The sequence below is a fragment of the Rossellomorea sp. GAMAL-10_SWC genome, from assembly GCF_049568075.1.
Taxonomy (GTDB): domain Bacteria; phylum Bacillota; class Bacilli; order Bacillales; family Bacillaceae_G; genus Gottfriedia.
In genome coordinates, this window is sequence record NZ_CP144911.1 from 749731 (window position 1) to 807401 (window position 57671).

The following is a 57671-nucleotide window of genomic DNA, read 5'->3' on the forward strand; positions in this document are numbered from 1 at the left end:
TTGAATTTCATGCTTTTTAATTTTACATATCAAAGTAAAAAATACTTGCCAAAGTTATGTTATACAATTATCATTTGTATGCACAAACAAATGAAGTTAAAAGAGAGTTAATATGAAAACTTTAGTTATCGTTGCACATCCATATATGGAACAATCAATAGTTAATAAGGTATGGATGAATCGTCTCCAACAAGAGGAAGTTATGATTCATAATTTATATGCTCACTATCCAAATTTTGAAATTGATGTTGAAGAAGAGCAACAGTTATTATTAGATCATGACCGGATTGTACTACAATTCCCATTTTACTGGTATAGTACTCCAGCTATATTAAAACAATGGCAAGACTCTGTGTTAAGCTATGGATTTGCTTACGGTTCTGAAGGTACTAAACTGAAAGGAAAAGAATTAATACTTGCTATCTCGACAGGTGGACCTGAACAAGCGTATCAAGCAGGTGGATCTAATCATTACTCGATGAGTGAATTAACTCGTCCATTACAAGCTACTGCAACCCTATGTGGAATGCACTTTTTACCTTCATTTTTACTCCAGGGAGTTATGAATTTAACAGATGAAAAACTTCAAGAAAGTGCCGAAGAGTTAGCTTCATATATTACAAATCCGAATTTGCGTGGAAATCGTTAAATATAAATGCTGTTTTACAGTTGTTTTATGAACTAATTGACAAAGCATTGTTTTATTTTGTAAGTTGTATCTACAAATAAGATCATTCAGGAGCTGAGCAAATGGAACAATATTTTAGTAATTGTTTATACTTTTCTGCCAATCATTTGGCTAGATTAATGAATAAGATGGCAGAAGAGGAATTTGCTCCACTTGGCATTTCCCCTACTTATGCATTTTTATTAATGGCTGTTTATGAACAACCCAATATTACCCAAACAGAATTAAGTAATATTTTGCATATTGCCCCATCAACTACAACAAGATTTGTAGAAAAATTAGAAGTAAAGAAACTTGTGGAGCGAAAAAGTGAAGGGAAATTAACATTAGTTAATCTAACAAATAAAGGATTAGCAATTCAAGAAGAAATAAAAAAGTGTTGGAAAAGCTTGTATAAGCGCTATGCAGAAATACTAGGTGAGGATTTAGCAAAACAAATTACTTCACAATCCTTTCAAGCTTCGATTCAAATTGAATCAGCAAAATAATTTAAGATGTGAGATATAGAGTCTGTTTATAGGCTCTTTTTTTATTTCTATGATTTTACATAAATAGATTAATATTTACTTACCCTGGATTCCTCAAAATTTTAAAAAATATTCTTAATATCTAAGAATGGGTCATACAATATACGAGGTATAAATTTATGAAAATATAACTAAACCTAATAAATAAGGATGATGTTATGTATTTTTATCAAAATTCTGGTCAATTGTTTAGAGATCAAAAATTAATGAATGAAATTGAAAAAGCGATAAATGGTGAATATTCAGCAATTAGTTGCTATACAAAATTGGCGAATATGGCAAAGGATAAAAATGAACGTAAAATAATTCTAGAAATAAAGGAAGATGAAATAAAACATTACAATCAATTTGTATCGATCTATACTAGTTTAACCGGAAGACAACCACAAGCTAACATATCAGAAAATTGTCCCAATACGTATATTGATGGTTTGGAGTTCGCACTGAAGGATGAGCAAGAAACTGTGGATTTTTACTTAAGCATTTCAGATGGAACATCAAATCAATTCATAAAACATGCTTTTAATAGAGCAGCAAAAGATGAGCAAAATCATGCTGTATGGTTCCTATATTTTTTTACGAAAAATAAATTGGGTTAGTTTGGGGAGATCAAGTAATAGCATTAAATGAATCGGGGTAAGTACTGGTTGTTTCACCAATTATTTATAAAAAAGATACTGACAAAACAAAGTAATTCCTTTCAGCCTATAAATGAGAGGAAGTGTAATGATGTATCTCTCAGAAAAAAGGAATCGTTTCAATAGCGAAAATGCGATTTTACTTGCTGCATTCAGTTATCAGACATATATACTTTTCCTAAAGGGAACCGTTACCTTACCGAAAGGCTACAAGTTAAAGTATATCATTCATGCTGATGTCAATATAGAGAATCCCACTAATGAAATATTTGGTTTTATTGCTGAGTCGAAAGAAAATATTGTGATTGCATTTAGAGGATATGCCGCTTATCCAGCAGATTTAATAGCAGCATATGACATCCTACAAGTTCCATTTCCTTATGTAGAAAATGGCGGGAAAACATCTCGTGGATTTACATGTATCTATCAATCGACAAGGAAAAAAATATTTAAAGAGATAAACAAACTTTCAAAAAGTAAAAAGCTACTAATCACAGGTCATAACTATGGTGGAGCATTGGCGTTGTTAGCAACTTTGGATATTATCGTTAATTCAAAATTTAAAAATGTACACGTATATACTTACGGTAGTCCTCGAGTAGGAGATCCGGACTTTGTTGATCGGTTTAATCAGGAGGTAAAGTATAGTAATAGAATCGTTAATATTCATGATTCTTTTCCAACTTTTCCAGAAAAATTTTATCCTCCTCCTTTTACAGAAGAAGGGCTATATTATCAACATGTAAATACAAAGTATCCACTTTCCTTCCAGTTGAATAATACACCTCGAAATGATGCTATTGGATGCTATTTTAAAAACTTAAGTAAATTGAATCCTGAGTATTCAACCAAATTATGTAATGAAAATCCTAATTTTTGTCCTAATTCGGAAATGTGTTTTCCATTTCAGCGAACTTGTAATTGTCCAAAACCTTGCATTAAAAAAGGTGGTGGTTAATGATGTATAATTCACGAAATGAGAATGTTTTTAATAGTAAGGACGCAATTTTACTTGCAGCGATGTGCTATCAGTCTAATCAGCTTATCGAAAATGAAAAAGGGGAAATGATCTTACCTATAGGATTTCAACTTCGCCATATAATTTATGCCTATGCGGGAGTTGAAGAGCCAGAAGCTGAACCATTTGGATTTATTGCAGAATCAAACAATGAAATCATTATAGCTTTTAGAGGTACAGATTCATATAAAGACAATGAGTCAGATCAAGACTTATATCAAGTAGATTATCCTTTCGCCGAAAATGTTGGTAAAACACATCGCGGTTTTACTTGTATTTATCAATCTGCTAGAAATGAAATAATGAAAGAACTGATGAAACTTTCACCTAATAAAAAATTATTAATTACAGGTTATAGTTTAGGAGGAGCCATAGCGGTATTGTGCTCATATGACATTGCTGTAAACACAGACTTTGAAAATCCTTATGTGTATACTTTTGGTAGTCCTAGAGTGGCAGATCCTGAGTTTGCTTATCGATATAGCCAAATGGTAAGAAACAGTGTTCGAATTTTCAATGTACATGATATCATTCCTACTTTGCCAGCAGAGGCATATCCTCCACCGTTTACTGCTAAGGGTTTATATTATCGACATGTATACAATAAGTACCCGGTTTCTTTTCAATTAAATAGTATAGCACGTAATCATTATATTGGCTGTTACTTCAACAATATCAGTAGTTTGAATCCAGAATATTCAACTGCATTATGTTCAAATAATCCTGATTTTTGCCCGAATATAAAAAATTGTGTACCATATGAAGGTAATTGTGTTGAAAAAAATAAATAATATTTAAAAATTAAAAACAACTCAAATCGATATGAATCAAAGATTTGAGCTGTTTTTTTGTAAATTATTCATTTTAATCATTTTGAAAATTAATGTTATATCGAGAATTTTCTTCACTAGATTAACAGAGAAAAGATAGGACAAATATAGTATTTTGAAAAGTTTTAATATTTTGAATTTTATTGATTCACAATCAATTTTAATGAAAATTGGAATATTCCCCCAAATTTGATTTTACTTTTGATTACAAAAATCTGCAAATCTCATTAAGAAAAAGTAAAAACTGTGTAAAAAAAATAATTTTTCTACAAAAAATGTTTATTAACGACAATTTTTTATTAAAGTAGGAATTGTAATTAAGTCGATAGTAACAGGAAGTTAACTTCAAATTTCCCCAATTTACTCCAACCCCCTATTTTTCAATAATAGTATTAACATAGGTAGTTTGTAATGGAACCGTACAAGATTTAATGAGAGCAAAGAAGTTCGACACAATTAAATTATCGTATTGTTATTCATGAACACTAACATATGTAATAAACAGTAGCATGGAGGGTAAAAATGGGGAAAAAGTATTACAATCGTAAAATTGTTAAAAGCTTATCTGTAGTTGCTCTATCGTCTAGTTTTATTTTAGGTTCTCTAGGACATTTAGATTTTACAAAAGCTGCAGGTTATTCAAAGACGGAAGATATTTTAGCAAATTTAACTCCACAACAAAGAGCTGCACTTAATCAACTTTCAACAAATGAAGAAGCTGGTTTACAAATTTCTTCTGATATTGATCAATCTTCTACAAAACAAACATCAGTAATTGTCCAGTTTGCAAATCAGCCAACAAAAGTTGCTCAACTTCAAGCAAGTCTTGAAGGACAATCGTTAACGGCAGATGAAGCATCAAAATTAATTGATCAAGATCATGCAACGTTTAACGAAGATGTTGGACAAATATTAATTGATGACAATAAAAAACAAGTAGATTATAAGATTACCCGTTCATATAAAAATGCGTTTAATGGTGTTTCGATCAGTCTACCTGCTAATCAAATAAAAAATCTATTAAAATCAAAAGCAGTTAAAACAGTTTGGAGCAATGAAACATTTTCAATTGATCCACCTGAAGCAAATAATGAACAATTAAAAGCTGATGAGGAAAAAGTTGGAAATTATACACCTTATGATGGTTTCGATCGTTTACATGCAGAAGGTTTTACAGGTAAAGGAATAAAAGTAGGGATCTTGGATACTGGTATTGATTACAATCATCCAGATTTAAAGGATGCATTTAAAGGTGGATATGATTTCGTTGACAACGATAATGATCCAATGGAAACAACTTACGCTGATTGGAAGAAATCAGGAAAACCAGAATCTAATGGCTCATCGGTTTATTATACAGAGCATGGAACACATGTTGCTGGTATTATTGGTGGCCGTGGTAAAGCAGATAGTGAATATAAAATGTTAGGAGCAGCACCTGAGGCGGATATTTACTCTTACCGAGTACTTGGACCGTACGGTAGTGGAACAACTGATGCTATTATTGCTGGATTGGATAAAGCAGTTAAAGATGGTATGGATGTTATCAATATGTCACTTGGTGCATCACTTAATGATCCTCTTTTTGCGACTTCAGTTGCTGTAAATAATGCAGTATTAAGTGGTGTGACAACTGTTGTTGCAGCTGGGAATTCTGGAGATCAAATGTATACACTAGGTTCACCAGGTGCTTCTGCATTAGCGTTAACAGTTGGTGCATCATCAATTTCGCTTGATGCATATCAATACGCGGCTGTACAAAATGGAGTTAATTATAATGTAAGACAGTTAGCAAGAAATTACTCAGATAATCTTACTCAATTAAAAGGAAAAACGTATCAATTAGTAGATGTAGGTTTAGCGAGAACAACTGCTGATTTCAACGGGAAGGACTTAAATGGAAAAATCGCCTTTATTAAACGTGGAACGAACGCTATAATTGATAAAATCAAAAATGCAAAAATAAGAGGCGCAGTTGGGGTACTTATGTATAACGACGAAGTAAACCAAGCTGAAGGACCAATTAATGCATTTTTAGGTGAATCAGTTGATGCAGTTCCATCATTTACAATATCAAACAGTGATGGAAAACAAATTTTAGCAGCGATTCAAGCAGGTAAAACAAGCTTCTCATTTGGAGACTATTCAATCATTCATACTGCTAGCGATGAATTAGCTGGATTCAGTTCAAGAGGTCCCTCTCGTGTAAATTATGATATTAAACCAGAAGTAACTGCACCTGGTGTTGCGATTATGTCAACTGTTCCGTTTTATGTAAACAATAAGACTGTAGATGGGACAAAAACAGATGATTACAAGTATGCATATGAACGTTTATCTGGTACGTCTATGGCTACACCTTTTGTTGCTGGAGTATCCGCATTATTATTACAATCAAACAAAGATTTACAACCAGCAGATGTTAAATCGATTTTAATGAACACAGCTGATCCATTATTAAAAAATTATAGTGTGTTTGAAATTGGAAGTGGACGAGTAGATGCGTATGAAGCAATTAACTCAAGTGTTGAATTGCAAGTTGTTGATAAAACATCGACAAGTAATGATAAAGGTAAATTAAAAACAATTAAAGAATTAACAGGTGGAATGAGCTTTGGTTCATACGGTTTTAATGATCAAGATATTACTGATGACCGTACTGTTACTTTAAAGAATAGAAGTGAAAAAGCAAAAACATTTAATGTAAATGTAAAATTCCAAGCGGGATTAAGAGGCTCCTTGGATGCAGCATCTAATGGAGTTACATTAACTGGACCAACTTCAGTTAAATTAAGTGCAATTAGCTCAAAAAACATTAAGTTTAATTTAAATATTCCAAAGACAGCTGAAAAAGGAACATATGAAGGATATATCGTCTTTACAAATGATGCTGATCCAACAGAAACTTACCAAATTCCATTTGGTGGACGAGTAGTAAATGAAGGAATTGATACCCTTACGATTTCTAATCCTATGTTTTCAGGTGATACATCTATACCACAAAGAGCAAATCTACAAATGTCATTTAAGTTTTCATTAAAATCGCATATGAAAACTATCGATTTCGTAGTTCAAGATGCAACGACTGGTGAAGATTTAGGATTACTTGCAAGTTATAATGGAATTTCAATAAAAGAAAACACGGTATACGGAGTTCCAACTGGATTTAATGGGTCTTATTTCCCGTTCACTGGTGATCCAAAAAATCCAATAAGTAATTCAATTGTTCTTGCAAAAACAGGACATTATAAACTAAGAATTGTTGGTACAAATGATCAAGGTAAAACATTCTCAAAATCAGCTGATTTCATTTATGAAAAAGGACAACCAACTATGACTTCAAGCTTCGATTCATTAGATCAAAAAGTGATTGAATATAAAGACAGTCAATTTGATGCAAATGGACAATTTTTGTATGACTTTCATATGAAGGTTACTGATCCAGAAGTAGAAACTGCAAACCAAGCAGGAATTCCAATTGATCAGTCTAGTAATCAAATTGTTGCATATAACCATGCAGGTTGGCCAAGCCTTCCAATAAACATGGATAAAGATGGAAATCACAATGATCAAATACTAGTACTGAAAGGTGTAGTGCCATATAAAATTTCGTTTGTTGCGAATGATGCTGCAAGAAACTTTACGGCAAACCTTACGTCAATTTTAAGGATAATGTTCGTGCCCGAAACTTATCCGTATTATTACTTAAAAGCAAATAAACAAACAGCTTCGATGGGAGATACAATTAATTATTCTTTCCGTTCAAATAATATGAAGAATTTAAAAACTGCGAAAATTTCAATACCGGTAATAGTGCAAGATGGTAGAGAGCTAGCAACTATTGAAAATGTCGTGGTAAGTGATGCTGTAAAGCAATATGGTGATGCACAAGTGTCTGTAACAAAAACTACTGGGACATATGAATCAACATATAACATAACATTTAACTATTTAGGCGATAAACCTCTACCTGAAGATATGCAATTATTCAATTTCGATTTAGTAACAGCAAAACGTTTTTCGAAAGATTTTCCAATTGTGCAGTCTAACATGGAATTTAATGGATCGACAATTGATCAATCGAATGTAGAAACAAATAAAGTTTATAGTTATCTAGAAGTATTTGATTTAAAACAACCTAGTTATTCTCGATTAGAAGGTCAAATGAAATTAGAAGGAACGTTTAATCCTGCTACTGGTCAGACTAATTTTGCTATAGATCAACTAAAAATTGGTGCTAAAGTAACCGTTACTTCATATGATGGAAAAAATGTTGTAGACGCAGTGTTTACAAACAAAAATGGAAATTATATAGTAGATCCGCTAGTTGCTGACACAAAACCATATACGATAAAAGTGGATGTACCAGGTCATTTTACAATGTCTAAAGAGTTAGTTTTATCAGATGACGTTCGAGGAGAAACGGTTGGTAGAAGATTAGGATTTAACTTAGCTCAAGCAAAAGCTGGAGATACAAATAAAGATAATGTCATCGATATATTAGATGCACTAAATTTACAAACTTATTGGGGTTTTAATAAATCAGGTTGTGATTTGAACTTTGATGGTGTTGTAGATAAAAAGGATATGGATTATGTTGTTAAGAATTATGGATTACAAAATAGTACTGTTCCAAATCCACCTAAAGCAAAGACATCATATAAAGGTGTAACGCTTGACGACGTACTAAATCAATTAGGTTTAAAATAAGAGAACAATGTCGGTAACATTATAAAAAAATTAGAAAAACATTTAAAAAATTTTAAAAAAACTATCATTCTTTATAAACTTAAAGTTTGATAGTTTTTTATATATAAATTTGAAATTTTTAATTTTTAATTTTTAAAATTTTTCAATAAAAATCATGAAATTCTCCAAAATTCCCCCAAATTTAAAATTTATATGATTTAACTTTGTTTATATTTAAAAAATTAAGGCTTTATTAATCATATCTGCCTACAAATCTCCTTTTTCCACCAAATTATTTCATTTTTTTATATTTTTTTATTCTAAAATAAATCAAAAACGCTAAAATCCCCCAATACAAGATAATTAAATCTTGAAGTAGTATTTAATTAATCAAATTGTTAAGAATAGTTATTTATTAGTGAATTTTCTGTAAAAATTCTAACAATTGATTGTAAGTGGATTATGTATCTAATGGGGGGGAAATCATGAAAAAGAGAAAATTGTCTAGAAAGAGTATGAAGCCAACTAAAAAGATGGTCTCGATCTTTGCTTTGAGCTCAATGTTTTTAAACGTTGCGATACCTCAAAGTTTTGCAAGTGTAAATGCCGAGACTAAACCAAATCAACAAGATTCATCTAGTAATACTTTTGATGCGAAAGAAGTAAACCGTATTCTTGACGGGCTTACTCCTGAGCAAAAAGCGAATATTAATAAGCTTACTGGAGCAGAGAACACTCAAAAAATTCATGTGGACCAAAAAGATTTAAGTAGTTCAAAAAAGATTAATGTAATTGTTCAATTTAAAGAGGATCCAGCAAAGATTCAAATCATAAAGCAGTCTCTAGCTAAAGGGAGAGCAACTGCAAATAGTCAAGCGTTTGCAAGTGAATATTCGGATGCACGAAATAAGGTAAAAGATTCTCATACTAAATTTAAAAGCTTTGTGAATGGGCAGCCTAAGACGCAAATAGTTGGTGGGAAATCTGTCAATACTTCTATGGGTATTACTCGAGAATACACAGATGCATTTAATGGAGTAGCTTTATCACTACCTGCAAATCAAGTTGAAAAACTTGCTGAAAATCCAGATGTATATTCTATTTGGTCTCAAGTAGAATATTCTGTTCCGGAAGATAACGCTTCCCAAGCTGTAGCGACAAGTAGATCTGCTGGTAAGCCAACACCAGGGCTTTCTTATTTAGGTATTGATAAACTTCAAGCTGACGGTAATACTGGTATCATTAAATCAGGCCCACGTGTAGGACAAAAGGTTAAAGTTGGTGTGTTGGACACTGGAATTGACTATAATCATCCAGATTTGAAGGGCGTTTATAAAGGTGGTCACGACTTAGTTAATAATGACGGTATAGATTCAAATGGAAACATTAAATACGTGGATGACCATGATCCAATGGAAACAACATATGAAGATTGGAAAACTGATAAGGAGAGTTCTAATCCAGTTTGGGGGACACCTCCATCAGACTATAAGTCATATATAACTTCTCATGGAACGCATGTTGCAGGGACGATTGCAGCAAATACGACAGATAATAACGACGTATATTCTGCAAATGGTGTAGCACCAGATGTGGACCTTTATAGTTATCGTGTACTAGGTCCAGGTGGTCATGGTACAACAGATTCTGTATTAAGTGGTATTGACCTAGCAGTAAAAGATCACATGGATGTCATCAATCTTTCACTTGGTGCAAATGTTAATGACCCACTTTACCCTACAAGTGTGGCTATTAACAATGCTACTTTAGCTGGTGTTGTGTGTGATGTTGCAGCAGGTAATGCTGGTCCTGGGCAAGCTACAGTCGGTGCACCAGGAGCTTCAGCATTAGCAATTACTGTAGGTGCAAGTACAATCCCAGAAAATATTGCAACCATGACAGTAAAGAATGGTTCAATTTCTTATAAGGCACGTTTATTTGGTAAAAACTTTTCACAATCAGACGATGCTTTTAAAGGTCAAACATTACCAATCGTTGATGTAGGTTTAGGAAGTGCTGCAGATTATAGCGGTATTAATATGTCTGGTAAAATTGCTCTAGTAAAACGTGGGGGAGAGTACTTACAGACAAAAATGGCAAACGCTAAAAATGCTGGAGCTGCAGGTATGATTATCTGGGACAATACTGATGATTCAGATAGCCAAGGCTATATACCAAATTTCCTAGGTGTCAGCATGGATAATGTTTATTCGATTTCATTGACACAAGCACAAGGACAAGCTCTATCTGATGCGATTAAAAAAGATCCAAATTCAGCTAACATTACGTTTCCTTCTACACTTGATGCTCCGATTAGTAAGAGTGGGGATGAATTGGCAAGCTTTAGCTCAACAGGTCCAGTTAAAGATTGGACAATTAAGCCGGATGTTATAGCACCTGGTGTTGATATTTCTTCAACAGCTCCATACGATATTTGGGAGCCGCAAAACAATACAACTCATGATTATAAACTTGCATATCAGATTATGTCTGGTACCTCTATGGCAACACCACACGTTGCTGGGATTTCAGCTTTGGTCTTAGCTGCACATCCAGATTATACACCTGCGGATGTTAAGACAGCACTAATGAATACAGCTAAAAGTATTGACACAGATTTAAAGACTTATAGCGTATATCAAGTAGGTGCTGGACGTGTTGATCCGGCTCGTGCAATCGCTGCAAATGTTAAAATTCAAGTTCTAGATAAAGCAGTTACTTTTGATAATCCAATAGATTCATCAACAGCTCATCAAGTAGATAACTTGACTGGAAGCATGTTCTTTGGATTTAAAGGCAGAGGAGAAGGTGCAACGAACGGTTCAGACGATGTTGTTTCTTCAAAAGATTTTAACGTTTCCAATCTAGGAACTGGCAGTAAAACATTTAATGTAAGTAGTGCATTTATTACATCAAAATTTGCTGGATCGAATAAAGTAGGTCCTGGCACAGGAAATGATGTGAAAATCGATTTTTCTGTCGATGGGAAAAACGTGAATTCGATTAATGTTGGTGGAGGAAGCACTGTTAAAGCAACAGCAAAAATTACAGTTCCTTCAAACTCATTAGATGGCACATATGAGGGCTATATTTATCTAGTAAACGCTACTGACCCATCAGAGACGTATCGTATTCCGTTTACGATTACAGTTGCGGAAAAAGGAATTGATACTTTCAAAGTTACGATAAAAGCGGCGGCAGTCGGAAATATTTCAGCTTATAGATTATCATTTAATAACGAGATGAAAAGCTTCTATATTGCCGTTAAAGACAAAGACGGAAAATATATAGGGATAGCTAATACATTATCAAACGGTAGTAATTTTATCCCTGGTGTTCAATACGGCCCACTTATAACACTTTTAAATGGATGGTATCTTCCATTCACAAAAACATACGATGGATCGTATGACGAGTCTGGCCTCGCAGACGATGTGCAAGTACTAAAAGAAGGTTCCTACTCACTTGAGATCGTTGCAACTGGTAAAGATGGAAAACGTTATACAGCAGAAGATACGGTTTATGTTGATGGAACACCACCAACTATGACGATGGATAGTGACTCCAAGGGTGGAATTTATGAAATTGATCCGACAGGTTACCTGCCTGGACAAGAAATTAAAGGATTCCGTGGTATAGTTTATGACTCGAACGTAGAAGTGATGAAAAATAATGGTGAAACATCAGTGCCAAGCCCTAAAGATGGTGTAACACCAGTTCCTGTCGATCAAGGATTGAACAGTGTTGTAGGCTATCAAGACAGTGATTACCCAACAGTTTTCTTTAATACAAATGAGAAAGGTCGCTTCCATTTTGGGGTGACGGCTGAGGACGTAGCAAATAAATATGGTAGTGAATTTATAATTGATCCTGTTGATTATTCAGGTGAAAGTGACCAAAGTATAAACGGACAAACTTATTATTTTATCAAAAAGGGAAATCCTTATGTCACACTAACTAATTCTAATGGAGTAGATGCAGGCCCAGGTAACGAAGATAAAGTAGTTGTCGATGCTAATAAACCATTCAAAACGACAATCACAACTAAGTATGGTGTAGGAATGACTGGCGGTAAATTTATGCTGAATAGTCAAAATGTTTACGACTTCAGTCATATCCGACTGACAGATGAGTATAAAAATTACCTAATCAGTAAAGGAATTGATCCAACTAACGTTCTTACAGTAAGTCAACCATATAAACATCCAGTGTATGGAGTTGGCCTAACAACAGATGTGACAATTTCAAATATAGGTCCAGCAGGTGCACTTGACCATGATATGCCGATTTTAGAAGCAGATGTGACCTATAACAGCCCAGATCCGATTACAGGACAATTCCAGTATATATTACTAAAGGCGAATTTAACTTTGTCAGGTGAAGATACAAAGGTCGCTTGGTTCCCAACCAATGTACCTTATGTAAGACAGAACATCTCTGTACTTAGAGGGCAATTAGCAGCAGAATCTTTCGCAAGGAATAACATAAACAACAATTATCCACAATTCACGGTTGATTCTGGTGCGAAGGTAACGGTTACGGATGACAAAGGTAAAAAGTTTACAACCGACCAACCGACGTCATTTAATAATACAATGGCTTATACATTCATCAATCCATATTATGCTGTCACGATGGATGTTAGTGACAAGCCATATTCTGTTGAAGCAAGTGTTCCAGGACATTTTAAAGGATATGAAAAAACACCGGTAATTGGTGAAAACAAATTCGGTTATCAATCAGGTACTATTAAGGATATTCGAGGTCTATTCCCTATCCTTTTAGGTGGAGATGTTAACGGTGACAACGTCATTGACATGAAAGATTTACTGAAAGAAATCGATGTTTATTATCAATACAAAAATTTAAGTAATTTTAATAATCCAGCAAATACAGTAGCAAACAAAACAGCATTCTTAAACACAAACCGCGATGCAGATATTTATTGGATTAAGCCAACTGGATTTGGTTACGGAATCGATTACAACGATTTCTATTTCATCTTTAAAAACTTTGGTAAGCAAAATCAAAGTGCAATCGAAGCAGGTTTAAGTGTTCCAACTGCACAAAAAACAGTAGATCAAGATACAACTATTACAACTCAATATGCTGGTTCAATCACGTTAAATAGAGATGACACAGTAGAGCAAGTTATGCAAAAGCTTAATTTTGCAGCTCCAGCACAAGCAACCATCACATCACCAAAGTTACAAGACTTGCAAAATGGAGCAACAATCTCGATGTCTCCTTCAAGCACAGTGTTCGTTGATGATGTAGTATGGAGAAAAGCAATTACAAAAATTATGTTAGGTTCAACTGATGTAACGAATTTAGTAACTATTAACCCGGGATATACGTATTATGACGCAAATGGTGTATCGCAAACTATGCCATCAAAAATTACGTTCCCAGGTGCGCTATTCCCGACAGCAACGAATTACACTGTTACAGTGAAGGCGACAGGATACCAAGATGTAACTAAAGCACTTACAGTTGCGGCTGTGCCAATTCCGACGCCTGCAATATCAAGCATTACCGACCCAACAAAAGCACATTTAGGAAAGGATTTAACCTTTACCTTTACAGATGATGCGAATTGGCGTCAAGGTATTAATAATATCAAGGTGAAAACATTAAACTCAGCAGTGCTAGATATCACCGACTTAAAAGATGGCAGTGGGAATAAATATTACGACATCAGTGTGCCAGGACAAATTACTTTTAAGGCAGATTTATTTAAAACAAATGCATCACCTGTTGGTCCGACATCGGCAATCAATCCAGGAGGAGCTAACTGGTTACCTCAGTTGTACAAGTTTGATATTAGTTCAACGGGTTCTGATGGTACGATTTACCCTCTTAAATCGATCGGTGTTGATTCAAATGGTAGTGCTGCACAAGCAGTTGGATATGGCATTACTTTTAATTCGCAGAGTGGTGCTCCAATTGACCCTATAGCGGTCGGGTACAGTCCAGCAAAAACAAGAATAAATGGTGGAGATCCTATTACAAATCAGGCTTATGTTGGTGGATTTAAAAATCCAACTACAACAAGATCTGGATATACTCTTGTTGGTTGGTTTAATGATGTAGCTGGTACAACTCAGTGGGATCCAGGATCTACTTTAACGGCGGATAAAACCGTTTATGCGAAATGGCAAATGAATTCAACTCAAAGTTATTCACCTGTTGATAAATCGAACCCTAATGGATTAAAATTTGACGGTAGTAACGGGTCTGTAAGTGGTATTGGATGGGTGCTTGGAGAAGGGGATTTAAAAATCAACATCCCAGATTATTTAACAAATGTTTCTTGGTTAACAAGTAAAGACAAAATAGCAAAAATTGATGCGAAATTCTATCAGATGAAGAGCGATGGCTCAACAGATACTACAGCAACACAGTATACGTTAGACCCAAGTACTTATAACTTGTCATCTAACGGAAGTAACGGAGTTCTATCCTTCACAACAGCTACTCATGATCAAGCTGTTAAAGCAGGTCAAAACAATTTAGGAGAAAAGTTTGCATTCAGTGAAATGCCAACGCTTGGAAATATTGGTAATATCAAAGGGTATGAAGTAACGTTAACATCTACAACAGGTGAAACTGTCGTAATCCCAAATGTACAACTTGGGTATAGACGTCATATTGATTTAAACGGCGGTACTTTAAAAAATACAACTGACTCATTCTTTGCCGATATTTTAGTTAATGGAAAGACATCTGTACCAAATATGAATACAGGTTCAACGCATGTAACAAATGGCAATTTAACGATTAGTACTGACCTTTATTTGGATGCAGCTGGTTCAAGTGACAAAAAGTCAGATATTTCATTTACAAATAATAAAGTCCTAACAGATAATTCTACTTTCTATCTATGTTGGATCAAAGTACCACCAATGGTAAATAAAGACGTTGCTGGAAACATTGTCGGTAGTGATATTACATTAACATTTACTGATGATGGCACATGGAAAAACAATATCAAGGCTGTTCAAATCGGCGCTAAAACATTAGTTCTAAATAAGGATTACATGATCACGAATAATAGTATTATCCTTAAAGGCGATCTTTTCACAGTTGGACAAAAGGTCAATGTGACGATTGTTTCAGAAGGGTATAAAGATGTAGTAGTAACTGATCAAGTTATCGGTTATACGGTTACGTTTGAATCAAATGGTGGAGATCCAGTTCCAGCTCAAATTGTAGACAGAAATGCAACAAAACCAATCGATCCGACAAAAGTAGGCTACAAGTTCTATGGTTGGTATATGGATCAAAATTTAACAATACCATATGATTTTGATACTATTGTGACTAAACCAATCACACTTTATGCAAAATATGCGTTAGCTGGTTCTGTTGTAACAGCAGATACAACGGATAATGCAGTAGGGAACAATATTGTATTAGAGTACAGTGATAAAGATTGGGCAAATACGATTACAGGCATTACGCTTAACGGTAGTGCGGTAGATAAATCGAAATATAATGTAGATAAAGAAAACCGTACGATTACTTTAGAACAGAGTCTGTTCACAAGAGCGAGAGAGTATACAATTACGATCAAGGCTACTGATTATGCGGATGTGACAGTAGTACAAAAAGTAGTAACTGGATATAATATACATTTTGTACTACCAAGTAATGCTCCAGCTGAAGTAAAAGATGCAACAAAAGATCGAATTGTAGTGCGAAGAATCACATCACCAGCTGTTTATGGATATGATTTAGCTTGGTTCGCAGATGAAGCTTGTACAATTCCTTGGGATTTCACAAACTCGATCTATTCTGCAAAAACACTTTATGGAAAATGGTCGATTCATAAGTTCACAGTAGAATTTAACAAGCAAGATGGAAGCTTAGTAGAAACTAAGAAAGTTGATTATAACACGACATTGACAGCACCAACAGCACCAACAAGAACTGGCTACACTTTTGTTGGGTGGTATAAAGATGCTGCAGGTCAAACACCATGGAATTTTGCTACAGATAAAGTAACTGCAGATACTGAGTTATTTGCTAAGTGGAGCATTAACTCGTATACAGTTAAATTTGATAGCCAAGGTGGAAGTGCAGTAGATGCTATAAAAGCAAACTATAGCACAATGATTGCTCAGCCTACTGTACCAACAAGAACAGGTTACACTTTTGCAGGATGGTATAAAGATGCAGCAGGTCAAACAGTATGGAATTTTGCAATAGATAAAGTAACGAGCGACACAACAATTTACGCAAAATGGTCTCTAAATACACCAGTCGTTACCCAAATCTATGATAATGATCCAAAGATTTCAGGAACGACTTTAGCAAATGCAACGATTACGATAAAAATCAATGGTGTTGTAATTGCAACAGGAAAAGCTGATTCTAAAGGACAATTTACTATCCAAATTAAAACACAAAAAGCAGGAATAGAGTTATCAATCTATGCAAAGGATTCAACTGGTAATGAAAGTGCTGCAACAAAGATCATAGTTTTACCAAAGCACAATAAGGACCAAATAATTATCTAATTAATGACAACGATCCTAAATAATTAGATTCTTTTAAGAATTTCCTGAAAAGGAAAACAAGCAGTACAATTTACTCTCAAGCAACAAAGTCAAAAGGGGTGCTTATGATAAAAAGAAGTTGGATTAAACACCCTTTTTGGAATAGTATAACGATTTTATCTTTTTTCATATAAATACTTACCCTTAAAAATATAAATAGACAAGAGTACTAATTAGAAGTATTCTTGTCTTATTTTTTAGTTTGTAGAAAATATATTAGTAAAAAGGTAAGTCTTTTATAATACAAGACCATTATTACGCATGTTGATGCTAGAACTGTTAATAATATGTATGAATTGATTTTTTTGAAAACATTAAGATAAAATGTATTCATTACAAATAAGATATAGATTTAGTTTTCTTAAGGAGAAGTTGTAAAATGAATTTTGATCAAATGGAACATATTGTCTATGCGGCAAAAGAAATGTCAATTACGAAAGCTGCAGAAAAATTATTTATCTCTCCTTCTGGAATGAGTCAATCCATTACTCAGTTAGAAAATGAGCTTGGAATAAAAATATTTAATCGATCAAAACAAGGGGTAACACCAACTTTTGAAGGAAAAATAGTCATTTCAAAGGCAATGACATTATTAAGTACGATTAAAGAACTTAATCGAGAAATTGAAGATTTTAAAAATAAAAGTAATACACATTTGAAAATTCTTACTGCGCCAACTTTTACATTTATGCTTCAAGAAACAATGGTGAAGTTTAATGAGGAAAATGAAGTATCATTTGAAGTGGTTGAAGAAAATCCTGCCAATATGATTCAAACTTTTATTAAGCAAGATTATGATTTCGCACTTATGCCAGCTACAAAGGAAGAGTTGAAAAAAGAAAAGTTCATAGAATATGAACTTCTACATAAAGGACATATGTGTATAGCTGTCGGTAAGAAATCACCTTTTTATTCGAAAGAATCGGTAACACCTAGTGAATTAGTAGATGCAAAAATAGTGATGTATAAAACCTCAGATTATAAAGCACTTCAAAAAATTTCAAAAATGAATTCGAAAAATGTTGTTCTTCAAACAAATAGAAGTAGTTTACTTTTTGAATTAGTAAAAGAGAGCCAAGCAATTTTGTATTTACATGAATTTTCGATTCGAAATCGCCCAATGGTTTTAAATGGAGGCATTAAAGTAATTCCGTTAAAGGAAGAAGCTACTTTCGACCTTGACTTTTGGTTGATCCATTTACAATCGAAAAGTTTATCACCATTGGCAAAAGAATTTATTGAGAAATTAAAAAAACAGTTTAATAATAGTCTATAAAAAAGATAGTGAAGCCAGTATATCAACTGACTACACTATCTTTTTTTACTCATCAAGCTGAGATTCTTTACCAATCGCACCAGTACTATTTATGGTGACGATCACCTTTGGATGGATTTTAATAGTAGGATACTCCTTTTCCCAATTAAGCTTTCGCCATTTTTCAGGATTATGTTCTTTTAAATATCGACCAATACCTAATACATCACTATTAGCAAGTTGAATTTCATTAATAATCTCTTGAGCCCTTTTATTTAAATCTTTTGTAATATTGGACAAAAGTTCTTCTTCTTTTAACATTTTAATTGATGTAATTTCATTTATTTTTACATTTACATTAACTTTTATATTCACTTTTATTTTATCTTTAGAAGTAGAAACAGATAATTTATTCCTAGGTCGAATAATTTCATACGCAATTGTATTGTATGGTGCTTCATATTTTTCAGGGAGTTTAGTTATAAAATGACCGGTATTGCCATATTTTCCCATCATCATTAGAAGAAGTGGGGAGTGCTCTGAAGAAACGGAATGACCTGTATAGCGTTCATTATGCATCAAGCCTGCACCAACAACTTCTACTCTGTCAGTTGGTGTAACATCTAATACTGGCAAAATAAAGTCAATACCGTCTTCGGAAGCATATGTAAAAATGTTAAAAAGTTCAATTTTTTGAGTAAGTGAGGTTTCTACAGCATTATCAATAGTTTCCTTTAATATGAACGATAAAGGTTTAGTTCCAATTGCTTTTAATGCTAAAACTTTTTTTGCAGGCTGTTTGTTTGTTATTGCGACTGCTATATTAAGATTTGAAAATGTTCTACGCCTAAAAGTGCTTAAAAGATGAATGAATTTTGTTTTTGAGAACTCTTCACCTAATAAGATAACTCTAGTTTTTGATGTGGTAATATCTCCTGGTAAAAATGAAATGATATCCATTCCAGCATGAGACACTGAGTCACTTTTTGAGTTAACAGATTCATTTTGGAAATCGAAAACGCCAGCTCCCTTACCGATAATATCAAGTATTAGTGCATTGATCTCAATTTTATTATCTTGATCTAAATCAACACTAATCCCATTAACTAGTGTTTTATCAGTAATTGTTCTTGTGTCCCAACAACCTGTAGCTAAAAAAAGAATTGAAAATAAACAAATAATTTTAAAAGATTTACTCATTGGTTTATTAGCCCCCTAACTTTATTAATTAGGAGCAATAGGAATGGAATAATGATAATAAAGATTGGATCTAAATAACTTCCAAAATTTATGATGGTTTCTCTTCTTATCACATGTAATGAGATAAACGGATAAAAAGCAAATATTAATAAAATAATGAACAATAAAATACTTTTCCTATTTTTTACAATTAAAATTAAACGCTTATGAACATCTTCGCTTACGATATAAATATAGGTCACTACTGTTGCACAAATGACAATTGTCCAAAGACTTAAAAATATTGTATCTAGACTCTCGATCATTTTCGAATTATAAGTTTTAAAGATATAAAGGATTGGATCTAAAATATAACTATTTTCTTTATTGCTTAATCTGATAAAAGACGTGAAAATGATAAAAGTATAAAGTAATGTTGTAAAGACATTAGCGAAAGATAAAGTAAGCAATTTCTTCTTCGTATCTTGAAAGCTTGGTGAAATAAATAAAAAGATTTCGAAACCTAACATTTCAATAAAAGACGAATAAGCACCAGAGCCTATTTTTTTAATTGGGGATTGACCAATAGGTAATATTCTACCAATATGTACGTTATCATAAGCGATTAGTAGTAATAATATAAATATGATTAAAATAAATGAACAAAGTATGTATGTTCTAGCAATTGTTTGAATGTCCTCTTTCGCGACAAAATACGCTGTTAATAAAAATAGAATAAGGATCAGCCAGGACGGGCTTTTTGGAAAAATCCAAGTTGTGATAATATCAGAAAATCTTATCGATATAACGAGTACAACATACAAAAAGTAGAGAAAATAGCTAATATTTATACATGTTCCAATGAATGGATTCGTTATGATTTTAGTATAGTCAGTAAAGCTTTTTGATGGGAATTTTTTATATAAACTATAATAAAATATTATTAGAATTTGAACGATTACACCACCAAGAATTGGCGAAATCCATCCATCGTGGCCAGCTACTTTATAAATTTTATTAGGTAATGTTGTAATGGCAACGCCGGATTGTGTAAGTATTATTAAATAGAATAGTTGCTTATTATTAATCATGATGATTTCTCCTTCTTATTTTTTAGCAAAAGAAATTCGGAGAAACCTGGATTCTCTACATATCGATAACTAAATGCTCTAATTTTTGATAAGTGAGCCAAAAACATAAAGATGCCTAAACTAATGCCAATAAATCCAAAAATTGATGAAAGGACTAAAAGTGGTATTCCCATAATTCTTGCGGCAACCGACATTTCCCTTGATGGAAGTGAGAATGATGCAACTGCGGTAACTGCAATCACAACAACCATAGAATTTGAGATTAAATTCGTTTGTACAATAGACGTCCCTATGACAATCGCACCGACAGTACCGATTGTTGACCCAATAGGATTCGGGAGTCTTAAAGCTGCTTCCTTCAATAGTTCTAAAATAAGAATCATCGAAAGAGCTTCGATTAAAGGTGGAAGCGGTACATTTTCAATCGATAGTTTTAGAGTATAAAAAATAGAGATAGGTAAAATATTCGAATGATAAGTTGTAACAGCAATATAAATAGAAGGTAATAAGACTGCAATCCAAAATGCGAATATTCTTAAAGAATAAAAAAATAACCCAAAAAACGATCGAAAGTTAAAATCGTCTGCACTACGAAAAAAACCATAAAGATCATAAGGAAATAATAAAGCACTAGGGTCATTCTCAATCAAAATTGCAGGTTTTCCTGTTAATAAATGACGAACTGTACGATCAGGTCTTTCTGTGAACATGACCTGAGGAAATGGAGAAGATGGATATTCTTCTATACTATTTTGAATATGTACAGCCTCTATCATTTGTTTAGGTTCAACTTTTCCAATTGATTCAAGCTTTTTTATATTCTGTTCAATTGTTTCAATCATTGAGTTGGGAGTTAGATCGTTTAAATAAAAAATGGAAAGCGACACAGGATATTTTTTACCAACTGTTATATTTTTGATGATTAATTCTTTCGTATGCAATCTTTTTCGAATTAGAGTTGAATTGATTTTAAGACTCTCTACAAAACCGTCATGAGGACCTAATGTTACAGTTTCAGCATTTGATTCTGATATTGAACGATCGCTATTATCACTAAGTGCAGAATATGCCTTCGCTTTACTTTTATTATTATCATTAAAAACAAGGACTTTACCAGAAAGAATAGACTCTATACATTCATCAAGTGTATATGCATCTTCTGTATCTAAAATAGTTGTTATAATTCGATTTGAATCATCTTTTGAAATAACCCGCGCAAGTATATTTGTTTGAATAACCTCTGAATCGATTAAAGTATCCAAATAACATAAATGAAGAGTTACTTCCCCGATTGAATATTTTTTATATTTAAAATCTGAACTAGCTTGAAATGTGCTTTTTACTTCTTCAAGCATGGAGGTTTTTTCATTTACTTCCATTTAAACCAACTCCTTAAAAACTCCGCAAAGAATATAAGTATTATTCCCGTAAGGAAATTGGATATGTATGGAAATTAGGCCAAATTATAATTGTTTTTCTAATGGTTTTTATTTTATAAAGATGCTTCATTCTCCATCTGGGCATTTTTTTTGTTTACGAAACATAAATTTTTAGAGTATCACATATAAAAGAAATTTAAACGGATCTTCCAAAGTCTTTCATACATTTAGAAATGTTTTTAACGGAAGGGGTTGAGAAACTTCATGCTCATAATCGGTAAAGGAATACCCCGAAAAGAGTCTTTTGAAAAAGTGACTGGCTATGCTAAATATACAGATGATTTTGAGTCGAATGATATGCTTCATGCTCAATTAGTAACAAGCCCATACGCACATGCGATGATTAAAAGTATAGATGCAACTGAAGCGCTAAACGTACAAGGTGTAAGAAAAATAATATTTGGCGAAAATCTACCTTTAGTAGGAGAAGGAATACTTGACCGTTATCCAATCGCATTTGACCGTGTTCGATTTTTTGGTGAAATAGTTGCAATTGTTGTAGCGGACACCAAGTACGAAGCAAGTCAAGCTGCTAATTTAGTAAAGGTACAATATGAATTACTTCCCGTTGTAAATTCTCCTTCAGAAGCGATTAAACAAGATGCTCCACTTGTACATCCAAATCTAGGAGAATATGAAAAAACAGAAGGGGTTTACCCAGAGCCAGGAACTAATATTGCTACTAGAATCAAAATTCGAAAAGGGGATTTTAATAAAGGCTGGAGAGAAAGTGAAGTAATGGTCGATGAAAATTTTGCATTTAGACCGTCTGACCACTCTGCGATGGAGACAAGATGTTCATATGCTCAAATCCATCATAATGGCACGATTGAGATAACCACCTCATCCCAAGCACCATTTATGGTTAAGAATTTAATTGGAGATTATTTTGGAGTTAAGCCTGGAAAAGTCATTGTAAACACTCCTTTTGTTGGTGGAGGTTATGGTGGGAAAGGAGCAGTTCAGTTAGAGATATTAGCCTATATTGCTTCAAGAGCTGTAAATGGTAGATTAGTAAAAATCTATAACACTCGTGAAAATGATATGCTTTCATCTCCAGGACATATCGGACTTGAAGCGAATGTAAAACTAGGTTGTACAAAAGAGGGAATGCTCAAGGTTGCGGAGATTCAATTTTTATGGGATGGCGGAGCCTATGCTGATAAATCAATTGATTTAACACGAGCGGGAGCAGTTGATTGTACGGGACCTTATAATATCGAAAATATTTGGTGTGATTCTTTTTGTATGTATACAAATCATCCATACCCAGCACCTTTTAGAGGGTTTAGTCATTCAGAAGTACATTTTGCATTTGAGCGAGCGATGGACATTCTTGCTAGAAAATTAAATATGGACCCGATTGAACTAAGAGAAAAAAACGCAATTAAACCAGGTGATCAAACGCCTACTCAAGTCGTATTAAATTCAAGTACAGTTGGTAATCTACCTAAATGTATCGAAAAAATGAAAGAATTAATCAATTGGCAAGAAGGTCAAGTTATTGACTTAGGCAATCATAAATTGAGAGTAAAAGGAATTAGTTGTTCGTGGAAAACTTCTACCATTACACCAAATGCAAGCTCAGGAGTCATATTAATCTATAATGAAGACGGGAGTATTAATTTACTTTCTGGTGTTGTAGAGATTGGTCAAGGTACTAAAACAATACTTGCTCAAATGTTAGCTGAGATTCTAAAAATGGACGTAGACGATATTCATGTTCAAATGAAGATTAACACATTAAATACACCTGAGCATTGGAAAACTGTTGCAAGTAGAGGAACATTCATGGCAGGAAGAGCATTGCTAGCAGCTGCTGAAGATTTAATTAGACAATTAAAAGATTTAGCCTCATTTATATTGCGAGCTCCTGTTGAGGATTTAGAAGTTGGATATGGAAAAGTATTCTTAAGGAGTGAACCTACTAAAAATATACCAATTAAAGAAATTGCTTACGGATACACATTTCCAAATGGAAATTCGATTGGTGGACAAATAATAGGGAGAGGCCACTATATATTAACGGGTTTAACAAAAATTAATCGAGAAACTGGCGCTGGAAAACCAGGACCTGAGTGGACGGTTTGCGCACATGGTGTAGAAGTAGAAGTCGACACGAAAACATATGAATATAGGATTCTTAAAGCCGTTACAGCTGTTGATATTGGAAAAGTACTAAATATCAAGACGGCAACTGGTCAAGTTAAAGGTGCAATGAGTATGGGACTATCCTTTGCCGGTAGAGAAACTTTTAAATTTGATTCGCAAGGGAAAGTACTGAATCCGCAATTACGAACATATCGACCAATACGATTTGGAGAGAATCCTAAATATGAAGTTGCGTTTGTTGAAACTCCACAAGTCGATGCTGTATTTGGTGCACGAGGGGTAGGGGAACATGGATTACTAGGAATGCCAGCTGCTCTTGGAAATAGTCTTTCAACTGCAATTTCCGCTGAAATTTATAATTTACCTATTATCCCAGAACTATTATGGAAAGTAAAAGAAGGTGGGAACTAGCTTGTTATCTTCTAATATAGAATACTATAAACCAATGACGATTAAAGAAGCATTGGAGACTTTTTATTTTTTAAAAGCTAAAAACAAGAGGCCAATCTATTATGCAGGTGGTACGGAAATCATAACACTAGGCCGTTTAAATCTGGTTGAAACAGATGCGCTTATCGATATTAAAGATCTAAAAGAGTGTCAGTTATTTGAGCTTAATGAGAGCTATTTAATATCAGGCGCAGTCATTTCACTTACTGATATTGAGGAGAAAAACTTATTCCCATTACTATCTGAAGCATCTATGGGAATAGCTGATCGTACAGCAAGAAATAAAATTACCTTAGGTGGAAACTTATGTGGTCAAATTTTTTACCGGGAAGCAATTTTGCCATTTCTTCTTTGTGATAGCCAAGTAGTTGTTGCCGGGTACAATGGTGTAGAGGCTTTTCCAATCGAACACATCTTCAATCAAAACTTACAACTCCAAGACGGACAAATTCTAATTCAACTTCTAACGGAAAAGAAATATATCAATCTACCATATATGAGCATAAAAAAACGTCAGCAATGGGATACGGGTTATCCACTTCTGACGATTGCATCAATTAAATCGGATAATCAATTGCGTTTTGCTTATAGTGGATTATGTCCTTTTCCATTTCGTTCAAAGCAAATGGAAGCTGAGCTAAATAATATGAGCTCGGGTGTGGAAGAAAGAATACAAAAAGCAATTCAATTTATTCCAGGTGAAATACTTGACGATGTTGAGGGCTCAAAAGAGTATCGACTATTTGTACTAAAAAACACAATAGAAGAGATCCTAATCGAAATGGAGGGAAGGTAATGGACCAGTCTCCAAGCAAAAAATTAAGTGTTACTTTAAGTATTAATGATGAAATTCGACAAGTGGAGATTCGTCCAGTTGATACTCTCCTGTATGTGTTACGAACAAAGCTTGGTCTCACTGGTGCTAAGCCAGGTTGCCTAAATGGAGATTGTGGCGCTTGTTCAGTTGTAGTAAATGATACAGTATATAAATCGTGTATAATGCTTGCCATCGAGGCAGTTGGGCAAAAAATAACAACAATAGAAGGGCTTAAAGATTCACCTATACAAAAAGCATTTGTTGAAAATTTTGCGTTTCAATGCGGTTATTGTACGCCTGGATTTATTATGAATTGTCATTCTCTATTATTAAAACAACCACATCCAACTTATGAAACGATGAAGGAATGGCTATCTTCCAATATTTGTAGATGCACATGCTATGAAGAGATTGAAGAAGCAGTTTCATCAGTTATCGAAAATAGAGAAAAACAAATGAATAATGAGTTTGAAAAAGACGAATAGTGATCTTTTAACTCATCGGTGTTGACGATGTTGAGTCACTAGGTTTTCTTTGTGTAAAGAAGAAAATAAACGAAATGACGGAAATTGCCATAAGAAAAACTTGGGTATCAGTAGGTCTTACTGTAGGGATATCTGTTAAAGCCATAATCACCATTCCTTTATTTACTAAAGATTCGCGGATCAATATCAAAATGTTTCGAAACAATTTTTTTACAAAAGTAATACGTTTTTTTTAGAAAAGGAAGTGTCGGTACGCTAACTGGTGCACCAAAAATGGGACCACTCACATTTAATGAGAATCTACCAGGTCCTATAACGGAGCTTACAACTCGAACTTCATCAATTAATAATAAAATAGCAATGATTATATCGATTACATCAATGAGAGAATTTGTAAATTGATCTCCATATTTACTTTCTACACGTTCTCTACCTAATAAGGGTCCACTTAGAGAAAGACTAAATTCTCCAGACGTTACAAATACACCTATTATTGTAATTTGGCCAGTTAATAATAAGGCTGCAGCGGCGACATTTAAATCTCTTTGAAGAGTAGCGATAATACGAAGATCTTCTTTAATTTTATAGTCATTCATTGGATCACACCCTCATGCCTATTGTATTCAGCAAGTGCCCAAGTGTGAATGAAAAGGGAAGTGGAACAAATAATGACACAAAAAGTTCAATTAAAAGCTGCAGCTAGACTTAAATTGTCTGCTGCAGCTTTATTTTTGGTATTTGAATTGGTAAAATATAAAGTGGCGCTTTTCAACATTAAGAATTTGTTAAATGAAAATTCATAATTGAAGATTTTATTAAATAAAAATGAAAAGAGAAGCAACTTTATGAACCACTTCCTTTGGGATGTGGTTATGTTTTTATTATAAAAATTAAGATTTCCATACTACTCAGGCAAAATAATATATAGGTAAGGGGGTTGTGGAATGGAGGTCAAAAAATTTTTTCAAAGTAGTACGTTTAGACGACTAGCCATGATGGCTTGTATCATTCTTGTACTAATCTTAACTCGCAAAATAATAAATTTAATTTTACTAATTTTCATTTTTACTTATTTAATGGATCGAGTACATAAATTTATTATTAATAGAGTAAACAAGATTTTACCGGTTAATCGGTTAGTAGTTGTCTATTCTTTGTATATAGTTATTGTGGCAGCTTTAGTCATAGGGATTTATAATTATTTACCTGTTATTACAACTCAAGTTGTCCAACTAATCGTACAAATAAAGACGTTTTATATGAATCCACCAGATGAGAAAATCATCAATTATATTGTAACCGCAATTAAAAAGGTTGAAATATCAGGTTATACTGAGCAAGGATTAGATTTTTTATATAAGTATGCCTCTAATATTAGCCAATGGGGGATTGAAGTATTAATTGCTTTAGTTCTGAGTTTCTTTTTTCTACTTGAAAAACCTAGGATTATTGCATTTACCAAAAAGTTTGAAAATAGTAAAATATCACTTTTTTATTATGAGATGGCTTATTTTGGAGAAAGATTTTCACGTTCTTTTGGAAAAGTGATTGAAGCTCAGTTTTTAATTGCATTGGTGAATTGTATTTTATCGGTGATCGCATTAAGATTTATGGGATTTCCACAGCTAATCGGTTTAGGCTTCTTGATATTCTTGCTTGGACTGATCCCGGTTGCTGGTATGTTTATCTCGTTAATTCCACTTTGTACGATTGCTTATACAATTGGTGGTATGGCACATATCATGTATGTCATATTAATGATTTTTGTGTTACATGCACTTGAAACCTATTTTTTAAATCCAAAGTTAATATCAGCTAAGACGAACTTACCAGTTTTTTATACTTTTCTAATTCTTGTTTTTTCTGAACGATTTTTTGGCGTATGGGGTCTTATTATCGGGATACCAGTTTTCATCTTTTTGCTAGATGTATTGGGTGTTACAGATCATGAAAAAAAAGAAGTAGAGTCAACTGAATAAAAATGAAAAGATGATATCGAGAAGACACGATATCATCTTTTTTTTCTATTTTAACCTACATTTCATCTCCGGTTTAAAAAATTTAATGAAGCTTCATTTACTCTTCTTGAGAACACTCTATAATTGTATCTTTTATTACATTCGCCATCGTGCGAGTCGGTATATTTTCTATGGTTTCAATATTCATTTTGAATGTTTGTTTTTAAACTCATAAAAAGTGTTAACAAGTAACTTGTCATAAATTGGAATTTGAAGGATAAACTAAGCAAAATGTGGTTAAGGAGTTTATTTGTGAATAACAAAGAACAATCTAGTTTAGTAGTAAGTATAGAAAAGAATATAAACTATTTAAAAGAAATGTTTAATAATGGTACTGACTTAAAAGTTAGACAAATCACGGTAAATGATGAAGTCATTCGTGATGCTGCAGTTTTATATATTGATGGAATAACGAATACACAATCTATTCAAGATAATATTCTTACCCCTTTACTAAGAATGATAAAATTCAAAACTATTGACGCTGTTATCACCCGTCATCTTTCAATTGCTGATGTAATGAAGGTAACAGATTATGAAGATATTTTGTCTGGATTATCAAAAGGAAAGACACTTATTTTAGTTGATGGATATGAAGAAGGAATTTTAGCAGATACTGCTGATTGGCAAATGCGGTCAATCAATGAACCTGACACTCAAAGATCATTGAAGGGCTCTTTAATAGGATTTAATGAACAGCTAAAAGTTAATGTCAACCTTCTCCGTAATATCATACCGTCAAATAAGTTAAGCATTGAAAATCTACAGGTAGGAAACGAAGTAAAAACGGATGTATCGATTATTTATATGGACGGATTTGTTGATCAAAGCATTTTAGATGATACAAGGTCTAAAATAAAAAATATAGATGTTACTTATTTATTAGAAGCTAGAGTAATTGAAGATGCTTTAGAAGGGAAAAAAACATTCTTTCCAACTGTTTTTACGTGCGAACGTCCAGATGTCACTGTTTCAGCATTATATGAGGGGCGTGTTGCAATCTTAGTAAATGGTATTCCTTATAGTATTATCGTTCCTTGTCTTTTTCTTCATTTTTTCCATCAACCAGATGAATACCATACTAAATCGGGGCGCTATGGTTTTAGATTATTACGTTTTTTTAGTTGGTTATTTTCAATTATTTTATTGGGTTTTTTTGAAACAGTGGTCCGCTTTCATCATGACTGGGTACCCCGTAAATTTGCAAAGACGTTTTTCACAGGGTCAGATACAATGCTTCCAATTATATTTGAGATTTTATTTGTCATGATTATTTTTCAACTACTAACTGAAGCATCGTTGAGGATTCCCAAATCAACTGTTATTATTGTTTCACTTATAGGGGCTATTGTAGTTGGACAAACTTCAGTCACTGCAAAACTGATTCATTCTGTGACGTTAATAATAGTAGGAATTAATTTCCTTTCTAGTATAGCAATTGCTGCAGGAGGACTGTATGGATCGGTTATGACGTTACGATTAGTTTTTTTATTTTTAGGTTTCTTCTTTGGATTAAAAGGGATTATCATCGGATTAATTATTTTGATCGCTTATATGGCAACAATTAGATCAATGGGGGTTCCATATTTAGCGCCGTTTATTCCGTTTAATCCTAAAGAAATGAAAGATGCTTTATTTAGAGGAGATTTAAGAAAGATTATTAACAGTAAACATTCATATCCTCATAAAAAATAAATTGGAACAAAGAGTAACGTATTGAAGAAGTTATGTTGCTTTTTGTTCCAATTCTATCTGTTGATGACTAGAAGGAGAAGAATCATGTTTGAAACAAAAGGATTATCATTTTTACTAATACTATCTTTTTTATTTAGTACCACCTTTTCACAAAACGTTTTTTCTCAAGCTATGCCACCTACTAAGGATACAATTAAGTCAAATGAAAAAATTTATAGTGAATTAAATTTCAATGATAAGCAAGATTTTAATGATGCTCATAAAGGATTCATCGCACCATTAATGTATGGTCAAATAAAAAATTCAAAAGGTGATATCGTTTGGGATCGTAATCAATATTCATTTATTAATGATGGACCTGCGCCTTTAACTGTCAATCCTTCTTTATGGAGACAAGCTCAATTATTAAATACTCCAGGGCTTTACAAGGTAGTTGATGGGGTATATCAAATTCGTGGACAAGATGTGTCTGTGATGACAATAGTAGAAGGTAAAACAGGTTTAATCATATTAGATACATTATCAACGATTGAAACTGCAAAAGCAGCATTGGAAGTTTATTATGCGAATCGCCCTAAAAAACCAGTTAGTGCAGTAGTTATTAGTCATAGTCATGCTGATCATTTTGGAGGGGTGAAAGGGGTTGTACAGTACGCTACAAATCCAGAAAATGTACCAATTATTGCTCCATTAAACTTTTCGAAGGAAGTAGTCAGTGAAAATATCCTATTAGGTAACATCATGTCACGTAGGGCAGGGTATATGTTCGGATATCTTTTACCCGTAAATAAAAAAGGATACGTAACAAATGGGATTGGCCCAAGAATTAGTACAGGTACAATCAGCTTTATGCCACCAACAATTGAAATTAAAGATAAAGTACAAACGATGGAAATAGATGGAATTAAATTCAAGTTTTTATTAACGTTAAATACTGAAGCACCTTCAGAAATGCATTATTACATTCATGATTACAAAACGTTAGTCGTTGCTGAGAACACAGGTCATACTATGCATAATTTTTACACTTTAAGAGGAGCAAAAACAAGAGATGCCTCTGAGTGGGTAAAAGCTTTGGTTCATACTATTAAGTTATTTGGTAAAGAAGAAATCGATGCATTAGTTACAGCTCATAGCTGGCCGTTATGGGGAAAAGATCGTGTAATAGAGCAGCTTACAAAGCAACGAGATTTATATAAATATATTCATGACCAATCAATTCGCCTAGCCAACCACGGTTACACTGCAGATGAAATAGCTGAACAAATAAAATTACCTAGTAGTCTTGTTAAATATTGGGCGAATCGAGGATATTATGGTAATTTAAAGCAAAATGCTAAAGCAGCTTACAATTATTACTTAGGTTATTTTAACGGTAATCCCTCTGATTTAGATCCACTTCCACAAGTAGAGACTGGAACTAAATACGTTCAATACATGGGTGGAGAAAAGAAGGTTCTGAAGCTCGCAAAAAAGGATTTTGAGAAAGGTGACTATCGATGGGTAGCACAAGTTTTGAAAAATGTCGTTATGGCAAATCCAAATAACAAAGAGGCAAGGAACTTACTTGCTAAATCTTACGAGCAGTTAGGATACAAGGCCGAATCTGCTGCCTGGAGAAATGTTTATTTGACGGGTGCACAGGAATTAAGAAAAGGGATTAGGAAGACAGATGATTCACAAACCTTAAGTACTGTAGACCAACAAGCCATCTTAAATATGAAAGTAAATGATTTTTTTGATTTTATTTCGATTACCCTTAATGGCCCAAAAGCGGAGAATAAGCGTTTTACATTCAATGTGAATTTTACTGATCTGAAAACAAATTACACAATTGATATAAATAACGCTGTTTTTAATTATAATAATGGTTTAACGACTTCAAGTCCTGATGCAACACTTCTAGTAGATAAAGTAACCTTTTATTTAATGATGTATGGGAAACTCGATATAAATCAGGCAATGGCAAATGGAAAGTTGAGCATTACTGGGAATATAGAAAAATTTAAAGAGATGGTAACTTTATTTGACCACTTCAAAAAAGAAATCAATATCGTTACTCCATAAGAAATTAAAAAAGATGAAAAAACATTTTTCCTAAGATATGAAGAATGTTTTTTTTGAGGTTTTTTGGTTCTAAAAATTCACAAAATTAAAAACTAATTTTATTCATTTTTTTGTATATAGTCGATTAGAGTAAAGATAAAAATTCGTGACATTTTTACTAGAAAGAGAGTGATGATTTTCCTATAGACAGATTTTTTAATTTGGAACTGCAACTAGTCTAGTGCTTTATTAAATAAGGAAAGTCAACAATAAACGACAACAAAGCGCTTTCATTATATAATATTTTCCAATCTAAAAATTAATAGTTGAACTATCTTAAACTAGGACTTAATATATATTTATTGTTTCAAATAAATATACGGTTTTTGAAAATTTAGCTATTCTTAAATAACTCTAAATTATCTAAACAATGAAAAAACTCCTTCTATTTTTCGTCATATTATGATAATTTTAATTAAGTACATTTCGATGATGAAAGCAAAAAAAATGAAAACGCTATCATCATTGAAGGGACAAGCTTTATTTCTTTGTTAAATTTAGAAGGTAGGATTTTCATCTTTACATCGCTCTCGTTCCAGGATTAGTATTAAAATAGGTAATTCGGAATGTGTTTTGTAATTTCTTGGCGAAAGACAAATTGTCAAAGAATAGATTGGAATGCGAGCTTTTAAAGATTTAAACAAACCTTCTTTGGAGAAATTTCATTTTAAAATAAAGAGGTGTATTCATGCATAATACAAATCGTAAAACTGATTTCACTGTTCAAAGTAACGCGCCTAAAAAAGAGCATTTAGAAAGAAAACTAAAAACAAGACATTTAACAATGATCGCTATGGGTGGTACGATTGGTACTGGTTTATTTTTAGCGAGTGGAGCAACTATCCATGATGCAGGACCAGGTGGAGCTCTTGTTGCTTATTTAATTGCTGGTATCATGGTTTACTTCCTGATGACTAGCTTAGCCGAAATGGCAACTTTAATTCCAATTTCGGGTTCTTTTAGCACATATACTTCAAGATTTGTCGATCCAGCTCTTGGTTTTGCAGTTGGTTGGAATTATTGGTATAACAATGCGATTATCCTTGCTTTAGAATTATCAGCTTCGGCTTTAATTATGAAATATTGGTTCCCGCATACTCCAGGGATCGTATGGAGTTCTATATTCCTTGTTTTAATTTTTGGATTAAATGTACTATCTGTAAAAGGATATGGGGAATCTGAGTTTTGGTTTTCAATTATTAAAGTAGCTACAATTATTATTTTTATTGTAATTGGATTATTAATGATTTTCGGTATTATGAGTGGTCATACAGGTGGATTTGATAATTTCACAAAAGGAGAAGCACCATTCAAAGGTGGTCTCTTATCAATCTTTAGTGTATTTATGATTGTAGGTTTTGCTTTCCAAGGAACTGAAATGGTCGGAGTAACGGCTGGGGAAAGTGAAAATCCTGAAAAGAATATTCCAAAAGCGATCAAGCAAATCTTCTGGCGTATTTTATTATTCTACGTATTAGCGATATTCGTTATTGGCTGTTTAATCAGCTATACAGATCCAAACTTATTAGGTGGAGACGTTGATAGTATTGCGATCAGTCCATTTACTTTAGTATTTAAACATGCAGGACTGGCTTTTGCAGCTGCTGCAATGAATACAGTTATCTTGACTTCAGTTTTATCAGCGGGTAATTCAAGCTTATACGTTGGTTCTCGTGTACTTTGGGTATTAGCTGAAGAAGGAAAAGCACCAAAGTTTTTAAGAAAAGTAAACAAAGGTGGAGTTCCAGTTAGTGCATTAATTGCGACGACTCTAATTGGTGCGGTTTGCTTCTTAACTTCATTATTTGGTGATGGTACAGTATACTCTTGGTTATTAAATGCAGCAGGCTTAGCTGGTTATATTTCTTGGTTAGGCATTTCAATTACGCATTACCGCTTCCGTAAAGCGTATATCGCACAAGGAAGAAAATTAAAGGATCTACCTTATTTAGCAAAATGGTTCCCTTTAGGTCCAATTTTAGCAACAGTTTTATGTTTAGTTGCAATGCTTGGAACGAATTATGGAGCATTTACCGGAGATAAAATTGACTGGTATGGTATTGCAGTTTCTTATATTGGACTACCATTATTTATTCTTGGATACCTTGGCTATAAAGTAGTTATGAAAACGAAGAAAGTTAAATTAGAAGAAGCTGATTTCAGCAGTGAGATATAATCACAAATAAGCAAAAGATTAAGCTCAATCTATAATCAATATAGATTGAGCTTTTTTTACGTATTTTTTTTGGGCATTTTGGAAAATTAATAAAGTCAGAATATCATTTTATGTTCGAAAGGAGATCGTAAGTATGAGTAATTCATTAACAGAACTTGAATTAGAAAACCTTCGTCATATAATCGGAGGGCATAGTACAATCGCTAATAAATTAGAGGCATATGCTCAAAATTGCTCAGATCCTGAATTAAAAGCATTACTACAAAGAGATGCTCAATCAGCACAGCAATCAAGACAAGAACTTCTAAATTTTTTAGGATAAGGAGATGGTAATATGTTTCAAGATAAAGATATGGTAAATGATTATTTAGCAGGGCTTAACGCTAGTTTAGCGGCTTATGCTGGATATATTAATGAATCGAATAATTCAGAGTTAAGACAAACTTTAATTCAATTACGTAATCAAGATGAAGCGCGTCAACGCGCATTGTACAATTATGCATTACAAAAAGGATTTTATAAACCAGCAGCACCTGCAGATGAAAATTTAATTCAGCAGTTTAAATCAGAATTAACAGCTAATCAGTAATATGAATAAAAAAGCATTCGTTTAATCGAATGCTTTTTTGCTATACATTTTGAAAGCCGTACCAAAAATTTCTCCAAATATTCGATATTCTTGGTTTCATCTTTTCAGCCCCATAATAAGATAACTCAATAAAAATACCATCAATTAGACAGTAATAAGACATAACAAAATCTTCTACATTTCCTGTTCGAATTTCACCATTTTTAATCCCTTTATCAATCACTGATCTTAAAATAGTCGACATTGCTTCCTCAGATTCCATGAACTGTGTATGCAATTGCTCCTTTAATTGTTCAGGAGAGAAAAAGACAGCGCGGTTCACGAAAGTAGATTGCTCCTCGAACTCAATATAATATTCAAATGTTACGTTAAGAATTTGGTAAAGCTGTTCCTTAGCAGTTAGTTCGCCAATTTCACCCATCAGCTCGACTATTTTTTTCACATGAAGCCATAAAATATTCTCATAAATAGTAAGAAAGATTTCTTCCTTACTTTTAAAATGGTTATATATTGACGGTTTCTGAATTCCAACTGCTTTAGCGATTTCAGTTAAACTAGTGCCTTCATAGCCATTTTTGGAAAACAGGGCAAGTGCTGCTGCAATAATCTTATCCTTTGTCATCTTCATCCTCCGAAACTAACTCTTGTTAGCTAGATTATAAACTGGAATCTTTGTGAAGTCTAAATATTGTTTATTTTTATTGTAAAAAAGGTTGTTTGGCGGAGAAAGCATTGAAAATCAAATCATGGAGTAGTCCATAATGGTGTAGTGAGTAGGCAAAAAGAGAAATGATGATCTGATCTATACTTACTCATACAGTGCCAAAAGTCAAAAAGCTGATTTATACTTCCTCATAAAGTGTTCATGAGGAAGTAAAAAGCCAAAAAGCTGATTTATACTTCCTCATAAAGGGTTCATGAGGAAGTAAAAAGTCAAAAAGCTGATTTATTCTTCCTCATAAAAGGGTCATGAGGAAGTAAAAAGTCAAAAAGCTGATCTATACTTACTCATAAAGGGTTCATGAGGAAGTAAAAAGTCAAAAAGCTGATCTATGCTTCCTCATAAATGGGTCATGAGGAAGTAAAAAGTCAAAAAGCTGATCTATCCTTCCTCATAAAGGGTTCATGAGGAAGTAAAAAGCCAAAAAACTGATCTATCCTTCCTCATAAAGGGTTCATGAGGAAGGAAAAAGCCAAAAAGCAGATTTATGCTTCCTCATAAAGGGTTCATGAGGAAGTAAAAAGACAAAAAGCTGATCAATACTACCTCATAAAGGGTTCATGAGGAAGTAAAAAGGTAAAAAGCTGATCAATACTACCTCATAAAGGGTTCATGAATAAGAAATGGTCAATCTGCAATCAGTGTTAGTTTTATTAAATATTTTGTAATGTTAAAGATAAATACCCGAAAAAAGCTCTGTCTAAAAGCAACAGAGCTTTTAAAATTACTTTGAGTTATCTTTTTTAATTTGCAATGTAGCTAAACTAGCAAATTCATGAACTAGCGTTGCAGCTAATAGTGATGTGATTTGAGTTGGGTCATAGGATGGTAGTACTTCAACGACGTCAAAGCCAATAAAATTGAAATCAGTTAATGTGCGGATCATTTTTAATGTTTCCATACTATTGTATCCACCTACTTCAAGAGTCCCAGTTCCTGGTGCACATGAAGGGTCGACGAAATCAATATCAAAAGTTAAGAAGCAAGGTGTATCTCCAATAACTTCTTTCATTTCTTTTAAAATACTTTCAAAACCACGTTCATACATTTCCGGTGTAGTAATAACATTGTAACCAAGCTCATGGCTAGCATCTATGTCTCCTGGATGATTCAATGTGCCTCTAATACCCAATTGGAATACTTTGTTTGGAATTAGAAGTCCTTCTTCGTGAGCTCGGATAAAAGGTGAACCATGCCAATATTTTTCATCGTAATATGTATCCCAAGTGTCAGTATGCGAATCAAAGTGAATCATCGCAACCGGGCCATGTTTTTTAGCCGCAGCTCGTAGGTTTGCTAAAGTAATCGAGTGGTCACCACCTAAACCGATTGGGATAATATTATTCTCCATTAATTCAAACATAGCGTCTTCCATTAGTTTGTAGCTTCGATGAATATTATGAGGAATAACTGATACATCTCCAATATCGATGGCATTGCTGTCGTCAAATGGATATACCTTATGAATCGGATGATATGGGAATAAAGTCATAGAAGCTTGTCGGATAGCTTGAGGAGCAAATCGTGCACCAACACGAAATGAGGCTGCAGTATCAAAAGGCATGCCAACGATTGCTAATTTCGCATTTTCTCTTGTTGATGGTAATCTCATAAATGTTCCAGTTGTACAAAACTCAGGTTTTACATCAGGTGAAAGTGGATATTTCACAAAAATCATCTCCTAATTTTTTATTCCGGTTATTAACTACCGGTAGTTAGTTTAATTAGATTATAGTTTGTTAAATCTGAATAGTCAAACTATTAATTTGGAAAAAGATGTTTATTTATGAATCAAAAATAAAGGATTGGCTATTTAGACAGCTTTTTTGAGCCAATAACAATTGCCTACTTCATTATTGAAATTAGTCAATTCCGTGGGATATGACAAGGGTTTTTGTAAATAATATAATTGTTTAAAACAATAATCTTAGGAGGGATTTTATGCCACAGAATCAGCAAGGAAAAGGGAATATGGGTACTAATATGAAATCAGGAACTAATCCTCAAAAAGTAAAACAACAAATTCAAAGTGATGTTAGCCATGGACAAGGAGCAATGACTTCTCGTGAGGCAGGGGCAATGCGTGATTAAAAAGCACTTAAAGAGGCTTTTTAAAGCTGTGCAATTTATGTGAACGAATATTGAAAACTTGTAAAAAATGAACTGACCATTTCTGATCGGTTCTTTTTTTACATTTATAAGTATCAGTAGTGGCCATTCGCTTCGAACTTATCGTTTTTTTTTAGGTTGGATAATGATAATATCGTTTGGATAAGTGGATCTTAATGTTATATCGTTTAATCGATTGTTAAACCTTGATCGTGTGATGTACATACATATTTTGTCTCCTTCATTGAACGAAATTTACAAGTACTAGTTATAATAATTATTAAGAATATTTAATAGTGTATTTTTATTATAAAACTTCAATAAATATTCAAATAGTGTAATTTTCTCCAATACTACTTGCAAAATTTCGTCTAATGAAATGTCATCTTTAACTAACCTTTGATCGATTTAAATTGCCATTTATTTCCCAATTTAAATAAGTAGGTTAAAAATAGTTGAATTTTATCAATATCCAATTTTATGATTTATCATTCTTTTTTAAAAAAAGGAAAGATACAAAGTAATCTAGAATAATTAATGTACACGAGAAACGATAGAGATGGAGGGAGAAATGATATTGAATAGAAGGTTTATTATATGTTAAATAAATTGAAAATTCTGGATTTCACACGCCTTTTACCGGGTCCCTATGCAACTATGATCCTAGCGGATTTAGGTGCAGAAGTATTACGAATCGAATCTCCATATCATCCCGACTTATTACAAACTTCACCTCCATTTGATGGAGACCAATCTGCCGCACATCAAACGATTAATCGTTCTAAGAAATCTATTACCCTTGATTTAAAAAGCGAAGAAGGTACTGAAATAATCTATAAGTTAGTGAAGGAATACGATATTGTCATTGAGCAATTTCGACCAGGAGTGTTGGAAAAGCTTGGCTTAAGCTATGAGCAATTAAAGAAAATAAATTCGAAACTAATTTACTGTTCAATTACAGGTTATGGTCAAACAGGTCCGTATCGAAATCGAGCAGGGCATGATAATAACTATCTTTCATTAACTGGTGTTTTGAGTTATTCAACAAGAAAGAATGAGCGTCCAGTTCCGATGGGATTCCAAGTTGCAGACCAAGTTGGTGGATCGTTACATGCGATTATTGGCATTTTAGCGGCTGTCATTCATCGGGAGCAAACTGGTGAAGGACAATGGGTTGATATTAGCATGACAGATTGTACTTTTGCGTTGCAATCTTTACTGGGTTCTGGTTGGTTAACTCAAAAAATTAATCCAAAGCCTGAGGAACATCTTTTAAATGGAGGCGTGTTTTATGACTATTACGAAACAGCAGATGGGCGATTCTTTTCAGTTGGCAGTCTCGAACCTACTTTTCGAAAACAGCTTTGTGAGGCATTAGAAATCATGCCATTTCTTCCTTATTCTTTTAGTGAGGAGAAGGATGAGATCGATTTATTTAAAAATGAAGTAAAGCGTGCATTTAGTCAGAAAACGTTTAATGAGCTAAAAGTAATTTTTAGTAAATTTGATGCCTGTGTTGAGCCAGTTTTAACTTTGGAAGAAGCATGTGCGCATCCGCAAGTAAAAGAAAGGGGGCTTTTAGTAAACGTCCAAAGGAATGACGGTACAAATCAATTGCAAATTGGTTCACCTTTTAAATCATCTGTGTTTAAACCTACTTATCAACATGTTGGATTAAAACCTGGGACGAATACAAAAGAGGTTTTATTAAATTTAGGATATGATGATCAAACAATTAATCAATTCATTGAAAAGGGAGTTATTAGGTCAGTTGATTAAATCTAAATTATTTAATACGGGGGTAAGCAAATGAGTTTTGGAAATGTATTATCGTTAAACGCACAAAGGCACCCAGATAAATTAGCGTTAGTCTATCAAGACCGTACATACACATAACTAGAAAAAGTCGTTTTAGATGCTTCAAAGTCCTCATCGAAAGTAAGAAATATAATTACTGCTCCTCTAGCTTCATCGCCGAATTGTTTAAGCTTCTTTGATGTGTTGTCATCTATTGATGAAGAACTCCAAGTAGAGATTTCAGGGGACGATGATTTTCATTTACTATATACCTCGGGTACGACTGGACAACCTAAGGGTGCGCTTTTTGACTATAAACGAATTGAAAAGCTCATAAATGGATTGAGTGCAGTAATGGGGCAAAGCTGTCAGGATCGGCTTTTACATGTTGCTCCATTATTCCATTGTGCTCAGCTAGTAATCTTTCTATTGCCAGGTTTATATTTAGGAATGACAAATATTATTCACCGAGATTTTAATCCGGTAAATGTTTTAAAGGATATAGAAAAATATAACATTACTTTATTTTTTGGTGTTCCTACAATGTATAACTATTTACAACAAGTTCCAAATGCTGATCAATATGATCTATCTTCAATAAAAAGATGTGCATACGGTGCAGCTCCTATGCCTCCTGAAATCTTAATGAAAAGTATGAAATTATTTAATACAAATCAATTTTTCAGCTTATGTGGATTAACAGAAGGGGGACCTACAGGGGTATATCTTTCTCCAGAAGATCATGAGCACCATTTAGGAAAAACAGGAAAAACACCTTTACTCTATACAGTTATTAAAGTAGTCAATAAACAAGATGAAGAAGTTTTACTAGGTGAAGTTGGTGAATTAATCTTAAAATTTGAAACGATCATGAAGGAATATTATAAAAAGCCGAAAGAGACAGCAGATACGATAAAAGATGGTTGGTTATATACAGGAGATTTAGCCGTAGTAGATGAGGAAGGATATATCACGTTAGTTGATCGTAGTAAGGATATGTTAATTTCTGGTGGGGAAAATATTTACTCAGTTGAAATTGAAAATGTTTTATATGAGCATCATTCTATTTTGGAAGCGGCAGTTATTGGTACGCCTGATGCTAAATGGGGAGAGGTTGTAACAGCAATTGTCGTATTAAAACCAGGGCATCGTCTATCTTTTGAGGAGATTGGATCTTTTTGCCGCGAAAGAATGGCGGGGTATAAGATTCCTAGAGTTGTTGAATTTATTGAGCAGCTTCCTCGAAATGCATCTGGGAAAGTACAGAAGTTTATATTAAGAGAAATGTATTGTAGTGCTAATTCAAAATAGAATTCAAAAAGAGCCCAAACATTAGAATTGATAGTTTGAGCTTTTTTATTTGGTTCTTAATAAAGACCACTTGTATAAAGTGATGTGATTGTTTTTGCAATTTCTTCAATGGAATAGAGCTGTTCATCTCGAACGATTTCCCATAAGTACATCTCATTTGTAAAAAACCAAGCACGCGCGACTAGTTCATGATTTAATTCTTTTCTTGCTAATCCAGTTTCTTGTGCATATGAAACATCGAGTGATATGCGCTCAATAAACTTTTCACGAATTGTTTTCCATTTGTCTGAGATGATTTCAGATACTCCAATAGCTTGTTCAAAAATTTGCATCATGTTTCGCTCATCTTCTGCCATTTTTAGAAAAGAAGTAGCTTGTTTATAAATAATCGATTCAGCGGATTCTTTCGTTTCTGGAAAAAAGTGAGTTTCGGCAATTTCATAAAATCTTTCCATTACATTTTCCATTAACACAATTAAAAGCTCTTCTTTCCCTTTAAAGTGTACATAAGCTGTTCCATAGCCAATATCAGCTTTTTTTATCATTTGTGTTATCGTCGCCTTTTGAAATCCTTCTGCAAGAAATACTTCTTTAGCAGCTTCTAGTAGTTTTTGTCTTGTCATTAATGAACGTAATTGACGCTTAGATTCTACTTTGTCATTACTCATACTACGATCCTCCAACATATGTTACTTCTAGCATATAGGTAAATTTATAAAAATGGAAGAAATCCTATGTATGATTAACATAAAAATCAGCTCTTTATAAGTAAAATTTTTTATTATCAGATTATTTGACATGATGTCATTGACATGGTGTCAGTTATTTTGATATGATTTTTTCACAATAGATTTAACTAGTAGATTGATAGAGGAGGAACAGTATGAATACGAAAGTTACAGAAGCAACATTAGAATACGCCCAAAAAATGGACAGTCTTGATTCACTTAGAAAGTATAGAGATGAGTTTTACTTAAATCCTGAATCGATCTATATGGATGGTAATTCATTAGGTCTACTTTCTAAAAGAGCTGAACGTACTTTACTAGAATCATTGGAAGATTGGAAGAACTATGGAATAGATGGGTGGACAAATGGAAATCATCCTTGGTTTTTCATGGCTGAAAAATTAGGAGAGAAATTAGCTCCTTTAGTTGGTGCTTCACCTGAGGAAGTAATTGTAACCGGTTCCACGACGGTTAATTTACATCAGTTAGTAGCCACTTTTTTCCAACCGAATGCAAGTAGAAAAAAGATATTAGCTGATGAGCTTACATTTCCATCAGATATTTATGCCCTTCAAAGTCAACTACGTATTCACGGATTAGATCCTGTGCAAGATCTTATTTGCGTAAAAAGTAAGGATGGACGTTATTTAGATGAGGACGACATAATAAATGCAATGACGGCTGAAATTGCTTTGATTATTTTACCGACAGTTTTATACCGTAGTGGTCAAATTTTAGATATGAAGCGCTTAACTGAAGAGGCTCATAAACGAGGAATTTTAATCGGTTTTGATGGTTGCCATTCAGTTGGATCAATACCACATTCTTTTAGTGAGTGGGATGTTGATTTTGCTTATTGGTGCAATTATAAGCACTTAAATGGTGGACCAGGTGGTGTAGGTGGTTTATTTGTTAATCGCAAACATTTTGGTGCATTGCCAGGACTTACAGGTTGGTTTGGTTCTAGAAAAGATAAACAATTTGATATGGAACACACACTAACTCCTGCTGAAACTGCTGGAGCATATCAAATTGGTACTCCACATGTATTAAGCTGTGCACCATTAATCGGATCTTTGGAGATTTTTACAGAAGCCGGCATTGATGCGATTCGAGAAAAATCACTTCGAATAAATCAATTTTTAATGGATTGTATTGAACAAGAATTACCAGACATGGGATTTTTCATTGGTTCTCCTAGAGAGGATGCACGACGAGGAGGACATGTAAGTCTAGAGCATGAAGAAGCAGCACGTATTTGTAAGTCATTGAAAGAAAATGGTATTATTCCTGACTTTAGGGCACCAAATATTATACGTCTGGCACCGGTGGCACTATATACTTCTTACGAGGAAGTTTGGGAAGTTGTCCAAATACTTAAGAAAATAATGACTGAAAAGCAATATGAAAAATTTAAAAATGAACGCGAAGTTGTGGCGTAAGTTTAGTTGGCTATCTAAGGGGACAAGGGGATGAGATCATGAAGAAATCCACCACTAATTATAAAATTGAAAACGAGCAAGAAAAAGGCTTAAAAAGGGAATTGAAAACTAGTCAACTAACGATGATAGCAATGGGTTGTGCAATTGGAACGGGGTTATTCCTAGGAAGCGGATTAGCAATAAAAACTGCTGGTCCTAGCGTACTACTCAGTTATACAGTTGGTGCATTTATCGTGTTACTGCTCATGGGGTGTTTAGCTGAGATGACGGTGGCACATCCTACTAGTGGTTCGTTTGGAACAATTGCCGAAAAATATATTCATCCTATGGCGGGATATCTAGTTCGTTATTCATATTGGGTGGCTCAAGTTCTTGCTGTTGGAGTAGAGGTAAGTGCAATTGCAGTCTATATGAAATATTGGTTTCCAACTGTACCTGGAATCGTTTGGATCACCTTTTTTGCAGCTGTATTAATCTATATAAATGCTACTAGTGTTAATACATTTGCAACATTTGAGTATTGGTTTTCGATGATTAAAGTAAGTGCAATTGTTGGGTTTATCCTACTTGGATCGTATGTCTTGTTTGGTTCATCAAACCACGCGAATATTGGTGTAGAGAACTTAACAAATGATGGAGGATTTATGCCATTTGGCTGGTGGGGCATGTGGGTAGCCGTCTTCATATCATTATTTAGTTTTCTAGGAACTGAAATGATAGCGGTTACAGCAGGTGAAGCAAAAGAGCCTGATATTGCTGTTCCAAAAGCTCTTAAAGCAACAGTTTTTCGTTTATCAATTTTTTATGTATTAACAATTGCAATCATGCTCATCATCGTTCCATGGAAATCAGCAGGGGTTGATGAAAGTCCGTTCGTAAAGGTAATGGAAATATTAAATATACCTTTTGCATCAGGCCTTATGAACTTTATTATTTTAACGGCAGCTTTGTCAGCGATGAATAGCCAATTATACGCTTCAACTCGTATGGTTTATTCACTTTCAAAAACGAATCATGCGCCAAAAATTTTAGGAAAAGTAGGAAAAAAAGGTGTTCCGGTAAATGCTCTGGCAGTTTCAACCATTGGTATTGTAGTTGCCGGAATCGTAAATGCAGTACTTCCAGATTCCTCATATGCATTTATGATGGGAATCTCAATGTTTGGTGCGATTTTTACTTGGATGACAATCTTTATTTCCCATCTGTTTTTTAGAAGGAAATGGGAACAGTCAGGCGGGCGAAAATTACCAGTAAAAATGATTGGTTTCCCTTACTTCACAATACTAGGAGCAATTTTATTATTAGGATTAACAATTACTTCTTGGTTTACTGGCTTTAAAATTATGCTACAATTTGGAATACCATGGTTAATTGTATTATCTGTGGCTTACTTATTTATAAATAAAAATAAAGGTCAGAAAATTCAACGTAACGATGCAGTTTTTAAGCAGAAAGTAGATAAATTTTAAGGTCTTTATAGAAATTAGGCTTGTCTTTCATTTTTAAGACATGCCTTTTCTATTTGAAGATTATTTAGTGAAAAGAGAGGAGAAAATAGTTAAGTGCAGAATTTTGTTCATAAGATTCTTTTAAATTAGTTTTTTAATAACGGTATTTTCTATAAATGAAAATAGTCCGATATTAATATTCTCGAATGGAGTTGAATGATTATTAAAAGTAAAGTAGAACTTGAAAATTTATCAATTGCTTATAAGGATCAAGGAAAAGGGAAACCAATCGTTTTAATTCATGGCTTTATGGGAAGTCATGAATATTGGGAAAAAGTAGTTCCAAAGCTATCTGAGGATTATCGTGTGATCGCAATTGATTTACCAGGACATGGAGACTCTACAGCTATAAAAGAAGAGCATTCAATTGAAGACTATGCAGATGTTTTGAAAGATTTACTAGATCAACTAAACATTAAGCAAATAACGTTATTTGGCCACTCGTTAGGAGGCTATATTACACTTGCATTCGCAGAAAGATATTCCAATTACTTAAATGGATTTTCATTAATCCACTCAACTGCTTATCCAGATAGTGAGGAAGCAAAAAAAGGTAGAGTAGCAACAAGTGAAAAAGTGAAAATTGAAGGCGTGAAAAACGTAGTCGATGGGTTAATTCCGAAACTTTTCTCTCCAAAAAATATCCAAACTAATAGTGCAGAAATAGATTTAGCAAAGCAAATAGGGTATAAAACTACAGTAGATGGCACGGTAAATGCCTTAATAAGCATGAAAAATAGACCCGACCGAAATCATGTACTTAACGATACAAGCTTACCTGTACTTTTACTGGCGGGTAAAGACGATCAGATTATACCACCTGAAAAGACTTTTTCAGTTGAAAAAGAAAATATTAAAACTGCTACTTTAAATAATGCTGGGCACATGAGTATGTATGAGTCACCTGATGAGTTAGTAAATGAGATAAAAGTGTATTTAAGTTCGTTTTAAGTGGGAAAAGAAAAATGATTAAAAAGACCTTCTTAAAAGTACTTTTAAAAAGGACATGAAAAAGATCTTACTCAAAAGATCTTTTTTTTTTTTGCTCAAACAATTTCTAAATATCATGGTAATTTATTGTGAGATACTGTTAAGATTAACTATAGATAAATTAGCTATATAAAAAACATAATCCCTATAAAATTAAAGTAATTGGTAGGTGTAATAATGTATCGTATAGGTCTTGTTGGCCCAGAGTGGTCTTTGGAACGAATATTAAGTTTTTCTAAAGAATATGAACATGAATTGGAATTTTTTCCAATTTCATATGATGAACCTGTTGAAACAAAAGAAATTATAAAAAAACATGCTAGAGATGTGGATGTCTGGCTTTTTTCTGGGCAATTGCCATACAATATTGCAAAAAAACTCCTACATTCAAAAGAAAAATTATTATATATTCCTCATACAGAATCTTCGGTTTATAAAAGTTTGTTAAATATAATGTATAAAACTGGTGGGTTAATTAATCAATTAAGCATCGATATGCCAACATATTCTAATTTATTAGAAGATGCTTTAGAGCAATTAAATGAGTCATTTGATCAGTTTTATGTCAAAAAGTTTGAAGAAGAACAGATTAATTTAGAGGAATTATTACAATTTCATATTGAGTTATGGGATTCTAATAAAACAGAAGGTGCATTGACTAATTTTCCATTTATCTATCAGGAATTAAAAAAGCGCGATATACCAGTCGAATGGATATCTACTAGTAGTGTTGATATTAAGCATACATTAAGGCTCCTAACAGAGAGAGTGAAAGGTCTTTATTTTAAAGACTCTCAAATTGGAGTAGAGTTGATCGAAATTGAAAATTTTGAGAACATTATACAGAAATCAAAATCACCTTATCATTTACAGCATATCGAACTTCGAATTAAAGATGTACTGTTAACATTTTGCGAACAATTAAATGGTTCACTGATTGAAAAGGGGTATGGTAAATATTTGATTTATAGTTCTAGAGGTGCAATTGAACGAGAGATTCATATGCTAGAAAATACGCTCGATCAGTTATCGTTAGAATCTGATTCTAAAATTTCTGTAGGGATTGGTTTTGGTGAGACTGTTTATTCTGCAGAGAAAAATGCAATTGAATCAATTCAACAGTCAAAAGGGATGCATGAACGAAAAATAATAATTGTACAAGAGAATGGTGAAATCATTGAGTCACTTGGTCGTGAAGAAGAAGTTACATATGCATACCGAACGAATGACCAAGAATTATTGCAAAAGCTTAAACTAGGAAATATTAGTGTAAAGACATATCATAAAATCGAAAACTTAATAAAAAGAATGGCATGGAAGGATTTTACGACAAAGAATCTAGCTGAACAGCTTAAAATGACAGAACGGAATGCTAGACGAATTGTAGCAGATTTATGTGAAGTCGAATTATTAGAATGTATAGGTGAGGAATCTTTATCTTACCGTGGGAGACCTAGTAAAATATATCGTTTTAAATAAGCATTCCAAATTTGGGGTGTTTATTTTTTGTGATCATTAAATATTATTAATATTTTGAATTTTTAACAAAAAGATATTGTAGAAACCGTTTTCAAGTAATAAAATCGATATATAAGGAAAAAGACCGTAAATATTCCTTAAATAGATTTGAATTAATCTCGGAGGTGTAGTGATGAAGTATGATGTTTTTTCTGATTTAAAATTAGACGATGTAGTTAGTTCGATTAATGATGAAGTGATTGGATGGAGAAGATATTTACATGAAAATCCAGAGTTATCCTTTCTAGAAGAAAATACTGCACAATTTGTGTACGATAAACTAAATTCATTTGGAGGTTTAGAAATTACTAGACCAACAAAGACTAGTGTTGTTGCTAGATTAATAGGGATTCATCCAGGAAAAGTCCTTGCAATTCGAGCAGATATGGATGCTCTCCCAATACAAGAAGAAACTAAAATTGAATTTAGTTCTAAAAAGGATGGCATAATGCATGCATGTGGTCATGATGGACACACTGCAATGCTTTTAGGAGCTGCGAAACTACTTTGTAGCTTTAAAAATCAATTAAAAGGCGAGGTCCGTTTTATTTTCCAACATGCTGAAGAATTACCACCTGGTGGTGCAATTGAAATGGTAAATGCAGGTGTACTTGATGGAGTTGATCTGATTATTGGGGCACATTTAATGAGTAACTTGGAAACTGGAAAAATTGGATTAAATTATGGGCCCATTATGGCTGGTGCAGATCATTTTAAAATGTCAATAATCGGTGAAGGTGGACACGCTTCACAGCCAAATCAAGTAATTGATCCAATTCTGATTGGAACCCAAGTTGTCACAAACATACAGCATATTGTGTCAAGAAAACTCGATCCAATCGATACAGCTGTCATCTCCGTAACACAATTTAATGGTGGTACAGCAATAAATGTCATCCCTAACAGTGTTAAAATTGGCGGATCAGTTCGAAGCTTTAAACCTGAAGTTCGCAATAAGATACCGATGTTAATCGAGCAAATAGTAAAAGGGATTACTGAAGCTCATGGTGCAAAGTATGAGATCGAGTACCACCTCGGATACTCACCGGTAATAAATGATAATGAAATAACTTGTTTAATCGATAAAACCGTCTGTGAAGTAGTTGGAGAAGAAAATCGTGAATTAATTAATCCAATAATGGGAAGTGAAGATTTTTCAGCATTCCTTAATGAAGTTCCTGGGACTTATTTTTTTATAGGTGCAAGAAATGAGGATGAGGGAATAGTGTATCCACATCATCATCCAAAATTTAATATTGATGAAAGGGCTTTTAAAGATGGAATAAAGATATTTGTTCAAGGAGCTATTAACATTTTAAATAATTAAAAATTAAGGAGAGTAGAGTATGAAAAAAATCTATTTACTTGGTTTTATCCCGATTATTGGTTTTGTAATAGGCGCGTTGTTTTCGAATAAGGTTACCCCTTACGTACTTGGTATGCCATTTTTTCATTTTTCAATTATACTATGGTCATTTCTTACTACTGCATTTTTAGGTTTAATCTATCTTTTTGATCCTGCGAATAAAGAGGAGGAATTATAATGAATACAGGAACATTATTTATATTCTTATTTTTCGCTGTTTCAATCATGATTGGTATTTGGTCAAAAAAAGGGAAAGAAATGAACTTAGAACAATGGTCAGTTGGTGGCCGAGGAATGGGAACGCTTTTCATCTTTTTATTATCAGCTGGTGAAATGTATACAACCTTTACCTTTTTAGGTGCAAGTGGCTCAGCATATGGTGAAGGGGGTTCAATTTTTAGTATCGTTTCTTACGGATGTATTGCATCAATCATATCTTATTGGGCTTTTCCTGAGATTTGGAAATACTCCAAAAAACATAAATTAATTTCTCAGTCAGATTTTATGGCAAAGAAATATGACAGTCCAATTCTAGGAGTGCTTGTTGCTTTAGTTGGAATCGTCGCTTTATTTTGTTACTTAGTTTTACAGTTTAAAGGGTTAGGTTATATCGTTGAGATAACATCTTATGGCGTCATTTCTTCAAAAATGGCAATTTTATTTGGCGCATTTGGCGTTACTATATTCGTCATTCTATCAGGTATTCATGGTTCTGCTTGGACCTCTGTTTTAAAGGATATCTTAATTCTTGCTATTATTTTATTTTTAGGAATTTATTTTCCAGTTCATTTTTATGGCGGTATTAAGCCAATGTATGAAGCGATTGAACAAGCTAAGCCAAACTTTACGATTCTTCCAGAACATGGTATGAACTTAACTTGGTATATTTCTACTATTATATTAAGTGGAATTGGGATGTATATGTGGCCTCACTCTTTTCCGCCTATTTTCGCAGCGAAAAATGCAAAGGTTTTAAGAAAAAACGCAATCATAATGCCATTGTATCAGTTAATTTTATTATTTGCTTTCTTCGTAGGCTTTGCGGCAATCTTACAAATTAAAGGGTTACAAGGAAGTGATAGTGACAAAATATTATTACTTCTTTCGAAAAGGACTTTTGATCCATGGTTTGTAGGTTTAATAGGAGGAACGGGGGTATTAGCTGCATTAGTACCTGCTTCTTTGATTCTAATGGTAATCTCCACATTATTTGTTAAAAATATATACCAAGTAGTAGCCCCTTCTAAATCAGAAGTACATATTACAAAGCTAATAAAATTAATTGTTCCTTTCATTACTTTAATAGGTTTATATTTTACCTTTAAAGGTGGTAGCTCTTTATTTAATATTGCAATTGTGGCGTATAATTTTATAACGCAGCTTGCTCCACCATTTTTCTTAAGTTTAATGAAAAAGAACTTTGTAACAAAGCAAGGGGCTATAACTGGAATTATATTTGGTGGGGTTATTGTTTCAATTTTTGATTTAGGTGAAAAGACTTTTGCTCAAGCTTTTCCACATCTTCCACAAGTAGTGAAAGATTTAAATGTAGGGATTATTGCACTAATTATTAATGCGCTTGTAATGGTAGCTGTTAGTCTTATTACAAGAAATAGTACGTCAGCGAATAAGCGAATTGATAAATTAGTTGAGCAATAAGACTTATATAGGAAGAAAAACGTCGGTTCTATTGATCCGACGTTTTCTATTATTCGATAAGGTTGTTTATTGAATGTCTAAATCCTTTAAAATAACCTCTAATGTCTCACCTTTAATTTTCTTTTTACTTTTAGAACGTCTTAGTGAAACAGGTGATTTTTCCCTAGAAATAATTTTTTGATTCAAGTATTGGTAATAAATAGCATAATTTTTCTACATTTAACAAATTTTAAATAGTAATAAATAAATTTATTAGGTGATTGATATGCGATTGGGTTATTCAAAGAGAAGTAAACAAATAAAAGAAGTAAAAGCTCCAGTTGTTTTATCATCCGAATTACAAAAAAATTTACAAAAAATAAATAGTGAATTGCATTATTGTGCTGATTTAGTCGTTAGAGAGTTTGAGGTTGGGGAAACAAAAAAAAGAAAAATGGCTTTAATTCATTTGCAAGGCATCTCGAATGGTGACACGATTAGTCAATTTATCGTGGATCCAATTCTTCATAGATGGAAAAACTCGAATTTAGATCGTTTAAGTGATCTTAATTTTTTCAATGAAATGAAAGAGAATACGTTTGATGTTCCACAAGTTAAAATTGAAAATGAATGGAATAACATAATGATGGCAGTGTTAAACGGTGACACAGCGATTTTTATTGATAATCAGCTTAAGGTATTGCTAATTGATACAAAAAGTGGGCAATTCCGCGCAGTCTCGGAATCGACTGGGCAAACGATTATTCGTGGTCCAAAAGATAGTTTTACTGAATCAATCGCAACGAATATGTCGCTTCTTCGATATCGTATTCGAAATACTCAATTTAAGATGGAAATGATGAAGGTTGGAGATGTTACAAATACAAATATCGTGATTTCCTATTTAGATGACAAAGTTGATCGGGAGTTATTGAATTCAATAAGAAACAAAATTGAGAAGATCAAGATCAAAGGGGTTTTAGAATCTATTTATATAGAGGCTTTAATTGAATCGAAACCATACAGTCCATTTCCAACTGTAATGGATACTGAAAGACCTGATGTTATTGCGGCAAATATTTTGGAAGGCCGAGTAGGGCTTCTTGTCGATGGTAGTCCAATTGGGCTTGTTTTACCAGCCACATTACCGATGTTTTTTCAGTCACCTGATGATTACAATCAACGTTATATAGTAGGTACATTTTTACGCTTTTTACGCTTCACTGCGTTCTTAATTTCTTTACTTGTTTCTGCTTTTTATCTTGCATTAATTACACATCATCGATCGATGATTCCAACACCATTATTAGTTAGTCTTGCGGCTCAAAGGGAAAGTGTACCATTTCCGGCAATCGTTGAGCTACTTTTAATGGAGTTTGCATTTGAAATTATAAGAGAAGCAAGTATTCGTAGTCCTAGAGTACTAGCTTCAACGGTCGCAATCGTTGGAGCACTTGTTATAGGCCAAGCAGTTGTACAAGCAGGTATTATTTCAACGGCGATGATTATCTTTGTTTCAATTACAGGAATATCGAGTTTTACAATACCGAATTATAGTGTGGCAGCTTCGGCAAGATTGCTTAGATATTTATTCATCTTAAGTGCTGGCGTTGCTGGATTGTATGGTATTGCGTTAATGATTTTATTTTGGCTAGTTCATTTAAATACAATTGACTCCTTTGGTGTGCCATACTTGATGCCACTTTCTCCATTATCAATTAGAGATAATGAAGATATATTAATACGATTACCTCGAAAAGATTTAAAGACTGCAAATGATGATGCTGTTCCTGAATCATCACGGATTAGAAAAAGAAAAAATAAGAATAACGGTGAAGACAATGAATCGAAATCTTAAAATAAGATTATTAATGTCAATTGTATTGCTACTATCAGGGTGTAGCAATTATATGGAGTTAAATAAAATTTCATTTATTACAGGTTTAGGTGTCGATTGGACTGACAAATCTAATTTTAAGGTTACATTACAAGTCATTAATCCAACTGATTTGGCTACTGGTCAAAATGGTGGTGGCAATTCTTCACCAGTCATTCTTTATACAAGTACTGGGAAAACATTATCAGAAGCTATTCGAGAAGCAGGTAAAAAAATAACGAAGAATAAAGACTTTACTCATGTCGGTTTAACTGTAATAGGTGAGAATGCAGCAAAGCATGGTATAGAAGAAATAGTGGATGCTATTATTCGTGAACCAAGGGTCTCTGCTTTTATGTCTGTTCTTGTAGCTAAAAATTCAACTGCCGAACAGGTATTAAATACAATGACACCTATTAATAAAGTTTCATCAGCAGAAATGGTTTCAAAACTACAAAATGTTAATTTTTCATTAGGTGAAAGTGTCAATCCAAATGTATTTGAATTAGGAGAAGATCTAACCTATTCAGGGAAAGAGCTTGCGATTAGTGGAGTTGATATTGTAAACGGGAATAAAGAAAAAAATACATTAACTAATTTACAAACCATGGAGCCAGCCCAAACTAAAATTGATGACTTAGCTTTATTTCGAGATAGTAAACTAGCTGGTTGGATCTCTGGACGCGATGTTAGAGGCATCTTGATGGTATTGGATAAAATTAAACAAACAAATTTTGCAGTGCCTTGTGGAAATAATAAATATAGTTCACTACGTCTACATGCTCAACGTATAAAAACGAATGTGAAAGTTAAAGGGGATATTCCAATTATTCAAATTGATAATACTCTCCTTACATTTCTTGATGAAACTGGTTGTTCGGTAAATATTGAAAGTGTTCAAGATTTAATAAAAATTGAAAAACAAGCAGGTTTAGTAGTCAAGCAACAGATTGAACATAGTATTAAATCTGCCCAAAACATTAAAAGTGATGTCTTTGGGTTCGGAGATATGATTCATACTAAAGATCCTAAAAAATGGAAACAACTTAAAAGTAATTGGGCTGAAAGTTTCGCAAAAGCAAAAGTAAATGTGAAAACTACTGTCATTATAAAACGAAGTGGCTTACTAGGAGACCCTGTTATTATGAAGAAGAAATAAGGTGAAGTAATGCAAAATATGAAATTTAATTCAGAGCAATTATTTAGTTTGTTAGCAATTTATTTAATAGGAAGTACTGCAGCAGTTGACCCTGCAAAAGATGCTGGAAGAGATGCCTGGTTAGCGATCTTGATTAGTCTTTTTTGTGGATTAATCTTATTAAGCTTATATTTGGGGATTTATAAAAATAACCCGAATAATTCATTAATTAAGTGCTTACAAACAGCGTGGGGAAAATATATTGGCAGCTTCATCGGCGTATTATATGTTGTTTATTGTATTTATATTGCCTCTAGGGTTATGAGGGATTTTGCGGAGCTTATTTTAACAGTTGCATTAGATAATACAGGTTTATTTACAATTTCAATGTTAATGATGTTTCTCTTAATTTATACTGTAATGAAAGGTTTTACAAGCTTTGCTAGGACAGTTTGGATTTGTTTTTTATTAAGTGGTATTATGATTTTTATTCTCATTTTTTCACAATTATTAACTGGATTTTTAAATTTTTCCCATTTAAAACCTTTCCTTGAATACGGATGGAAACCAGTATTAAAATCAGTATTTCCAACAACTGTAACTTTTCCATTTGGTGAGTCAATCGTATTTTTATTATTGATGCAACATTATGATCAACCCAAAAATGCATTCAAAATGAGCTACTTAGCAATGATCTATGCTGGGATCTTTCTAATCATATCGACAATCATACATATTGCAAATTTAGGTGAAATTGTTTTTAAAGCTTCAACTTATCCAGTACTTTCAAGCGTATCATTAATAAACATTGGAGATTTTTTTACTAGATTAGAGTCACTAGCGGTAATTGTATTTGTCATTTTGGGGTTTATTAAAATATCAATTTTATTTTTTGGGGCAGTTATAGGGACGATGGAAATTTTCCATTTAAAAGAAAACTGGTTAATAACTTTTTTAATTGGCATTATTATTATCTGTTTTAGTATCTTTACAACCGTATCGTATGCACAGCATATTCATATAGGACTTGATTTAGTCCCTAAATATCTTCATGTTCCGTTTCAAATGATTTTGCCATTCATTCTATTTGTCACTTTAAAAATCCAAAAAAAGTTATCTCTTTCTTAGATTCACAAACATTGTTAAACCAAAATAGAGAATAAAATAAATAATTAAAATTTTATCAAGAGTCATAAAACCAACTTTATTATAAGAAATCGCTAAAATTAAATAATGCAAATCAAAGCCTTGTAATAATGTAAGCCCGTAAAATAATAAAAAACAGAAAAATGATAACAAAACAAAGATCAATATTTCTTTCATTCATAACACTCCTTTTTATGAGTATTATGAGAATTTCGGAGTCGTTTTAATCATATAACTTAAGTGTCATTATGAAAAATGAAGTAATCAATTAAGTAATCTCTTGTCGCTATCCCCCTTTAAGTTAATTGGGTATAAATGACAATATTATTTTTAATTTGTACATGTTTAATATGAACTTAAAAATTATCAATTATTATTTCAAAAAGCATTTAAACACTAAAGAAAATTTAGAATTATTGTTGTAATTTATAAGGAAATTAAAAGTAAACTTAATAGAAAGAAGATAAGTTATAAATTTTGAAAATCAAACAGTTTTTTTCAGAAAAAGTAAGAAATTTATTAGCAGAAAATAATTTACTTCCTAATTTATTTAGTAGATTAGCCGTCTCTAAACTTGTACATATTCATAGATTAACAATGGATAAGTATTATTTGGGAGGTATCATTTTTGGACGCTTTTTTTAGTGATTTAGTAAAAAAAGTAATTGCAAATTACCCTTTAGAATTAAAACATGAATCTTTAGAATACATTGATGAAAAAAAAGCTGAATGGCCCATTGATACAAATATCGGTGAAGTATTATTGAGGATAGTCTTAATTGATGAAAAATATATTGAATCTATGACCTATGCAATTGACTATCTTAGAGATAATGGCGTATTTACACCAGAGGTATTAACAACAAAATTAGGTGACGGTTTTGTAAAGATGAAAGATGAATATTTTATGTTATTTGAAGCTGTTAATGGGAGGAGACCAAATTTTGAGAGTGAAGAAGATCTTATTCTGTTGATGAATGGGATTGCTTCTTTTCATAAAGCTTCAATAGGCATAGAATTAACAAATGAACAGGTTTCATCCATTCAATCAAATTGGAAAAATGAATTACAAACTAAATTTTTAAAATTAACAAATTGGAAAGAAGAACGAGCTAGGATAAAGCATCAAAATGAAATTGATAAGCTGTTTTTAAAAAATATAAATTCGGTATTAATGCAATGTGAAAAAGCTTTAGCAATAATTGATAAATATATTGCTGAAGTGGTAGAAGAGACAGCGAAAACGAAAACATTATGCTATCAGAATTTTGATATAAACGATCTTATAATTGGAGAAGACGGGAATTTATATTTCTTAAATATGAGTTCATTAAAAATCGAATTTCCGATCCATGATATGAGAAGAATTTTAAATATCGTAATGAAAAATGAACAAAATTGGAATCCAAAGTTAATGAAGAAAATAATCATCGCATATCAGGAAATCAATCCGTTAGCATGTTTGCAGTACCACTTTCTTAAAGCTGATTTATTGTTTCCTCATTTATTTTATGACGTATTTTCAGCGCATTGCGAAAATAAGGAATCACTTTTGGTGGATCCTAGTCTAATTTTAAAATTTAAAAAAATAATTACAATGGAATTAAGTAAAGAAAGAGTAATTTCTTCATTCTTTGTCAGAACAATTGAATCACTAAATGATTGATAAACCTTCAATTTCATTTTATATAGTAAAGCTCAAATCCGGTTAATTAAAGGATCTGAGCTTTATTTTTTATTTGTTTTTTTTCTTTCCAATCATTCCATAGTCTCTAATCAAAATACGAACATCGTAGTTTATTTTAGCTTTACTAAATCGTTCATCCCAATTCTTACTCATTTTTTTCCATTGTTTCGGGTATTGAATTCTTACTTCGTTACCAAATCCCGCAACATCTGTTTTATATTCATCTTGAAGCTTCTTCGTTACATTTTCTACAATTCTTGTTACTTCCTTTTCTGTAGCTTTTTCAGCTATTGTTACGTTTTTCTCATCAAACAACGGTCTTAATTTAGGGTTCCAATATTCTGCAATTCTACCTTCTGACTCAATTTTTACGTCAAAAGAGATTTTGTCACCTTTTATATGAGGTGTAACCTTGCTTTTCATTGATTCAATTTGAAACCAAGTTGGACCATCCGATTTTTTTGTGAATGCTTTTACAGCACCACCTTTTCCTTGTGCAGTAATCCAGTTAATTCCTTCAACTTCCTGTTTATCAAGAGTGCCAATCATTTTGTTTTTCTTACCATTAAAGATTGCACCACCAGCAAACATAACACCTTTATCAGTTGTTTCTAATAATTGGAGTAGAAAACTTGTACCAGAGTTCATTAATCCTCCAATTTTTATTAATGGAGTTTTACTTACAATTTCTGAAGTTAATGATTGATTTGCGATTTCAACAATTCGTAATGCAGGTATTACATTTGGTTCACTTGTTTCTAGTGCTTGACTGGCCTTCCCTTTACCTATAAAAATAAGAGTACTACCACGAATATCAATATCTCGGAAATACAAATCAGTAAGCTCACGTAGATTTATTTTTCTAGCAAGTTCATCACTAATTACAACACATTTTTGATGTGCTCCAAAAATGAATCCTTCTCTTTTTAAAGTTGTTTCCCAACCAGAGGGTTCTAACGAAATGCCTTCGCCAATCACATTTATATAAGGTTTTGTGGGACTAGCACCACCTGACTTTGTAGTCATTGCCTCAGGAACTACATATTGTAGAGTCGATTTAATTTTACCCTCACCATCCATATCTATAGAAGAACCTACTATAATATTTAAATCCTCTATTGGTTTACTACTCCAGCATCCTGATAATAAAGTTAAGAGACTTAGATAAAAAAATGTATTTATTAAGATTCGTTTATATCTATATTTTCTCATTTAATTTTTTCCTCACAAATGAAATCACAAGCAGGAGAAGAGGGATAATGCCAAATAAATAAAATGAAGTATTTCCGATTGTATCGGCCATTTTAAACGTTTCATTTATATCTTTTGGAATCATTGCAATAATGTAAATAAATGGTAATGAACCAAAGAGAAACGGCTTCATACTTTTTTTATTAAAAATTTGAGTTACTCCCAGGGCACAAATATAATATGCAATGATAAATGTACCAAAAATTTGCATAATCCAAATAACTAGTAGCAATGAGTCAAATCTTTCTACAATTAGACCTTGTATATCATAGCTTCGAATATAAGTTAGTACAGGCCAAGTTTGTAATAAAACACCATCTACCGAGAAAGCACCAACTACAGCAACAACGGTTACTGAATAAAAAACAAATGGTATACCTATCCCAAGTATAATTGATTTTGTAATTTTCTTTTTATCCTTCATAAACATAAAAATAAACAAAACCACTTCAAAACCTGAAAAAGAAAGGGAGGTTGTTTTAAGCCCATTAAGAACGGGCTTGAAACCATTTCCTAGGACCGGACGTAGGTTGTCTATCTCAACAATTTCTATTCCTAAAAAAATAACTAATAAAAAGAATAATACAGTGATCGGAAAAATAATTTCTAATATTCTAGCGATTGGATTGATGCCACCTAGAACTAAATATAAACCAATCCACAAGAATGGAATTAAAATGGCCCAAGTAGGAGTACCTTGTAATAAGAATAATCTAGTAGTTTCTGCCATTACACGAACCTCAAAAGCTGAAAGGAAAATATAATAAATAACTATGATAAAACCTAGTGGGATTGCCAACCATTTACCAATTAATTTTTGAGTAAATTGAAAATAGGTTTCGTTAGGATATTGTTTACATAGCATAACTAGAAAGAAGACTAAGATCATAATTAATAATCCTGAAATTATTACGGAAATCCAACCATCTGGCGTTTTTACTTTGTCGGTAATCGTTCTTGGTAATAGTAAAATTCCTGCACCGAAAATAAAATTCACCATTAGCATCACTGTTTGACTGACTGATATACGATCAATTGGCTCTGAATTCATTACTTAGTACACCTTCCTTCTTATGCTATTT

At 33.0% G+C, this 57671-nt stretch carries 44 protein-coding genes (1 of these 44 running past the window's edge); 32 read left to right on the forward strand and 12 right to left on the reverse strand.

The annotated features are described in order from the left end of the window. The first annotated feature begins 112 nt into the window (after positions 1–112). From V5E38_RS03635 to V5E38_RS03670, 8 genes are all read left to right on the forward strand, one after another. Positions 113–649 (forward strand): NADPH-dependent FMN reductase family protein, encoded by a 537-nt coding sequence (locus V5E38_RS03635; protein WP_499212251.1) that lies wholly within the window; start codon positions 113–115, stop codon positions 647–649. A gap of 101 nt (positions 650–750) precedes the next feature. Beyond that, on the forward strand, positions 751–1176 hold the full coding sequence (locus V5E38_RS03640; RefSeq protein ID WP_499212252.1) for a MarR family winged helix-turn-helix transcriptional regulator: 426 nt from the start codon (positions 751–753) through the stop codon (positions 1174–1176). A 197-nt stretch (positions 1177–1373) separates the two neighbouring features. Beyond that, positions 1374–1814 (forward strand): ferritin family protein, encoded by a 441-nt coding sequence (locus V5E38_RS03645; RefSeq protein WP_499212253.1) that lies wholly within the window; start codon positions 1374–1376, stop codon positions 1812–1814. A 130-nt stretch (positions 1815–1944) separates the two neighbouring features. Continuing rightward, positions 1945–2811, forward strand: a complete 867-nt coding sequence (locus tag V5E38_RS03650; RefSeq protein ID WP_499213506.1) for a lipase family protein — start codon at positions 1945–1947, stop codon at positions 2809–2811. A gap of 2 nt (positions 2812–2813) precedes the next feature. Beyond that, on the forward strand, positions 2814–3662 hold the full coding sequence (locus V5E38_RS03655; protein ID WP_499213507.1) for a lipase family protein: 849 nt from the start codon (positions 2814–2816) through the stop codon (positions 3660–3662). A 561-nt stretch (positions 3663–4223) separates the two neighbouring features. After that, positions 4224–8411 carry a S8 family serine peptidase gene (locus V5E38_RS03660; protein WP_499212254.1) on the forward strand — a complete coding sequence of 1396 codons (4188 nt, stop codon included), beginning with the start codon at positions 4224–4226 and terminating at the stop codon, positions 8409–8411. Between the two features lie 464 nt (positions 8412–8875). Then, entirely contained in the window at positions 8876–16912 is an 8037-nt protein-coding gene (locus tag V5E38_RS03665) for a S8 family serine peptidase (protein ID WP_499212255.1), read from the forward strand. 418 nt (positions 16913–17330) lie between these two features. Further along, positions 17331–18227, forward strand: coding sequence for a LysR family transcriptional regulator (locus V5E38_RS03670; protein WP_499212256.1), 897 nt, complete (start codon positions 17331–17333; stop codon positions 18225–18227). A 45-nt stretch (positions 18228–18272) separates the two neighbouring features. Here V5E38_RS03670 and V5E38_RS03675 read toward each other — a convergent pair whose 3' ends face one another. The 3 genes from V5E38_RS03675 to V5E38_RS03685 are packed head-to-tail and all read right to left on the reverse strand — an operon-like array spanning position 18273 to position 21855. Beyond that, a complete protein-coding gene (locus V5E38_RS03675; protein WP_499212257.1) occupies positions 18273–19406 on the reverse strand; it encodes a Ger(x)C family spore germination protein in 1134 nt (377 codons plus the stop codon). Then, positions 19403–20476 carry a GerAB/ArcD/ProY family transporter gene (locus tag V5E38_RS03680; protein WP_499212258.1) on the reverse strand — a complete coding sequence of 358 codons (1074 nt, stop codon included), beginning with the start codon at positions 20474–20476 and terminating at the stop codon, positions 19403–19405. Before V5E38_RS03680 ends, V5E38_RS03675 begins: the two co-directional genes overlap by 4 nt. Beyond that, positions 20473–21855 carry a spore germination protein gene (locus tag V5E38_RS03685; protein WP_499212259.1) on the reverse strand — a complete coding sequence of 461 codons (1383 nt, stop codon included), beginning with the start codon at positions 21853–21855 and terminating at the stop codon, positions 20473–20475. Before V5E38_RS03685 ends, V5E38_RS03680 begins: the two co-directional genes overlap by 4 nt. Positions 21856–22119: 264 nt before the next feature. Between V5E38_RS03685 and V5E38_RS03690 the strand changes: the two genes are divergently transcribed. Genes V5E38_RS03690 through V5E38_RS03700 form a run of 3 tightly spaced genes read left to right on the forward strand, consistent with a single transcriptional unit; the run spans position 22120 to position 25779 of the window. Next, on the forward strand, positions 22120–24438 hold the full coding sequence (locus V5E38_RS03690; RefSeq protein ID WP_499212260.1) for a xanthine dehydrogenase family protein molybdopterin-binding subunit: 2319 nt from the start codon (positions 22120–22122) through the stop codon (positions 24436–24438). Between the two features lies 1 nt (position 24439). After that, complete coding sequence (locus tag V5E38_RS03695) at positions 24440–25273, forward strand: FAD binding domain-containing protein (RefSeq protein WP_499212261.1); 834 nt, start codon at positions 24440–24442, stop codon at positions 25271–25273. Next, on the forward strand, positions 25273–25779 hold the full coding sequence (locus V5E38_RS03700; protein ID WP_499212262.1) for a (2Fe-2S)-binding protein: 507 nt from the start codon (positions 25273–25275) through the stop codon (positions 25777–25779). The genes V5E38_RS03695 and V5E38_RS03700 overlap by 1 nt, the downstream gene beginning before the upstream one ends. Before the next feature lie 7 nt (positions 25780–25786). Here the strand turns inward: V5E38_RS03700 and V5E38_RS03705 are convergent, their stop codons facing one another. Continuing rightward, positions 25787–25924: a hypothetical protein gene (locus tag V5E38_RS03705; RefSeq protein ID WP_499212263.1), complete on the reverse strand. Its 138-nt coding sequence runs from the start codon at positions 25922–25924 to the stop codon at positions 25787–25789. A 13-nt stretch (positions 25925–25937) separates the two neighbouring features. Then, on the reverse strand, positions 25938–26375 hold the full coding sequence (locus V5E38_RS03710; protein WP_499212264.1) for a hypothetical protein: 438 nt from the start codon (positions 26373–26375) through the stop codon (positions 25938–25940). Positions 26376–26447: 72 nt separating this feature from the next. On the opposite strand from V5E38_RS03710, the gene V5E38_RS03715 reads away from it, so the two are divergent. The 7 genes from V5E38_RS03715 (at position 26448) to V5E38_RS03745 (ending at position 34363) form a co-directional block, all read left to right on the forward strand. Next, the gene (locus tag V5E38_RS03715; RefSeq protein ID WP_499212265.1) at positions 26448–26582 is read left to right on the forward strand and encodes a hypothetical protein; all 135 of its coding nucleotides are present in this window, start codon (positions 26448–26450) and stop codon (positions 26580–26582) included. Between the two features lie 141 nt (positions 26583–26723). Further along, positions 26724–27758, forward strand: a complete 1035-nt coding sequence (locus tag V5E38_RS03720) for an AI-2E family transporter (protein ID WP_499212266.1) — start codon at positions 26724–26726, stop codon at positions 27756–27758. Positions 27759–28049: 291 nt separating this feature from the next. Next, entirely contained in the window at positions 28050–29492 is a 1443-nt protein-coding gene (locus V5E38_RS03725; RefSeq protein ID WP_499212267.1) for a spore germination protein, read from the forward strand. Between the two features lie 84 nt (positions 29493–29576). Continuing rightward, positions 29577–31559 carry an alkyl/aryl-sulfatase gene (locus tag V5E38_RS03730; RefSeq protein ID WP_499212268.1) on the forward strand — a complete coding sequence of 661 codons (1983 nt, stop codon included), beginning with the start codon at positions 29577–29579 and terminating at the stop codon, positions 31557–31559. Between the two features lie 727 nt (positions 31560–32286). Continuing rightward, positions 32287–33774: an amino acid permease gene (locus V5E38_RS03735; RefSeq protein WP_499212269.1), complete on the forward strand. Its 1488-nt coding sequence runs from the start codon at positions 32287–32289 to the stop codon at positions 33772–33774. 133 nt (positions 33775–33907) lie between these two features. Continuing rightward, positions 33908–34096 carry a hypothetical protein gene (locus V5E38_RS03740; protein ID WP_499212270.1) on the forward strand — a complete coding sequence of 63 codons (189 nt, stop codon included), beginning with the start codon at positions 33908–33910 and terminating at the stop codon, positions 34094–34096. A gap of 12 nt (positions 34097–34108) precedes the next feature. Next, a complete protein-coding gene (locus V5E38_RS03745) occupies positions 34109–34363 on the forward strand; it encodes a spore coat protein (protein ID WP_499212271.1) in 255 nt (84 codons plus the stop codon). A 40-nt stretch (positions 34364–34403) separates the two neighbouring features. Here the strand turns inward: V5E38_RS03745 and V5E38_RS03750 are convergent, their stop codons facing one another. Together V5E38_RS03750 and speB are read right to left on the reverse strand one after the other, a co-directional pair. Beyond that, complete coding sequence (locus tag V5E38_RS03750; RefSeq protein WP_499212272.1) at positions 34404–34985, reverse strand: TetR/AcrR family transcriptional regulator; 582 nt, start codon at positions 34983–34985, stop codon at positions 34404–34406. Between the two features lie 823 nt (positions 34986–35808). Then, positions 35809–36753 (reverse strand): agmatinase, encoded by a 945-nt coding sequence (gene speB, locus V5E38_RS03755; RefSeq protein WP_499212273.1) that lies wholly within the window; start codon positions 36751–36753, stop codon positions 35809–35811. Positions 36754–37025: 272 nt separating this feature from the next. Here speB and V5E38_RS03760 point away from each other — a divergent pair, with 272 nt between their 5' ends. From V5E38_RS03760 to V5E38_RS03770, 3 genes are all read left to right on the forward strand, one after another. Beyond that, on the forward strand, positions 37026–37175 hold the full coding sequence (locus V5E38_RS03760; protein ID WP_176522518.1) for a hypothetical protein: 150 nt from the start codon (positions 37026–37028) through the stop codon (positions 37173–37175). Between the two features lie 615 nt (positions 37176–37790). After that, complete coding sequence (locus V5E38_RS03765; protein WP_499212274.1) at positions 37791–38972, forward strand: CaiB/BaiF CoA transferase family protein; 1182 nt, start codon at positions 37791–37793, stop codon at positions 38970–38972. 222 nt (positions 38973–39194) lie between these two features. Then, positions 39195–40301, forward strand: a complete 1107-nt coding sequence (locus V5E38_RS03770) for a class I adenylate-forming enzyme family protein (RefSeq protein ID WP_499212275.1) — start codon at positions 39195–39197, stop codon at positions 40299–40301. A gap of 56 nt (positions 40302–40357) precedes the next feature. On the opposite strand, the gene V5E38_RS03775 is transcribed toward V5E38_RS03770, so the two are convergent. Continuing rightward, positions 40358–40969, reverse strand: a complete 612-nt coding sequence (locus tag V5E38_RS03775; protein WP_499212276.1) for a TetR/AcrR family transcriptional regulator — start codon at positions 40967–40969, stop codon at positions 40358–40360. Between the two features lie 215 nt (positions 40970–41184). On the opposite strand from V5E38_RS03775, the gene kynU reads away from it, so the two are divergent. From kynU to V5E38_RS03825, 10 genes are all read left to right on the forward strand, one after another. Next, on the forward strand, positions 41185–42471 hold the full coding sequence (gene kynU, locus V5E38_RS03780) for a kynureninase (RefSeq protein WP_499212277.1): 1287 nt from the start codon (positions 41185–41187) through the stop codon (positions 42469–42471). 38 nt (positions 42472–42509) lie between these two features. Beyond that, positions 42510–43940, forward strand: a complete 1431-nt coding sequence (locus V5E38_RS03785) for an amino acid permease (protein ID WP_499212278.1) — start codon at positions 42510–42512, stop codon at positions 43938–43940. A 195-nt stretch (positions 43941–44135) separates the two neighbouring features. Continuing rightward, positions 44136–44930 (forward strand): alpha/beta fold hydrolase, encoded by a 795-nt coding sequence (locus tag V5E38_RS03790; RefSeq protein ID WP_499212279.1) that lies wholly within the window; start codon positions 44136–44138, stop codon positions 44928–44930. A 216-nt stretch (positions 44931–45146) separates the two neighbouring features. Beyond that, the gene (locus V5E38_RS03795) at positions 45147–46448 is read left to right on the forward strand and encodes a hypothetical protein (protein ID WP_499212280.1); all 1302 of its coding nucleotides are present in this window, start codon (positions 45147–45149) and stop codon (positions 46446–46448) included. A gap of 172 nt (positions 46449–46620) precedes the next feature. Next, positions 46621–47814: a zinc-binding metallopeptidase family protein gene (locus V5E38_RS03800; RefSeq protein ID WP_499212281.1), complete on the forward strand. Its 1194-nt coding sequence runs from the start codon at positions 46621–46623 to the stop codon at positions 47812–47814. A gap of 19 nt (positions 47815–47833) precedes the next feature. Then, the gene (locus tag V5E38_RS03805) at positions 47834–48031 is read left to right on the forward strand and encodes a DUF3311 domain-containing protein (RefSeq protein WP_499212282.1); all 198 of its coding nucleotides are present in this window, start codon (positions 47834–47836) and stop codon (positions 48029–48031) included. Beyond that, entirely contained in the window at positions 48031–49512 is a 1482-nt protein-coding gene (locus V5E38_RS03810; protein WP_499212283.1) for a sodium:solute symporter family protein, read from the forward strand. Before V5E38_RS03805 ends, V5E38_RS03810 begins: the two co-directional genes overlap by 1 nt. A gap of 271 nt (positions 49513–49783) precedes the next feature. Next, positions 49784–51349 carry a spore germination protein gene (locus V5E38_RS03815; protein WP_499212284.1) on the forward strand — a complete coding sequence of 522 codons (1566 nt, stop codon included), beginning with the start codon at positions 49784–49786 and terminating at the stop codon, positions 51347–51349. Beyond that, a complete protein-coding gene (locus tag V5E38_RS03820; protein ID WP_499212285.1) occupies positions 51333–52526 on the forward strand; it encodes a Ger(x)C family spore germination protein in 1194 nt (397 codons plus the stop codon). Before V5E38_RS03815 ends, V5E38_RS03820 begins: the two co-directional genes overlap by 17 nt. Before the next feature lie 9 nt (positions 52527–52535). Then, the gene (locus tag V5E38_RS03825) at positions 52536–53633 is read left to right on the forward strand and encodes a GerAB/ArcD/ProY family transporter (RefSeq protein ID WP_499212286.1); all 1098 of its coding nucleotides are present in this window, start codon (positions 52536–52538) and stop codon (positions 53631–53633) included. On the opposite strand, the gene V5E38_RS03830 is transcribed toward V5E38_RS03825, so the two are convergent. After that, a complete protein-coding gene (locus tag V5E38_RS03830) occupies positions 53619–53828 on the reverse strand; it encodes a hypothetical protein (protein ID WP_499212287.1) in 210 nt (69 codons plus the stop codon). The genes V5E38_RS03825 and V5E38_RS03830 overlap by 15 nt on opposite strands. Before the next feature lie 451 nt (positions 53829–54279). Between V5E38_RS03830 and V5E38_RS03835 the strand changes: the two genes are divergently transcribed. After that, the gene (locus V5E38_RS03835; RefSeq protein WP_499212288.1) at positions 54280–55317 is read left to right on the forward strand and encodes a CotS family spore coat protein; all 1038 of its coding nucleotides are present in this window, start codon (positions 54280–54282) and stop codon (positions 55315–55317) included. 69 nt (positions 55318–55386) lie between these two features. Here the strand turns inward: V5E38_RS03835 and V5E38_RS03840 are convergent, their stop codons facing one another. The 3 genes in view from V5E38_RS03840 to V5E38_RS03850 are tightly spaced (at most 25 nt apart) and all read right to left on the reverse strand, a layout consistent with a single transcriptional unit that may run on beyond the window. After that, positions 55387–56550, reverse strand: a complete 1164-nt coding sequence (locus tag V5E38_RS03840; RefSeq protein ID WP_499212289.1) for a Ger(x)C family spore germination protein — start codon at positions 56548–56550, stop codon at positions 55387–55389. Further along, positions 56537–57640: a GerAB/ArcD/ProY family transporter gene (locus V5E38_RS03845; RefSeq protein WP_499212290.1), complete on the reverse strand. Its 1104-nt coding sequence runs from the start codon at positions 57638–57640 to the stop codon at positions 56537–56539. The genes V5E38_RS03840 and V5E38_RS03845 overlap by 14 nt, the downstream gene beginning before the upstream one ends. Before the next feature lie 25 nt (positions 57641–57665). Then, positions 57666–57671: the 3' end of a spore germination protein gene (locus V5E38_RS03850; protein WP_499212291.1), read on the reverse strand. 1557 nt of this gene lie beyond the right edge of the window; 6 of the gene's 1563 nt are visible here — the last part of the coding sequence; its start codon lies beyond the right edge, outside the window — the gene reads right to left on this strand; the stop codon is at positions 57666–57668.

What these genes read in the sequence shown, in the direction of transcription:
- V5E38_RS03635 (WP_499212251.1), top strand. Translation starts at nt 113, where the DNA reads ATGAAAACTTTAGTTATCGTTGCACATCCATATATGGAACAATCAATA.
- V5E38_RS03640 (WP_499212252.1), top strand. Translation starts at nt 751, where the DNA reads ATGGAACAATATTTTAGTAATTGTTTATACTTTTCTGCCAATCATTTG.
- V5E38_RS03645 (WP_499212253.1), top strand. Translation starts at nt 1,374, where the DNA reads ATGTATTTTTATCAAAATTCTGGTCAATTGTTTAGAGATCAAAAATTA.
- V5E38_RS03650 (WP_499213506.1), top strand. Translation starts at nt 1,945, where the DNA reads ATGTATCTCTCAGAAAAAAGGAATCGTTTCAATAGCGAAAATGCGATT.
- V5E38_RS03655 (WP_499213507.1), top strand. Translation starts at nt 2,814, where the DNA reads ATGTATAATTCACGAAATGAGAATGTTTTTAATAGTAAGGACGCAATT.
- V5E38_RS03660 (WP_499212254.1), top strand. Translation starts at nt 4,224, where the DNA reads ATGGGGAAAAAGTATTACAATCGTAAAATTGTTAAAAGCTTATCTGTA.
- V5E38_RS03665 (WP_499212255.1), top strand. Translation starts at nt 8,876, where the DNA reads ATGAAAAAGAGAAAATTGTCTAGAAAGAGTATGAAGCCAACTAAAAAG.
- V5E38_RS03670 (WP_499212256.1), top strand. Translation starts at nt 17,331, where the DNA reads ATGAATTTTGATCAAATGGAACATATTGTCTATGCGGCAAAAGAAATG.
- V5E38_RS03675 (WP_499212257.1), bottom strand. Translation starts at nt 19,406, where the DNA reads ATGAGTAAATCTTTTAAAATTATTTGTTTATTTTCAATTCTTTTTTTA.
- V5E38_RS03680 (WP_499212258.1), bottom strand. Translation starts at nt 20,476, where the DNA reads ATGATTAATAATAAGCAACTATTCTATTTAATAATACTTACACAATCC.
- V5E38_RS03685 (WP_499212259.1), bottom strand. Translation starts at nt 21,855, where the DNA reads ATGGAAGTAAATGAAAAAACCTCCATGCTTGAAGAAGTAAAAAGCACA.
- V5E38_RS03690 (WP_499212260.1), top strand. Translation starts at nt 22,120, where the DNA reads ATGCTCATAATCGGTAAAGGAATACCCCGAAAAGAGTCTTTTGAAAAA.
- V5E38_RS03700 (WP_499212262.1), top strand. Translation starts at nt 25,273, where the DNA reads ATGGACCAGTCTCCAAGCAAAAAATTAAGTGTTACTTTAAGTATTAAT.
- V5E38_RS03705 (WP_499212263.1), bottom strand. Translation starts at nt 25,924, where the DNA reads ATGGCTTTAACAGATATCCCTACAGTAAGACCTACTGATACCCAAGTT.
- V5E38_RS03710 (WP_499212264.1), bottom strand. Translation starts at nt 26,375, where the DNA reads ATGAATGACTATAAAATTAAAGAAGATCTTCGTATTATCGCTACTCTT.
- V5E38_RS03715 (WP_499212265.1), top strand. Translation starts at nt 26,448, where the DNA reads ATGACACAAAAAGTTCAATTAAAAGCTGCAGCTAGACTTAAATTGTCT.
- V5E38_RS03720 (WP_499212266.1), top strand. Translation starts at nt 26,724, where the DNA reads ATGGAGGTCAAAAAATTTTTTCAAAGTAGTACGTTTAGACGACTAGCC.
- V5E38_RS03730 (WP_499212268.1), top strand. Translation starts at nt 29,577, where the DNA reads ATGTTTGAAACAAAAGGATTATCATTTTTACTAATACTATCTTTTTTA.
- V5E38_RS03735 (WP_499212269.1), top strand. Translation starts at nt 32,287, where the DNA reads ATGCATAATACAAATCGTAAAACTGATTTCACTGTTCAAAGTAACGCG.
- V5E38_RS03740 (WP_499212270.1), top strand. Translation starts at nt 33,908, where the DNA reads ATGAGTAATTCATTAACAGAACTTGAATTAGAAAACCTTCGTCATATA.
- V5E38_RS03745 (WP_499212271.1), top strand. Translation starts at nt 34,109, where the DNA reads ATGTTTCAAGATAAAGATATGGTAAATGATTATTTAGCAGGGCTTAAC.
- V5E38_RS03750 (WP_499212272.1), bottom strand. Translation starts at nt 34,985, where the DNA reads ATGACAAAGGATAAGATTATTGCAGCAGCACTTGCCCTGTTTTCCAAA.
- V5E38_RS03760 (WP_176522518.1), top strand. Translation starts at nt 37,026, where the DNA reads ATGCCACAGAATCAGCAAGGAAAAGGGAATATGGGTACTAATATGAAA.
- V5E38_RS03765 (WP_499212274.1), top strand. Translation starts at nt 37,791, where the DNA reads ATGTTAAATAAATTGAAAATTCTGGATTTCACACGCCTTTTACCGGGT.
- V5E38_RS03775 (WP_499212276.1), bottom strand. Translation starts at nt 40,969, where the DNA reads ATGAGTAATGACAAAGTAGAATCTAAGCGTCAATTACGTTCATTAATG.
- kynU (WP_499212277.1), top strand. Translation starts at nt 41,185, where the DNA reads ATGAATACGAAAGTTACAGAAGCAACATTAGAATACGCCCAAAAAATG.
- V5E38_RS03785 (WP_499212278.1), top strand. Translation starts at nt 42,510, where the DNA reads ATGAAGAAATCCACCACTAATTATAAAATTGAAAACGAGCAAGAAAAA.
- V5E38_RS03790 (WP_499212279.1), top strand. Translation starts at nt 44,136, where the DNA reads ATGATTATTAAAAGTAAAGTAGAACTTGAAAATTTATCAATTGCTTAT.
- V5E38_RS03795 (WP_499212280.1), top strand. Translation starts at nt 45,147, where the DNA reads ATGTATCGTATAGGTCTTGTTGGCCCAGAGTGGTCTTTGGAACGAATA.
- V5E38_RS03800 (WP_499212281.1), top strand. Translation starts at nt 46,621, where the DNA reads ATGAAGTATGATGTTTTTTCTGATTTAAAATTAGACGATGTAGTTAGT.
- V5E38_RS03805 (WP_499212282.1), top strand. Translation starts at nt 47,834, where the DNA reads ATGAAAAAAATCTATTTACTTGGTTTTATCCCGATTATTGGTTTTGTA.
- V5E38_RS03810 (WP_499212283.1), top strand. Translation starts at nt 48,031, where the DNA reads ATGAATACAGGAACATTATTTATATTCTTATTTTTCGCTGTTTCAATC.
- V5E38_RS03820 (WP_499212285.1), top strand. Translation starts at nt 51,333, where the DNA reads ATGAATCGAAATCTTAAAATAAGATTATTAATGTCAATTGTATTGCTA.
- V5E38_RS03825 (WP_499212286.1), top strand. Translation starts at nt 52,536, where the DNA reads ATGCAAAATATGAAATTTAATTCAGAGCAATTATTTAGTTTGTTAGCA.
- V5E38_RS03830 (WP_499212287.1), bottom strand. Translation starts at nt 53,828, where the DNA reads ATGAAAGAAATATTGATCTTTGTTTTGTTATCATTTTTCTGTTTTTTA.
- V5E38_RS03840 (WP_499212289.1), bottom strand. Translation starts at nt 56,550, where the DNA reads ATGAGAAAATATAGATATAAACGAATCTTAATAAATACATTTTTTTAT.
- V5E38_RS03845 (WP_499212290.1), bottom strand. Translation starts at nt 57,640, where the DNA reads ATGAATTCAGAGCCAATTGATCGTATATCAGTCAGTCAAACAGTGATG.